At 65.3% G+C, this 57,671-nt stretch carries 47 protein-coding genes, 2 tRNA genes and 2 pseudogenes (1 of these 51 running past the window's edge); 33 read left to right on the top strand and 18 right to left on the bottom strand.

The features are described 5' to 3' along the window. Positions 1-395: the 3' portion of a CoA transferase subunit B gene (locus U4Z31_RS29850; RefSeq protein WP_124488883.1), read on the top strand. The gene continues 247 nt to the left of window position 1, outside the view; 395 of the gene's 642 nt are visible here — the last part of the coding sequence; the start codon falls outside the window, past its left edge; the stop codon is at positions 393-395. Positions 396-491: 96 nt separating this feature from the next. Here U4Z31_RS29850 and U4Z31_RS29845 read toward each other — a convergent pair whose 3' ends face one another. The 3 genes from U4Z31_RS29845 to U4Z31_RS29835 are packed head-to-tail and all read right to left on the bottom strand — an operon-like array spanning position 492 to position 2,831. Beyond that, a complete protein-coding gene (locus U4Z31_RS29845) occupies positions 492-1,205 on the bottom strand; it encodes an SDR family oxidoreductase (RefSeq protein ID WP_321812192.1) in 714 nt (237 codons plus the stop codon). A gap of 46 nt (positions 1,206-1,251) precedes the next feature. Next, positions 1,252-2,265 (bottom strand): polysaccharide deacetylase family protein, encoded by a 1,014-nt coding sequence (locus U4Z31_RS29840; protein ID WP_321812191.1) that lies wholly within the window; start codon positions 2,263-2,265, stop codon positions 1,252-1,254. 11 nt (positions 2,266-2,276) lie between these two features. Beyond that, positions 2,277-2,831 carry an ester cyclase gene (locus U4Z31_RS29835; RefSeq protein WP_321812190.1) on the bottom strand — a complete coding sequence of 185 codons (555 nt, stop codon included), beginning with the start codon at positions 2,829-2,831 and terminating at the stop codon, positions 2,277-2,279. Positions 2,832-2,969: 138 nt separating this feature from the next. Between U4Z31_RS29835 and U4Z31_RS29830 the strand changes: the two genes are divergently transcribed. The 13 genes from U4Z31_RS29830 to U4Z31_RS29770 all read left to right on the top strand — a co-directional run bounded on the left by U4Z31_RS29830 (position 2,970) and on the right by U4Z31_RS29770 (position 15,942). Then, positions 2,970-3,875: a LysR family transcriptional regulator gene (locus U4Z31_RS29830; RefSeq protein ID WP_044846050.1), complete on the top strand. Its 906-nt coding sequence runs from the start codon at positions 2,970-2,972 to the stop codon at positions 3,873-3,875. A 132-nt stretch (positions 3,876-4,007) separates the two neighbouring features. After that, entirely contained in the window at positions 4,008-4,904 is an 897-nt protein-coding gene (locus U4Z31_RS29825; RefSeq protein ID WP_321812189.1) for an alpha/beta hydrolase, read from the top strand. An 81-nt stretch (positions 4,905-4,985) separates the two neighbouring features. Next, entirely contained in the window at positions 4,986-5,339 is a 354-nt protein-coding gene (locus U4Z31_RS29820; RefSeq protein WP_006758848.1) for a RidA family protein, read from the top strand. A 39-nt stretch (positions 5,340-5,378) separates the two neighbouring features. Next, positions 5,379-7,613: a RelA/SpoT family protein gene (locus U4Z31_RS29815; protein ID WP_044846048.1), complete on the top strand. Its 2,235-nt coding sequence runs from the start codon at positions 5,379-5,381 to the stop codon at positions 7,611-7,613. A 96-nt stretch (positions 7,614-7,709) separates the two neighbouring features. Further along, a tRNA-Val gene (locus U4Z31_RS29810) sits at positions 7,710-7,786 on the top strand. 273 nt (positions 7,787-8,059) lie between these two features. Beyond that, positions 8,060-9,967 carry a threonine--tRNA ligase gene (gene thrS, locus U4Z31_RS29805; protein ID WP_257774120.1) on the top strand — a complete coding sequence of 636 codons (1,908 nt, stop codon included), beginning with the start codon at positions 8,060-8,062 and terminating at the stop codon, positions 9,965-9,967. Positions 9,968-10,016: 49 nt separating this feature from the next. Then, positions 10,017-10,541 carry a translation initiation factor IF-3 gene (gene infC, locus U4Z31_RS29800; RefSeq protein ID WP_071734130.1) on the top strand — a complete coding sequence of 175 codons (525 nt, stop codon included), beginning with the start codon at positions 10,017-10,019 and terminating at the stop codon, positions 10,539-10,541. Between the two features lie 190 nt (positions 10,542-10,731). Then, complete coding sequence (rpmI, locus tag U4Z31_RS29795; protein WP_004191477.1) at positions 10,732-10,929, top strand: 50S ribosomal protein L35; 198 nt, start codon at positions 10,732-10,734, stop codon at positions 10,927-10,929. A 30-nt stretch (positions 10,930-10,959) separates the two neighbouring features. After that, positions 10,960-11,319 carry a 50S ribosomal protein L20 gene (gene rplT, locus U4Z31_RS29790; protein ID WP_004192938.1) on the top strand — a complete coding sequence of 120 codons (360 nt, stop codon included), beginning with the start codon at positions 10,960-10,962 and terminating at the stop codon, positions 11,317-11,319. Between the two features lie 149 nt (positions 11,320-11,468). Continuing rightward, a complete protein-coding gene (gene pheS / locus U4Z31_RS29785; RefSeq protein WP_006753318.1) occupies positions 11,469-12,482 on the top strand; it encodes a phenylalanine--tRNA ligase subunit alpha in 1,014 nt (337 codons plus the stop codon). A 96-nt stretch (positions 12,483-12,578) separates the two neighbouring features. Further along, positions 12,579-15,008: a phenylalanine--tRNA ligase subunit beta gene (gene pheT / locus U4Z31_RS29780; RefSeq protein ID WP_321812188.1), complete on the top strand. Its 2,430-nt coding sequence runs from the start codon at positions 12,579-12,581 to the stop codon at positions 15,006-15,008. A gap of 72 nt (positions 15,009-15,080) precedes the next feature. Beyond that, a complete protein-coding gene (locus U4Z31_RS29775) occupies positions 15,081-15,467 on the top strand; it encodes an integration host factor subunit alpha (protein ID WP_006486093.1) in 387 nt (128 codons plus the stop codon). 61 nt (positions 15,468-15,528) lie between these two features. Further along, a complete protein-coding gene (locus U4Z31_RS29770; protein WP_321812187.1) occupies positions 15,529-15,942 on the top strand; it encodes a MerR family transcriptional regulator in 414 nt (137 codons plus the stop codon). 82 nt (positions 15,943-16,024) lie between these two features. Here U4Z31_RS29770 and U4Z31_RS29765 read toward each other — a convergent pair whose 3' ends face one another. Beyond that, positions 16,025-18,235: a hypothetical protein gene (locus tag U4Z31_RS29765; RefSeq protein WP_321812186.1), complete on the bottom strand. Its 2,211-nt coding sequence runs from the start codon at positions 18,233-18,235 to the stop codon at positions 16,025-16,027. Positions 18,236-18,590: 355 nt separating this feature from the next. Then, positions 18,591-19,352, bottom strand: coding sequence for a tyrosine-protein phosphatase (locus tag U4Z31_RS29760; protein ID WP_321812194.1), 762 nt, complete (start codon positions 19,350-19,352; stop codon positions 18,591-18,593). Between the two features lie 447 nt (positions 19,353-19,799). Here U4Z31_RS29760 and U4Z31_RS29755 point away from each other — a divergent pair, with 447 nt between their 5' ends. The 3 genes from U4Z31_RS29755 (at position 19,800) to bamC (ending at position 22,111) form a co-directional block, all read left to right on the top strand. Next, positions 19,800-20,513, top strand: a complete 714-nt coding sequence (locus U4Z31_RS29755) for a class I SAM-dependent methyltransferase (protein WP_257774124.1) — start codon at positions 19,800-19,802, stop codon at positions 20,511-20,513. A gap of 172 nt (positions 20,514-20,685) precedes the next feature. Further along, positions 20,686-20,762: transfer RNA gene (locus tag U4Z31_RS29750), tRNA-Pro, on the top strand. 140 nt (positions 20,763-20,902) lie between these two features. Next, entirely contained in the window at positions 20,903-22,111 is a 1,209-nt protein-coding gene (gene bamC, locus U4Z31_RS29745) for an outer membrane protein assembly factor BamC (RefSeq protein ID WP_044846042.1), read from the top strand. 711 nt (positions 22,112-22,822) lie between these two features. Here the strand turns inward: bamC and U4Z31_RS29740 are convergent. The 3 genes from U4Z31_RS29740 to U4Z31_RS29730 form a co-directional block, all read right to left on the bottom strand. Continuing rightward, entirely contained in the window at positions 22,823-23,080 is a 258-nt protein-coding gene (locus U4Z31_RS29740; protein WP_006486090.1) for a hypothetical protein, read from the bottom strand. A gap of 136 nt (positions 23,081-23,216) precedes the next feature. Then, on the bottom strand, positions 23,217-23,495 hold the full coding sequence (locus U4Z31_RS29735; protein WP_059608570.1) for a hypothetical protein: 279 nt from the start codon (positions 23,493-23,495) through the stop codon (positions 23,217-23,219). Between the two features lie 223 nt (positions 23,496-23,718). Next, on the bottom strand, positions 23,719-24,435 hold the full coding sequence (locus U4Z31_RS29730; RefSeq protein ID WP_321812193.1) for a YdcF family protein: 717 nt from the start codon (positions 24,433-24,435) through the stop codon (positions 23,719-23,721). A 157-nt stretch (positions 24,436-24,592) separates the two neighbouring features. On the opposite strand from U4Z31_RS29730, the gene U4Z31_RS29725 reads away from it, so the two are divergent. Beyond that, positions 24,593-24,910 carry a hypothetical protein gene (locus tag U4Z31_RS29725; protein WP_044846039.1) on the top strand — a complete coding sequence of 106 codons (318 nt, stop codon included), beginning with the start codon at positions 24,593-24,595 and terminating at the stop codon, positions 24,908-24,910. A gap of 181 nt (positions 24,911-25,091) precedes the next feature. On the opposite strand, the gene U4Z31_RS29720 is transcribed toward U4Z31_RS29725, so the two are convergent. Together U4Z31_RS29720 and U4Z31_RS29715 are read right to left on the bottom strand one after the other, a co-directional pair. After that, the gene (locus tag U4Z31_RS29720) at positions 25,092-25,343 is read right to left on the bottom strand and encodes a hypothetical protein (protein WP_124488897.1); all 252 of its coding nucleotides are present in this window, start codon (positions 25,341-25,343) and stop codon (positions 25,092-25,094) included. A gap of 202 nt (positions 25,344-25,545) precedes the next feature. Continuing rightward, positions 25,546-25,941 (bottom strand): annotated as a pseudogene (locus U4Z31_RS29715) (transposase); the annotation flags it as partial. Between the two features lie 430 nt (positions 25,942-26,371). Here U4Z31_RS29715 and U4Z31_RS29710 point away from each other — a divergent pair. The 9 genes from U4Z31_RS29710 to truB all read left to right on the top strand — a co-directional run bounded on the left by U4Z31_RS29710 (position 26,372) and on the right by truB (position 38,431). Further along, complete coding sequence (locus tag U4Z31_RS29710; RefSeq protein WP_124488898.1) at positions 26,372-27,274, top strand: LysR family transcriptional regulator; 903 nt, start codon at positions 26,372-26,374, stop codon at positions 27,272-27,274. A 66-nt stretch (positions 27,275-27,340) separates the two neighbouring features. Next, positions 27,341-28,543, top strand: a complete 1,203-nt coding sequence (locus tag U4Z31_RS29705; RefSeq protein WP_321812185.1) for a pyridoxal phosphate-dependent aminotransferase — start codon at positions 27,341-27,343, stop codon at positions 28,541-28,543. A 272-nt stretch (positions 28,544-28,815) separates the two neighbouring features. Next, complete coding sequence (scpB, locus tag U4Z31_RS29700) at positions 28,816-29,838, top strand: SMC-Scp complex subunit ScpB (protein WP_321802182.1); 1,023 nt, start codon at positions 28,816-28,818, stop codon at positions 29,836-29,838. A gap of 60 nt (positions 29,839-29,898) precedes the next feature. Next, the gene (gene rluB, locus U4Z31_RS29695) at positions 29,899-31,608 is read left to right on the top strand and encodes a 23S rRNA pseudouridine(2605) synthase RluB (protein ID WP_044846034.1); all 1,710 of its coding nucleotides are present in this window, start codon (positions 29,899-29,901) and stop codon (positions 31,606-31,608) included. 418 nt (positions 31,609-32,026) lie between these two features. Further along, complete coding sequence (gene rimP / locus U4Z31_RS29690; RefSeq protein ID WP_014897219.1) at positions 32,027-32,485, top strand: ribosome maturation factor RimP; 459 nt, start codon at positions 32,027-32,029, stop codon at positions 32,483-32,485. Then, positions 32,485-33,960, top strand: a complete 1,476-nt coding sequence (gene nusA / locus U4Z31_RS29685; protein ID WP_044846033.1) for a transcription termination factor NusA — start codon at positions 32,485-32,487, stop codon at positions 33,958-33,960. The genes rimP and nusA overlap by 1 nt, the downstream gene beginning before the upstream one ends. A 91-nt stretch (positions 33,961-34,051) precedes the next feature. Next, on the top strand, positions 34,052-36,973 hold the full coding sequence (gene infB / locus U4Z31_RS29680) for a translation initiation factor IF-2 (protein WP_124488901.1): 2,922 nt from the start codon (positions 34,052-34,054) through the stop codon (positions 36,971-36,973). 113 nt (positions 36,974-37,086) lie between these two features. Continuing rightward, positions 37,087-37,485 (top strand): 30S ribosome-binding factor RbfA, encoded by a 399-nt coding sequence (gene rbfA, locus U4Z31_RS29675; protein WP_006495346.1) that lies wholly within the window; start codon positions 37,087-37,089, stop codon positions 37,483-37,485. Between the two features lie 13 nt (positions 37,486-37,498). Continuing rightward, the gene (truB, locus tag U4Z31_RS29670) at positions 37,499-38,431 is read left to right on the top strand and encodes a tRNA pseudouridine(55) synthase TruB (protein ID WP_321812184.1); all 933 of its coding nucleotides are present in this window, start codon (positions 37,499-37,501) and stop codon (positions 38,429-38,431) included. A 92-nt stretch (positions 38,432-38,523) separates the two neighbouring features. Here the strand turns inward: truB and U4Z31_RS29665 are convergent, their stop codons facing one another. The 4 genes from U4Z31_RS29665 to U4Z31_RS29650 form a co-directional block, all read right to left on the bottom strand. Beyond that, entirely contained in the window at positions 38,524-40,083 is a 1,560-nt protein-coding gene (locus U4Z31_RS29665) for a DHA2 family efflux MFS transporter permease subunit (RefSeq protein WP_044846030.1), read from the bottom strand. A 27-nt stretch (positions 40,084-40,110) separates the two neighbouring features. Continuing rightward, complete coding sequence (locus tag U4Z31_RS29660) at positions 40,111-41,328, bottom strand: efflux RND transporter periplasmic adaptor subunit (protein WP_044846029.1); 1,218 nt, start codon at positions 41,326-41,328, stop codon at positions 40,111-40,113. Between the two features lie 52 nt (positions 41,329-41,380). After that, the gene (locus tag U4Z31_RS29655) at positions 41,381-42,877 is read right to left on the bottom strand and encodes an efflux transporter outer membrane subunit (RefSeq protein ID WP_124488904.1); all 1,497 of its coding nucleotides are present in this window, start codon (positions 42,875-42,877) and stop codon (positions 41,381-41,383) included. Between the two features lie 87 nt (positions 42,878-42,964). After that, on the bottom strand, positions 42,965-43,456 hold the full coding sequence (locus tag U4Z31_RS29650) for a MarR family winged helix-turn-helix transcriptional regulator (RefSeq protein ID WP_014897211.1): 492 nt from the start codon (positions 43,454-43,456) through the stop codon (positions 42,965-42,967). A 334-nt stretch (positions 43,457-43,790) separates the two neighbouring features. On the opposite strand from U4Z31_RS29650, the gene typA reads away from it, so the two are divergent. From typA to U4Z31_RS29620, 6 genes are all read left to right on the top strand, one after another. Continuing rightward, on the top strand, positions 43,791-45,617 hold the full coding sequence (gene typA, locus U4Z31_RS29645) for a translational GTPase TypA (protein ID WP_044846027.1): 1,827 nt from the start codon (positions 43,791-43,793) through the stop codon (positions 45,615-45,617). A 316-nt stretch (positions 45,618-45,933) separates the two neighbouring features. Next, positions 45,934-48,798 carry a 2-oxoglutarate dehydrogenase E1 component gene (locus U4Z31_RS29640; protein WP_044846026.1) on the top strand — a complete coding sequence of 955 codons (2,865 nt, stop codon included), beginning with the start codon at positions 45,934-45,936 and terminating at the stop codon, positions 48,796-48,798. A 136-nt stretch (positions 48,799-48,934) separates the two neighbouring features. Next, positions 48,935-50,212 (top strand): 2-oxoglutarate dehydrogenase complex dihydrolipoyllysine-residue succinyltransferase, encoded by a 1,278-nt coding sequence (gene odhB, locus U4Z31_RS29635; protein ID WP_321812183.1) that lies wholly within the window; start codon positions 48,935-48,937, stop codon positions 50,210-50,212. 81 nt (positions 50,213-50,293) lie between these two features. Next, positions 50,294-51,724 (top strand): dihydrolipoyl dehydrogenase, encoded by a 1,431-nt coding sequence (gene lpdA / locus U4Z31_RS29630; RefSeq protein WP_044846024.1) that lies wholly within the window; start codon positions 50,294-50,296, stop codon positions 51,722-51,724. Positions 51,725-51,823: 99 nt separating this feature from the next. Then, positions 51,824-52,921, top strand: coding sequence for a cell division protein ZapE (zapE, locus tag U4Z31_RS29625; protein ID WP_044846023.1), 1,098 nt, complete (start codon positions 51,824-51,826; stop codon positions 52,919-52,921). A 144-nt stretch (positions 52,922-53,065) separates the two neighbouring features. Next, the gene (locus U4Z31_RS29620; protein WP_044846022.1) at positions 53,066-53,476 is read left to right on the top strand and encodes a transposase; all 411 of its coding nucleotides are present in this window, start codon (positions 53,066-53,068) and stop codon (positions 53,474-53,476) included. 103 nt (positions 53,477-53,579) lie between these two features. On the opposite strand, the gene U4Z31_RS29615 is transcribed toward U4Z31_RS29620, so the two are convergent. The 4 genes and pseudogenes from U4Z31_RS29615 to U4Z31_RS29600 form a co-directional block, all read right to left on the bottom strand. Further along, positions 53,580-54,041 carry a DUF2147 domain-containing protein gene (locus tag U4Z31_RS29615; protein ID WP_124488928.1) on the bottom strand — a complete coding sequence of 154 codons (462 nt, stop codon included), beginning with the start codon at positions 54,039-54,041 and terminating at the stop codon, positions 53,580-53,582. Between the two features lie 166 nt (positions 54,042-54,207). Further along, complete coding sequence (locus U4Z31_RS29610; RefSeq protein WP_321812182.1) at positions 54,208-55,893, bottom strand: ShlB/FhaC/HecB family hemolysin secretion/activation protein; 1,686 nt, start codon at positions 55,891-55,893, stop codon at positions 54,208-54,210. A gap of 145 nt (positions 55,894-56,038) precedes the next feature. Further along, positions 56,039-57,388 (bottom strand): collagen-like triple helix repeat-containing protein, encoded by a 1,350-nt coding sequence (locus tag U4Z31_RS29605; RefSeq protein WP_321812181.1) that lies wholly within the window; start codon positions 57,386-57,388, stop codon positions 56,039-56,041. A gap of 40 nt (positions 57,389-57,428) precedes the next feature. Then, positions 57,429-57,671, bottom strand: a pseudogene (locus U4Z31_RS29600) (collagen-like triple helix repeat-containing lipoprotein); the annotation flags it as partial.

Raw genomic sequence — 57,671 nt, 5'->3', positions numbered from 1 at the left:
TCTCGTCGGCCGATTCGTTCGCGATGATTCGCGGCGGCCACATCAACCTCGCGATCCTCGGCGCGATGCAGGTCAGCAAGAAGGGCGACCTCGCGAACTGGATGATCCCGGGCAAGATGATCAAGGGGATGGGCGGCGCGATGGACCTCGTCGCGGGCGTGAAGCGCGTCGTCGTGCTGATGGAGCACGTCGCGAAGGGCGACCAGCACAAGATCCTCGACGAATGCAACCTGCCGCTGACGGGTGTCGGCGTGGTCGACCTGATCATCACCGATCTCGGCGTGATCGAAGTGACGCCGGCCGGCCTGAAGGTGCTCGAACTCGCCGACGGCGTAAGCGCGGAAGAGATCCAGGCGAAGACGGGCGCGCCGCTCGACGTGAGCGCGGTCGCGTAAGCGCCGGCCTTTCGTCTCGACGCTCGACGCCCCGCGTTCCCCGGTGGAACGCGGGGCGTTTTGTCATGACCGCATACGTCACCCGAATCGCGCTGATCACGCGATCGCGCCGCCGCCGTCGATCAGCACCGTCGAGCCGGTTGCATAAGGCGTTGCCGCCAGATACACGATCGCATTCGCGACGTCCGCCGGCTGGCCCACGCGGCGTGCCGGGAGGCGCTGCGCGGCGCCCGCGTACATCGCGTCGCGCGCATCGGGGGCGAGCTTGTCCCACAGCGGCGTCGCGATCAGGCCCGGTGATACGGTATTCACCCGCACGGGCGACAGCTCGAGCGCAAGGCCGCGGGCGAGCGCCTCGAGTGCCGCGTTGATGGCCCCCTGCAGTACCGACGACGCGTTCGGTCGCACGCTGAGGTAGCCCGACACGAACGTCAGCGAACCGCCGGGTGCGATATCGATCGAGCGTGCGACGCGGTATGCGCCCCAGAACTTGCTGTCCATCGCGGCCTGCGCGTCGGCAAGCGGCAGCGCGCGGATCGGGCCCGTCGCTGTCTTCGCGGCCGAAATCACGACGTGGTCGAACTGGCCGGCGCGCGCGCAGAACGCATCGACGGCCGCCGTATCCGTGATGTCGAGCGCTTCGGTGCGTACTTGCGCGCCCGGCGCGGCATCTGCATCGACCCTGTCCGGGTTGCGCGATGCGATCGTCACGACAGCGCCGAGTCGTGCGAATGCGGTCGCGGCGGCGGCACCGATGCCGGAGCTGCCGCCGACGACGAGTACCTTCTTTCCGTGGAGTGAGTCGTTCATGGTGGTCCTTCCGAGGTGAGGGGGTGAGCAGGTGAGCGCAATCCGGTCAGATCGTTTCGGCTTCGCGCAACGTCGACGGGCTGCGCAGCGCAAAGCGGGCGATGTCGTCCTTGCGCATGAAGGCAACGCCCGGATGCGATCGAGCGTAGTGCAGGAATGCGTCCCAGGCGCGGACCATCTGCGGCGTGCCGCTGATCCGGTCGTGCGCGCTGATCGACATCAATCGCCGCCGCTGGCCGGCTTCCGCGTACAACTGGTCGAAATCGAGCTTGATCTGCTCGAGAAACATCGTCGGCGAGTAATTGCGGCCTTCGATCAGCAGGATGTCGTTGTTGCGCAACGTGTATGGAACGACCACGAAATCGCGGCCGTCGACGGTTTCGATGAAGGGCTCGTCGCGGCTGACGTCGTCGATGTGATACACGTAGCCCAGTTCCTGCAGCAGCGGCAGCGTGTGCGGTCCGCGCCGCAGCCAGTTGCAGTTGTAGCCGATCGGGCGCCGTCCCGTCGCCGCTTCGACCATGTCGCGGGCTTCGGTGAGGAAGCGGCGCTCGTCGTCGCGGCTCATCGCGAATTGCGACCGCCAGGTCGGGCCGTGCGCGGCCGCTTCGTGGCCGCGCGACACGATCTCGCGTGCCAGTTCGGGATGCCGGCGCACGGCTTCCCCGATCATGTGCGACGTGACCTTCACGCCATGCCGGTCCCACAGGTCGAGAAGACGCGGGATCCCTTCACGGTAGCCATATGCGAACCACGTGGCCGACGCGAGGTCGACCGGGACCGACGGTGGAAACTCGACGGACGGGAACGGGCTGTCCGCGCCCTTGGGCGGTTGTCCGCCGGCCTCGAACTGCATCGAGATCGAGATGACGAGTCGCGTGTTGTCCGGCCAGAACCCGCTGGCGTTGGTCCCGGCAGCATCCGATATCGGCGCGGCAGTTGCCGACCGGGAGGCGCCCGCGGCCATCGCGATGCCGGCGGCCGCCCCGGCGCCTGCTTGTGCAAGAAACTTGCGGCGCGCCGGACGCATCGTCGAAGAATCGTAGTCGCTGTCAGTCATCGCCCCCTCCGTCAGCCGACGAGCCCGAGCTGACGCATCAGCGTCAGGTTGTCCTCGATGTGCCAGTTTTCCGCTATCCGGCCTTGGTCGATGCGGTAGATGTCGGTCGCGATGAAGTCGATCGCCTGTCCGCTTCCGGTCGTTCCGTTGAACGTGCCGGTGAAATGGCCGCGAAAGTGCAGGTGCACGACGACACGGTCGCCCGCCACGATCATCTGTTCGATGTCGCAATGCAGGTCCGGGATGGCCGTGCGCATCGTCCTGGACGCCGCGAGTGGCCCCGCTACGCCTTGTTCACGGCCGGCCGGCAACGTCCGGTCGACGAAATCGGCCGCGAGTGCGGCGCGGGCGAGGGTCGCATCACCGGTATCCCAGAACGTGCCGTAGCGACGCGCGGCGAGGATCTGCGCGCGCGCCTGCGTAGCCGGCACGTCGGTCGCGACGGTCAGGCCGTGTGGGTCGAGAAGGTCGGCGGCGCGGGCCGCGACAGGCGACAGCGCGGCGACGCAGGCCGCCGCGGCGATGACGCGGGTGAGCGGGCGCGCGATCGAAGGAAGGATCGACATGGTTTCGGATGTCCTGTGAATGGCGTCGCGGGACGACGCGGAACAGGTATGGTAGGTTTCCGTTCTGAACACAAATACGGTCTAAAAGCGAATGGATTATTCGAAAAAAGGAAAGGCCGAGGCGAAGCGGGTGCCGAGATGCTGATCGACGATCTCCCGGCGCTCGATACCTTCGCGAGAATCGTGTCGGCCGGCAGCCTGTCCGCGGCGGCGCGCGAGCTGGACCTGTCGCTGTCCGTCGTCAGCAAGCGGCTCGCGCATCTCGAGTCGCAGCTCGGCGTGCGTCTGCTGCACCGGACGACGCGACAGCAGACGCTGACCGACGACGGTGCGCAGTTCCATGCGCAGGTGCTGCGCATCCTGGCCGAGGTCGATCGCGCCGAAACGCTGATGAGCGATCGTCGCGGCACGGTCAGCGGCGTGCTGCGCCTGACGGCGCCCGGCGAACTCGGCCGGCTGCGGATCGCGCCGCTCGTCGCCGCGTTTCAGCGGCAACATCCGGAGTTGACCGTGCACCTGATGCTGACCGACGCGATCGTCGATCTGCTCGCGCAGGACATCGACGTTGCCGTGCGGATCGGCAGCCTCGCCGATTCGACGATGATCGCGCGCGAGCTGGCGCCGAATCATCGCGTGCTGTGCGCGTCGTCGAGCTATCTCGCCGTGCACGGGCTGCCGGCCCATCCGGCCGAGCTTCGCATGCACCGATGCATCGTGATGGGCGACCAGCCGCGTGCGGAGTGGCGGTTCGACGGTGTACAGGGCGCGGTTGCGGTCGAAGTGACGGCCGCGCTGCTGACGAACGACGGCGGTGCGGCTCGTACGTTGGCGCTGGAGGGCGCGGGCATCGCGCTGAAGTCGATCTGGGACGTCGGTGCCGACCTCGACGCGGGCCGGCTCGTCCGCGTGCTGCCGGCATTCGCCGCACCCGCGGCACCGCTTCATGCGGTCTATCCCGGCGGGCGTCACGTGCCGTTGCGCGTGCGGGCATTCGTCGACTTCCTGCGCGAGCAGTTGCGCGCCTCGTGGCGCCGCGGCGCGTGAGCCGGTGCGAACGATGCGCCGGATGACCGCAGGCGCGTGACGCCCCGCCGTTAAGAAGCGGTTTACAATCGTTTGCATCGGGCGGTGCAAGCGTTGCCCGCCGCACCGTCCACGTTCGACAGGATGCCAACGATGCCAACAACCTCAGCGAATCCTCCGGTTCCCCGTCAGCGACGCGTGCAGTGTGCGAGCGCCGCAGGCCTTCACCACGTCGCCTATACCGAATGGGGCGACCCCGCCAATCCGCGCGTGCTGGTCTGCGTGCACGGCCTGACCCGTTCGGGGCGCGACTTCGACCGGCTCGCCGCTGCGCTGTCCGATACGTATCGCGTCGTCTGCCCCGACGTCGTCGGGCGCGGGCGCTCCGACTGGCTCGCCGATCCGCGGCTTTATGCGATTCCGCAATACGTGGCCGACATGGTGACGCTGATCGCGCGGCTCGACGTCGAGTCGGTCGACTGGTTCGGCACGTCGATGGGCGGGCTGATCGGCATGGCGCTCGCGGGGCTGCCCGGTTCGCCGCTGCGCCGGATGATCGTCAACGACGTCGGCCCGCGCATCGAGCCCGATTCGCTGACGCGCATCGGCGAATACCTCGGCGTGCAGCCGCGCTTCGCGACGGAGCAGGAGGGCATCGACTATCTGACGTCGCTGTCGCTGCCGTTCGGCGCATTGAGCGGCGACGAGTGGCGCGAGATCAACGGGCCGTTGCTGCGCGAGCTGCCCGACGGTGGCTGGACGATGCGCTACGATCCGCGCATCGCGGAGCCGTTCAAGGCGACGACGCCCGAACTGGCCGCGCTCGGCGAGGCCGCGCTGTGGCGCGCGATCGAGACCACCGACGCGTCGCTGCTGGTCGTGCGCGGCGAGCATTCCGACCTGCTGTCGCGCGATACGGCGGCCGAGATGGTGCGGCGCGGCCGGCACGTGACGCAAGCCGAGATCCAGGACGCGGGCCATGCGCCGGCGTTCATCAGCGCCGACCAGATTGCGCTCGCCCGCCGGTTTTTCGTCGAAGGCGGCGCATAAACGCGTCATAATATGCGGTTCGGCGGCACGCGGGCCGTGTCGTCGCCGATACTTTACCCACTCACACGACCGGAACATTCCATGGCAGTCATTCGTCACCACGTCGGGGCCCGTCTCTCCGAAACCGCGATCCACAACGGTACCGTGTATCTGGCCGGCCAGATTGCCGAAGACACCACCCAGGACATCAAGGGCCAGACGCGCGAAGTGCTCGGCCACATCGACCGCCTGCTCGCCGAAGCGAACAGCGACAAGGCGCATCTGCTGTCGGTGCAGATCTACATTTCGGATCTCGCGAACTTCGAAGGCATGAATGCGGAGTGGGACGCGTGGGTCGCGCCCGGCAATACGCCGCCGCGCGCGACCGTCGAGGCGAAGCTCGCGGATCCGGCGCTGCTCGTCGAGATCGTCGTCGTCGCCGCGCAGCGGAGCTGAGCGAAGCATCACGATGACCGCAATACGCCAGGCCGTGCAATGACCGAGTCCGTTTCCGCTTCTTCCGTCGCGGCACCGTCGTTCGACGACGTGCTCGCGTTCGTGCGCGAGCGGGCCGGCGACGCGCGCCTGTCGACGGGCGAGTTGCTCGCCGATCATTCGGCGGGCACGGCGTCGATCATGCGCACGCTGAACGTCGACCCGCACGCGATGCAGGCGGCTGCGCTGTTCGTGCTGACGCCGCACCTGAACGACCCGGAGCGGGAGTTGACCGAACGCTTCGGCGAAGAGGTTGCGCGGCTTGTATCCGACGTGCGCAAGCTGCTGCGGCTCGGCACCGTGAGCCTGCGCGCCGCGCAGAACGCGATGCCCGACGCCGGGCGCGACGCCGCGGAAGAGCGGCGCACGCAGATCGAGGCGCTGCGCAAGATGCTGCTCGCGTTCGCGCAGGACATCCGCGTGGTGCTGATCCGGCTGGCGTCGCGGCTGCAGTCGCTGCGCTACTACGCGGCGGCGAAGATCGACCCGCCGCCCGACGTCGCGCGCGAGACGCTCGAGATCTATGCGCCGCTCGCGAACCGTCTCGGTATCTGGCAACTGAAGTGGGAGCTCGAGGACCTCGCGTTCCGCTTCGAGGATCCGGTCACCTACAAGCGCATCGCCAAGCTGCTCGACGAAAAGCGCATCGAACGCGAGGCGTACGTCGCGCAGGCGATCGAGCGGCTGCAGCACGAACTGGCGGAAGCGCACATCCCGGCCGACGTGAGCGGTCGGCCGAAGCACATCTACAGCATCTGGCGCAAGATGCGCGGCAAGGAGCTCGACTTCTCCGAGCTGTACGACGTGCGCGCATTTCGCGTGATCGTGCCGGACATCAAGGATTGCTACGCGGTGCTCGGTATCGTGCATCACCTGTGGCAGCCGGTGCCGAAGGAATTCGACGACTACATCTCGCGTCCCAAGCCGAACGGCTACAAGTCGCTGCATACGGTCGTGATCGGCGACGACGGCCGCGCGTTCGAAGTGCAGATCCGCACTCAGGAAATGCACCGCTTCGCGGAGTACGGCGTCGCCGCGCACTGGCGCTACAAGGAAGCGGGCGCGCGCGGCTATGGCGGCCAGTTCTCGGCGAGCGACAAGTACGACGAGAAGATCGCGTGGCTGCGCCAGCTGCTCGCATGGAAGGACGACGTCGAGGACGGCACCGAAGTCTCGGGCGACAAGGCGTGGGCGCAGCTGCGCGAGACGTCGCTCGACGACGACCATATCTACGTGCTGACGCCGCAGGCGCGCGTGATCGCGCTGCCGCAGGGCGCGACGCCGGTCGATTTCGCGTATCACCTGCACAGCGAGCTCGGCCATCGCTGCCGCGGCGCGCGCGTCGACGGCGTGATGGTGCCGCTGAACACGTCGCTCGCGAACGGCCAGACGGTCGAGATCGTCGCGGTGAAGGAGGGCGGGCCGTCGCGCGACTGGCTGAACCTGCAGCTCGGCTACCTGAAGAGCCCGCGCGCGCGACAGAAGGTGCGTGCGTGGTTCAATTCGATCGAGCAGGAAGAGAACATCGCGCACGGTCGCGCGCTCGTCGAAAAGACGCTGCAGCGCGAAGGCAAGACGTCGGTCAACCTCGACAATCTGGCCGCGAAGCTCGGCTTCAAGTCGCCCGATGAGTTGTTCTCTGTCGTCGGCAAGGAGGAATTCAGCCTGCGCAACGTCGAGCACGCGCTGTCCGATGCGCCGCCGCCCGACCATGCGCCCGAGGCGCCCGCCGATTTCGAGAAGCGCAGCAGCGGGGCGAGCGTCGCGCACGGCGCGTCGACCGGCGTGCTGGTGGTCGGTGTCGATGCGTTGCTGACGCAGCTTGCGCGCTGCTGCCGTCCGGCGCCGCCCGACCCGATCAGTGGTTTCGTGACGCGCGGCAAGGGGATGTCGATCCACCGCAGCGACTGCCCGACGTTCCGGCGGATGGCCGAGCGGGCGCCGGAGCGCGTACTGCAGACGACCTGGTCGGCCGACGTGCTGGGCGGCCGTGGCGTGTCCGTCTATCCGGTCGACCTGATGATCGAGGCGAGCGACAGGCAAGGCCTGCTGCGCGATATCTCCGAAGTGTTCGCGCGCGAGAAGATGAACGTGGTGGGCGTGAAGACGCAGAGCCGCCGCAATGCGGCATTCATGCAGTTCACGGTCGAGGTTTCGAATTCCGCGCAGGTGCAGCGGGCGTGCACGCTGCTCGGCGAAGTGCCGGGCGTCGTGCGGGCGGGGCGCAAGGCTTGATGTCCCTGTAATGGGGTTGGATCCTGATCATTTTGCTGCGGCCGCATAAAAACGCTTGCCAAGTCTGCGTTAGCTCCATATAATCTTAGCTTCTCTAGGCTCGTAGCTCAGCTGGTTAGAGCACCACCTTGACATGGTGGGGGTCGTTGGTTCGAGTCCAATCGAGCCTACCAACGAATTGAGAATGCCCGGTTTTTTCGGGTGTTCGATGCAGTAAATAACTCAACGCGAACAAGGCGAATACGGTTATGACACCGCGAACGTTGACCGAAACCTTTTCGGAGCGACGCTAGTCGAGGAACGTTTTCGCCCTTTCAGTTTGAGTGAAGTATCGAATGCGGCCCCTCGAAAGCGGGGCCGCATTTTTTTTGTCGCGAAATTTTCGCGCGTGACTTTGATATCGCGTGCTTGGTTTGCCGCCCACTGTCGGCATCACGGAGATTGCTATGGTTTCGATACGCTTGCCTGACGGCTCAGTTCGACAATACGAGCATCCGGTGACAGTTGCCGAGGTTGCGGCCTCGATCGGTCCCGGCCTTGCGAAGGCTGCGCTTGGTGGCAAGCTCGATGGCGAGCTGGTCGATACGTCCACGGTCATCGATCGCGACGCATCGCTCGCGATCGTCACGGACAAGGATGCCGACGGTCTCGACATCATTCGTCACTCGACCGCGCACTTGCTCGCCTATGCGGTGAAGGATCTGTATCCGGATGCGCAGGTGACGATCGGTCCGGTGATCGACAACGGCTTCTATTACGACTTCTCGTACAACCGCCCGTTTACGCCTGAAGATCTGGAAAAGATCGAAAAGCGCATGCAGGAACTCGCGAAGAAGGACGAGCCGGTGACGCGCCGCGTCGTGTCGCGCGACGAGGCGGCCGGCTATTTCCGCAGCCTCGGCGAGAAGTACAAGGCCGAGATCATCGAATCGATTCCGCAAAGCGACGAAATCAAGCTGTACTCGCACGGCGGCTTCACCGACCTCTGCCGCGGCCCGCACGTGCCGTCGACCGGCAAGCTGAAGGTCTTCAAGCTGATGAAGGTCGCGGGCGCGTACTGGCGCGGCGACTCGAAGAACGAGCAGCTGCAGCGCATCTACGGGACGGCCTGGACGAAGAAGGAAGACCAGGATCAATACCTGCACATGCTCGAGGAAGCGGAAAAGCGCGACCACCGCAAGCTCGGCAAGCAGCTCGACCTGTTCCACATGCAGGAAGAGTCGCCGGGCATGGTGTTCTGGCATCCGAAGGGCTGGGCGCTGTGGCAGCAGGTCGAGCAGTACATGCGCCGCCGCGTGAACGAGGCCGGCTACCTCGAGATCAAGACGCCGATGATCATGGACCGCTCGCTGTGGGAAGCGTCGGGCCACTGGCAGAACTACCGCGAGAACATGTTCACGACGGAGTCGGAGAAGCGCGACTACGCGATCAAGCCGATGAACTGTCCGGGGCACGTCCAGGTGTTCAAGCACGGCCTGCGCTCGTACCGCGACCTGCCGCTGCGCTACGCGGAATTCGGCTCGTGCCATCGCAACGAGGCGTCGGGTGCGTTGCATGGCCTGATGCGCGTGCGCGGCTTCGTGCAGGACGATGCGCACATCTTCTGTACGGAAGACCAGATCATTGCCGAGTCGATCGCGTTCAACAAGCTCGCGATGAGCGTGTACGGCGATTTCGGCTTCGAGCACATCGACATCAAGCTGTCGCTGCGTCCCGAGCAGCGCATGGGTTCCGATGAAACGTGGGACCGTGCCGAGCAGGGGCTGCGCGAAGCGCTGACGGCCTGCGGCCTGTCGTGGGAAGAGCTGCCGGGCGAGGGTGCGTTCTATGGCCCGAAGATCGAGTACCACATCAAGGATGCGCTCGGCCGTTCGTGGCAGTGCGGCACGCTGCAGCTCGACATGATGCTGCCGGAGCGCCTCGGCGCCGAGTACGTTGCGGAAGACAACAGCCGCCGCCGGCCGGTGATGCTGCACCGCGCGATCGTCGGTTCGATGGAGCGATTCCTCGGCATTTTGATCGAGCACCACGCCGGTGCAATGCCGGTCTGGCTCGCGCCGTACCAGGCAATTGTGCTCAATATCGCCGAAAGTCAGGCCGAATATGCACAATCTCTGACCCAAACGTTGCAAAAACAAGGGGTTAGAGTGGCGGCCGATTTGCGCAACGAGAAGATTAGCTATAAAATACGCGAGCACACGCTGGAAAAGGTGCCTTATCTCCTCGTCGTGGGCGATAAGGAGCGTGATGCGCAAACGGTAGCCGTGCGTGCCCGTGGCGGCGTCGATCTTGGCGTTATGCCGATCGAAGCCTTCGTTGAGCGTCTGCAGGAAGACCTGCGCTCGTTCAAGTAACCGCCCTGGCAGCGCGGCTCGTTTTTTTAATTTTTAGAGGAAACGTAACATCGCTACTGATAAGTCGTCGCACCGCATCAACGGTGAAATCACTGCGCCGGAAGTGCGTCTGGTCGGGATCGAGAACGAACCGCTCGGTATCGTAAAACTCGCTGATGCTTTCCGTAAATCGGAAGAACTGGATGTTGACCTGGTGGAAATCGCGCCGCAAGCGGTTCCGCCGGTTTGCCGTCTGATGGATTACGGCAAGTTCAAGTACCAGGAATCGAAGAAGCAGCACGAAGCGAAGCTGAAGCAAAAGGTCATCCAGGTGAAGGAAGTCAAATTCCGCCCGGGTACCGATGACGGTGACTACAACGTCAAGCTTCGCAATCTCGTGCGCTTCCTCGAAGAGGGCGACAAGACGAAGATCACGTTGCGTTTCCGCGGCCGCGAAATGGCTCACCAGGAGATCGGCATGCGGATGCTTGAGCGTCTGCGCACGGATCTCGAGGAAGTCGGCCAGGTCGAGCAGATGCCGAAGATGGAAGGGCGCCAGATGATCATGGTGCTCTCGCCGAAGAAAAAGAAGTAACGGGCTCGCGCGCCACGCGCGCAGGTTCGAAAGTGGTTCGGTGCGTGGCCCGGTCAGGGCGGCGCACCAACAATGACGGCGGCTGCGCAAGCGGTTCGCCGTACACAAGTGGACTGGGTTTCGAAGGGCGGGTCAAGGGCGCAAGCCAACCGCACACCCATCGCCATCAAATAAACTGGAGTTGTTCGTCATGCCTAAGATGAAGACCAAGAAGAGTGCTGCAAAGCGCTTCGTGGTGCGTCCGGGCGGTACCGTCAAGCGCGGTCAAGCCTTCAAGCGTCACATCCTGACCAAGAAAACCACGAAGAACAAGCGTCACCTGCGCGGCGCAACGGCAGTTCATGATTCCGATCTGAACTCCGTCCGCGCGATGCTGCCGTTCGCGTAACCCCTCAACTGATACTCTAAGGAGAGAAACATGCCTCGAGTCAAACGTGGGGTAACCGCACGGGCCCGCCACAAGAAGATCATCAACCTGGCCAAGGGTTATCGCGGCCGTCGCAATAACGTCTACCGCATCGCCAAGCAGGCGGTGATGCGCGCTGGTCAGTACGCGTACCGCGATCGCCGCAACAAGAAGCGTGTGTTCCGCGCACTGTGGATCACGCGTATCAACGCGGCAGTTCGCCAGCACGACATGACCTACAGCGTGTTCATCAACGGCCTGAAGAAGGCGTCGATCGAACTCGACCGTAAGGTCCTGGCCGACATGGCGGTGTTCGACAAGGCTGCTTTTGCTGCGATCGTCAAGCAGGTGAAAGCCGCCGTTGCAGCCTAATTGCGAAATTAGCACTGCGTGGTTAGTTGCAGCGACGTTCCGGTAGTCTCGGCCGCTGCAGCGAAAACGGGGCTCTTCCGAGCCCCTTTTTTGTTTGGTGGAGCAGTTTCGCTCGCCAAGACCGAATGACGTTGGAAATGATGGGATCTATGGATCTGGACCAGATTGTCGCCGACGCGCAGCAGTCCTTCGAACAGGCTGCCGACATCACCACGCTCGAAAACGAGAAAGCACGCTTTCTCGGCAAGTCGGGTGCGCTGACCGAGTTGCTCAAGGGCCTCGGCAAGCTCGATCCCGAAGCACGCAAGACCGAAGGCGCACGCATCAACGTCGCGAAGCAGCAGGTTGAAGCCGCGCTGACCGCACGCCGCCAGGCGCTCGCCGACGCGCTGTTGAACCAGCGCCTCGCCGCCGAGGCGATCGACGTGACGCTGCCGGGCCGCGGCGCCGGCGCAGGCAGCCTGCACCCCGTGATGCGCACGTGGGAGCGCGTCGAACAGATTTTCCGCTCGATCGGCTTCGACGTGGCCGACGGTCCCGAAATCGAGACCGACTGGTACAACTTCACGTCGCTGAACAGCCCGGAGAACCATCCGGCGCGTTCGATGCAGGACACCTTCTACGTCGAAGGCAAGGATGCCGACGGCCGCCAGCTGCTGCTGCGCACGCACACGAGCCCGATGCAGGTGCGTTACGCGCGCATGAACCGCCCGCCGATCAAGGTGATCGCGCCGGGCCGCACGTATCGCGTCGACAGCGATGCGACCCACTCGCCGATGTTCAATCAGGTCGAGGGGCTGTGGATCGACGAGAACATCAGCTTCGCCGACCTCAAGGGCGTCTATACCGACTTCCTGAAGAAATTCTTCGAGCGCGACGACATCCTCGTGCGCTTCCGTCCGTCGTATTTCCCGTTCACGGAACCGTCGGCCGAGATCGACATGATGTTCGAGCACGGCAAGAACGCCGGCAAATGGCTCGAGATCTCGGGCTCGGGGCAGGTGCATCCGACCGTGATCCGCAACATGGGCCTCGATCCCGAGCGCTACATCGGCTTCGCGTTCGGCAGCGGCCTCGAGCGCCTGACGATGCTGCGCTACGGCGTGCAGGATCTCCGGCTGTTCTTCGAGAACGACCTGCGTTTCCTGCGCCAGTTCGCATAACGCACGCGCCGCGCCGACATGTGCCCGCGCATGCCCCGCCGGACGTTTCCGACGGGGGCCGGGCGCCGATCTAACCTGTTTCGAACGTAGACATCCATGCAATTCCCTGAATCCTGGTTGAGAACCTTTGTCGACCCGCAGCTGACGACCGACGAACTGTCGCACGCGCTGACGATGGCGGGGCTCGAAGTCGAATCGCTGAGCAAGGCTGCGCCGCCGACGTCGAAGATCGTCGTCGGCCGCGTGCTCGAAGTCGTCAAGCATCCGGATGCGGACAAGCTCAATGTCTGCCAGGTCGACGCCGGCACCGGCGCGACGCTGAATATCGTGTGCGGCGCACCGAACGTGGCGCCTGGCATCAAGGTGCCGGTCGCGCTGGTCGGCGCGGAACTGCCGCCGGCGGAAGAGGGCGGCAAGCCGTTCGCGATCAAGCTGTCGAAGCTGCGCGGCGTGGAGAGCCAGGGGATGCTGTGCTCGGCGCGCGAGCTGAAGCTGTCCGAGGACCACAGCGGCCTGCTGATCCTGCCGGAAGACACGCCGGTCGGCCAGGACATCCGCGATACGCTCAATCTCGACGACACGATCTTCGAAATCAAGCTGACGCCGAACAAGGCCGATTGCCTGTCGGTGTTCGGCATCGCGCGCGAGACGGCCGCGATCACCGGCGCGCCGCTGACGCCGGTCGATATCCGTCCGGTGCGCATAGAGCTCGACGAAACGCTGCCCGTGCGCATCGCTGCGCCCGATCTGTGCGGCCGCTTCTCGGGTCGCGTGATCCGCGGCGTGAACGCGCATGCGAAGACGCCGCAATGGATGGTCGAGCGCCTCGAGCGTTCGGGCCAGCGCAGCGTGTCGGCGCTCGTCGACATCTCGAACTACGTGATGTTCGAGCTCGGCCGTCCGTCGCACGTGTTCGATCTGGACAAGATCCACGGCGGCATCGAAGTGCGCTGGGGCAAGCGCGGCGAGTCGCTGAAGCTGCTGAACGGCAACACGGTCGAACTCGACGAAACGGTCGGCGTGATTGCGGACGACCGTCAGGTCGAAAGCCTCGCGGGCATCATGGGCGGCGACAGCACGGCCGTCACGCTCGATACGACCAACATCTACCTGGAAGCCGCGTTCTGGTGGCCGGACAGCATCCGTGGCCGCGCGCGCAAGTACAACTTCTCGACCGATGCGGCCCATCGGTTCGAGCGTGGCGTCGACTACGCGACGACCGTCGAACACGTCGAGCGCATCACGCAGCTGATTCTCGAGATCTGCGGCGGCAAGGCCGGCCCGGTCGACGACCAGGCGGTGAACCTGCCGCAGCGCGCGCCGGTGAAGATGCGCGTATCGCGCGCGAACCGCATCATCGGCGTGAAGATCGATGCCGACGAGATCGCGAACATCTTCACGCGCCTGCGCCTGCCGTTCGAGCGTGACGACGACGCGTTCCTGGTCACGCCGCCGTCGCACCGCTTCGACATCGAGATCGAGGAAGACCTGATCGAGGAAGTGGCGCGCATTTACGGTTTCGAGAAGATTCCCGCGCGTCCGCCGGTCGCGACGAGCGAGATGCGCGCGACCAACGAGACGCGGCGCTCGATCCACGACATCCGTCACGCGCTCGCGGCGCGCGACTATGCGGAAACGGTCAACTTCAGCTTCGTCGATGCGGAGTGGGAGCACGACTTCGCCGGCAACGACAATCCGATCCGCCTGCTGAACCCGATCGCGAGCCAGCTGTCGGTGATGCGCACGACGCTGTTCGGCAGCCTGATCTCCGTGCTGCGCCACAACCTGAACCGTCGCGCGGATCGCGTGCGCGTGTTCGAGACGGGCCGTGTGTTCCTCACCGATCCGTCGGTGAAGGCCGGCGAGCTGACCGTCGAAGGCTACACGCAACCGAAGCGTGTCGGCGCGCTCGCGTACGGCCCGGCAGTCGACGAGCAGTGGGGCGTCGCGACCCGCGCGGTTGATTTCTTCGACGTGAAGGGCGATCTCGAGGCGCTGCTCGCGCCGGCCGCCGCGCGTTTCGTGAAGGCCGGGCATCCGGCCCTTCATCCGGGCCGCAGTGCGCGCATCGAAGTCGATGGCCGCGCGGTCGGCTGGATCGGCGAGCTGCATCCGCGCCTGATGCAGAAGTACGAGCTGCCGCACGCGCCGGTGATGTTCGAAATCGACGCGGATGCGCTGATCGCGCGTGCACTGCCGGCGCCGACCGACGTGTCGAAATTCCCGCCGGTACGGCGCGATATCGCCGTTGTCGTCGATCAGGCGGTCGAGGTTCAGGCACTTTTCGACGAAATGAAGAAGGCGCTGGCCGAAGACGCCTGCCGATTCGTTCAGAAGGTTGTACTCTTCGACGAATTTCGTGCAAAATCAAATACTTCCGGTGGTCTTGCCGCGCACGAGAAGAGCCTTGCCTTCCGCGTGACGCTGCAGGATGCGGCTGGCACGCTACAGGACGAGGTCGTCGATCAGGCGATCCAGACGCTGGTCGAGCGGATGGCTCGTGCGGGTGCCCGCCTGCGCGGCTAAGGAGAGGGGCCGCCCGTTCGCGGGTGGCGCTTCCCCATCGTAAGTTTTGGTTTAACGCGCTGTATGGCAGATATGAACGACATGACCTCGAGTGAATTCGAAGCCCTCCTGACGGCGCAACGCAGCGCCATGAACCGCGACGCTTCGGCGCCGGCGTCCACCGAGACGCCGACGCTGACGAAAGCGGAGCTGGCGGAGCTGCTGTTCGACAGCGTCGGGCTGAACAAGCGTGAAGCGAAGGACATGGTCGAGGCGTTTTTTGAAGTGATCCGCGACGCGCTCGAAAACGGCGAAAGCGTCAAGCTGTCGGGGTTCGGCAACTTCCAGCTGCGCGACAAGCCGCAGCGTCCGGGCCGCAACCCGAAGACGGGCGAGGCGATTCCGATCGCGGCCCGCCGGGTGGTAACCTTCCACGCGAGCCAGAAGCTGAAGGCGCTGGTCGAAAACGGCGCGGAGTAACGCCCGCGCGCCGAAGTCTCCGCGCGGCCGCCGCGCATTCTTTACCGACGGTTAACCGACGATGACCACTACGGTTGAGAAAGTCGTCTTGCCTCCGATTCCCGCGAAGCGCTATTTCACGATCGGTGAAGTCAGCGAACTGTGCGGGGTCAAGCCGCACGTGCTGCGTTATTGGGAACAGGAATTCACGCAGTTGCGGCCGGTGAAGCGGCGTGGCAATCGCCGATACTATCAGCACCACGAAGTGCTGCTGATCCGGCGGATTCGCGAGTTGCTGTACGAACAGGGATTCACGATCAACGGCGCGCGCAACCGGCTCGATTCGCCGGGCGGCGAGCGCGCTGCCGCGGCGCCGGCCGAGCCCGATGTGCCGGCCGGCGACGTGCGAGTATCGGGCAAGCCGGGTGCAACGGTCGACGTGGTCGCGTTGCGGCAGGCGCTCCTCGACGTGATCGACGGACTCAAACACGACTGAGCGCAACGCTCGAATCAACAAAAAACCCGGTCGGCGATGCGCCGCCGGGTTTTTTCTTGCACGCGGGCTCGTGCTCGGCGGGTCAGCGCGATGCGAGCGGGTTCGGCTTGCCCATGTCGACGACCAGCGTGCCGTCCGGCAGCATCCGCACCGAGCCCTGCGCGACCTGGCTGCGGTAGCCATACAGGTCGAAACGCATCGGGCCGGCCTCGGCCGAGTTCCGGATCAGCGCGCGCACGTTCAGTTCGAGCACGTTGAACATCTTCATGTCGCCGCCTTCCATCCACATGTAGCTCGGCGCGTCGATCTGCGGCCGCTTCGTCGCGGGCGCGTCGGCGGCACGCCGGAACGTGAGGCGCAGCCCGTCGCGTTCGACCGTCGCCTGGCCGAGCTTGCCGTTCAGCACCGGCGGCGGAAACACGGTGTACTGGTCGAGCACGAGCGTGTCGCCGCGCAGCTCCGCGCCGCGGCGCTGCAGCGGCGTCAGCGACGCGAGCTCGATGCCGAGCGAGCGCAGCAGCTTCGCCTGCGGGATGCCGAGCACCGATACCTGCGCCGGCTTGAACGCGAGGTGCCGGTCGTCGAGCACCGACAGCGTGCCCTTCATGTCGGTCGGCAGCCACACGCCGGGCACGTGATTCCAGAGCTTGATGCCGCCCTGGACGCGCAATTCCTGGCCATCCGCGCTCAACTGCAGGTCGTTCAGCGAGCGCGGCGAGTAGTCGAGCAGGTAGTTGTTGAAGAGCGCCGACATCGCCTTCCACGATTCGACCACCGTCCCGCCGAGAATGCGGATGTCGTACTGGTTCGGATCGTCGAGATCGACCGGTTCGCCCGGGCGTTTCGCGATCAGCTGGACGTCGAGGTCCTCGACATGGAAGCCGATGTCGCCGGACAGGTTGAAGTCGACGTTGTGCAGGTGGATCGTCGGGTTGCGGTTCGACACGTGCCGTTCGTTGAACGGGGTGTTCGACGAGCGCCGCATCGCGACTTTCTGCATGCCGGGTTGCGGCGCGCTGGCCGCGAGTGCAAACGCTTCCCAGTGCTGGCGCGAGTCGCGCAACGCATTCTGCTGCGCGGCGAGGAAGCTGTCGTTCAGGCGAGCGGCCGCATTGCCGAGCGCGGCGCCGCTCGCGGGGCCCGCGTACGACGGCATCCGGATCGCCATCGCGCCGCTTTCGTCGAAATTGAAATAGCCGGCCGAAACCTGGTCGCGATAGTGATACAGGTCGAACACGAAGTGCTGGTCGCGCTTCGTCGGATCGACCGGGCCGATCAGGATGTCGGCGTTCATCGGCATCGAGCGCATGAATTTCACGTCGCCGCCGCGGATGTACATCGCCTGTTGCGGCGCGTTCGCGGGGAGCGCGAAGCCGGCATGCGAGCCGTCGTCGAGCGTCAGGTCGAGGCCGGCCGGTGTTACGCGCAGCGCGGCGATCCGGATCTTCAGCCGAGGCGGCGGCATCAGCTTGTCGACCGACATCACGAGGTCGTCGCCGGCGAGCCGCGCGATCGGTGTTTCCACCTTCAGCAGATCGGCCATCTTCACGTTGGCCGCGCGCATGACCGGCTGCGCGTTGATGCCCGACACGCGCACGCCGGTCGGGTGGAATACGAGCTGGCTGCCGTCGCGGATCGCGAGCGTGCCGGTCAGCGAGAACGGCACCCAGCCGTCGCGCTGCATCTCGCCTTGAAGATGGATCACGCCGTCGCCGGCCGATACGGCGAGCTTGCGCAGCGGCGCGTTGCGGTAACCGAAGATGTAAGTGTCGAAGAGCGCGGTCAGCTTTGCGTTGTCGAGCGTGACCGCGCCTTCGTGTACGTCGATCTCGAAGCTCGTCGGGTCGTCGAACACGATGGGGGCGCCGGCCTGCGTCGGCACGAGTGTCGCGGACAGTTGATGGATGAAGAAGCCGAGGTTGTTGACGATGCGGAAATCGACGTCGCGCAGGAACGTCATCGCGCCGTTCTGGCCCGAGTCGCGCAGCGTGAACGGGCGCGGCTGCGTGAGGTTGATCGACGCGAGCGACGGCACCGTGCGGGCGATCTGCTGTTCGTGAGCGAGGCGTTCGGCTTTGGCGCGCTCGATCTTCGTCGATGCGACCGACGCGTTGCCGTCGCGCTGCGCGGCCGGTTCCGCGCAGCCGGTGCAGAGCAGCGCGAGCGCGAGCGCACCGCAGCCGAATGCGCGAGCGGTGCCGTGTGAAACCGGGGCGGCCGCGCGTCGCAGGCCGGCCATCCAGTCGAAACTTGCCAAGGGCGTGCGATGGCCGCGCCGGACCGAATTCCGCATCGTCTGTCTCCATGTCTTGTCGTGACCGGCGAGGGCGCGCGATCGATGCGCGGCGCAGTCGTCGATGCCGTGCAGTGTGGCATAGCGCGCTAGAGCGGCGTTACCAAACAGCGGGCGTGCGGGCAACACCGGTCGGCGCACGACAGGGCAAAGGATTCGCGGCGTCGGGGCGGCAATATCAAACGGTCGTTTGGTTTTGCGGTCGAGAGGCGGGCGGCGCGCATTGCGCCGGATCGGCAAACCCGGCGGCGTGGGTTGACGCCGGGTTTCGTGCCGGATGAAGGCCGTGTCCGGTCCGGGCGCGGCGGCAGTGCGATGACAGCCGCGCTGTCGCCAGCGCCGCCTGCATGGTCGGTCAGACCAGCATGCGCTGCCGGATCGCATTCTGCGTCGACGCGTCGAGCTGCAGGCCGTTCTCGATGTATGACGTCATCGAGCCATACGACGCGACGACCTGATCGAACGCCGCCTGCAGATAGGCGGCTTGCGCGCCTTGCAGCGCGGCCATCATGTCGGCCGCATCCTGCCCGCCGCGCTTCTGCGCCTGCGCGACATAGGCGGCGATTTCCGACGCGCTGTAGACGTTGGTCAGCAGATAGTCGGCGAGAATCGTCTGCGGGCGGACACCGAGGATCGTGTGCAGGATGGCCGTCGCCCAGCCGGTGCGATCCTTGCCGGCCGTGCAGTGGCAGACCAGATTGCCGCCGGACGAGGCGAAGCCGGCAAACAACGCGTGGTAGCTCGTGCGTGCGGTTTCCGACGTCACGAACGCCCGATACATGCTCATCATGAAGGCCGTGGCCGTCGCGCCGCTGGTCGGCAGCGGGCCGAGATTGGCGGCGCCGAGCACGTTGAGGTTCTGCCAAATGGCGCCCGCCAACGGAACATCCGGCTGCGCTTGGATCTCGGAGGTCGTGCGCAGGTCGCACACCTGCGTGATGCCGAGCGTATCGACCGTTGCGACGTCGGCCGCGGACAACGTGAGCGCGGACGACCGGTAGATCACGCCTTTTTTCATCGCTGCGCCGCTCGGGGTGGCATAGCCCGTTCCGTCCGGTCCTGCGGTATCGCGAAAATTCGCTACCGAGGCGAGCCTGGGCGTCGTGACGGGGGCGATCGCGATCGAATCGCCGCCGCACGCGGACAGAAACGACGCGCTTCCCAGCGCGATGCCGAACGTGCCGGCGCCCAGCCGGAGAAAGTGTCGTCGGGAAATTTCGTTTTTCTGATGCATTCACTGACCTTTGTCGGAGACTGTCACGGGAAGTTGCGACCGCCGTTGCGATCGAAGTCGCTGCCAGCCCGGCGCGCCGCGCGGCAACGCGCAGATCTGCGATCTCGATCGGCCTGCAGTCGGACGATGCGCCGGGCGCGTCGATCTCGCGCCGGGTAAGCGCACGGTAGCGATCCGCGGCGAAACGGCCATCGTCCTTTTCGACTAGGACGCGATGCGGGCGCGGTGCAATTCGCGCAACTTGCGATGCGTGCGACGGCTGCGGCGCGGTAAGATCGGCGTCAGTAGCTTGATGATCGAAGCATGGTGGCCGACACGGGGGGAGGCGTCATGGATCTGAAGGAACTCGACGTATTGGGAGCGGACGTCGGCGATCACTGGTACTACGCGTCGAAGGCGAGCGCGATTCGCCGGTTTCTGGGCGCGGCGGATGCGAACCGGATACTCGATGTCGGCGCGGGCTCGGGTTTCTTTTCGAAACATTTGCTCGAGCGCACGCAGGCGACGGAAGCGTGGTGTGTCGACACGAGCTACGCCGACGATACCGACGGCGAGGCGGCAGGCAAGCCCGTCCATTTTCGCCGCGCCGTCAATCGGCTCGATGCCGATCTCGTGTTGCTGATGGACGTGCTCGAGCACGTCGATGACGATGTCGGGCTGCTTGCACAATATGTGGCCGGCGTGCCGAAGGGCAGCCGCTTCCTGATCACCGTTCCCGCGTTTCAGTTCCTCTGGAGCGCGCACGACGACTTTCTCGAACACAAGCGCAGGTATACGCTCGACGGCCTCGAAGACGTCGTGCGCCGTGCGGGGCTCGAGGTCGAGCGCGGCGCTTACTACTTCGGCTTCACGTTTCCGCTCGCGGCGGCATTGCGACTGAGCGAGCGGGCGCGTCGCCAGCCACGCGAACCCGCGTCGCAACTGCGTCGGCACCATCCGGTAGTCAATGGTTTGCTCAAGCTGGTCTGCCGCGCCGAGTTGCCGATGTTCCGGTTCAACCGGTTGGCGGGGCTCACGGTGATCTGTGTCGCGCGCAGCGCGTGAGCGTCAGGCGGATCGTGTGGACGGATGACAGACCGGCGGGGCGTCATGTGCGTCGCCGTTCGTGTCGAATCCGTCACGCCACGTGCGCCACAAAAAAATTCGGCAGGAACATGCACAAAATGCATGCGACCCGTTCTAAACCGGCCAACTCTCTGTTATAATTTTTTTCTTTCGGGGCGTAGCGCAGCCTGGTAGCGTACCTGCATGGGGTGCAGGTGGTCGGAGGTTCAAATCCTCTCGCCCCGACCAGATAAGAACCCGCGTCAGCTCAGGCTGACGCGGGTTTTTTCTTGCCCGTCGCTTTTTTGCACATCCCGGCGCGGCCCCGGTAAAATGCAAGGTTGATCCACGGAAAGCGCCGTGATTTAGCGGAAGAGGATTCCCCGAACATGACTGATCTTCGTCTTACCATGCGGTTCGCTGCAGTGCTCGCCACCGGCGCGCTCGTCGCCGGTTGCGGTACGTCGTCGCCCACGAAAGTGGACTACAAGAGCGATTCGAAATCGAAGGAAGCGTCGCTCGCAGTGCCGCCCAACATGCTCGACGAGACGGCCGATCAGCGTTCGCTGCCGCCGCAGGGCGGCGCGACTTCCCTGTCCGCGCTTCAGCAGGTCCAGCACACGGCGCCCGCGACGGATACCGTCGCGCCCGCCGTGGCCGGCATGCATATCCAGCGCGACGGCACCGAGAGCTGGCTCGTGATCGACGGCAAGAAGCCCGCCGACATCTGGCCGCAAGTGCGCCGCTTCTGGCAGGAGCAGGGCTTCCTGCTGGTCGTCGACCAGCGCGACAAGGGCGTGATGGAAACCGACTGGAACGAGACCCATCCGCAGATCAACGACGGCCTGATCCGCAGCGTGATCTCGAAGGCGATGGGCAATTCGTACGTGACGGCCGAGCGCAACAAGTACCGCACGCGCCTCGATTCGGCGCCGAACGGCGGCACCTATGTGTTCGTCAGCCAGAAGGGCATGCGCGAGGCGATCACCGGCGCGAACAACGATTCGAGCAAGTGGGAAGCGAAGCCGAACGATCCGGCGCTCGAGACGGAATACCTGAAGCGGCTGATGGCGGTGCTCGCGCAGAACGAGCAGCGTGCGAAGAACGGCGAGCCGCCGGTCGCGAACATCAACGACAACACGGTGCCGAAGGACAAGAAGGCCGATACCGACGCGTCGAAGGCGGCCGCCGCGGCGATCGCTGCGCAGAACGTCGCGCGTACGTCGTCGCAAGCGAACGACGTCGACACGAGCGCGGTGCCGTCCGAAGTCACGCTCGGCGAGCCGTACGACCGGTCGTGGCTGCACGTCGGCCTCGCACTCGATCGCGCGAACTTCACGGTCGACGATCGCGATCGCACGAAGGGTCTGTATTTCGTGCGTTATGTCGATCCGAAGGATCTGAGCGCGGCCGAGCAGGGCTTCTGGAGCCAACTGTTCCACGGCAAGAAGGAAAAGCAGGCGAAGCAGTATCGCGTCAACGTGAAGGCGCTGACGGCCGACCAGACGCGTGTGGCAGTCGTCGACGATTCGGGTGCGATCGATTCGTCGTCGCCGGCCCGGCAGATCATGGGGCTGCTCGTGAATCAGCTGCGCTGATCGCGACGATCCCGCTCGTCGAACAAGCCCGCCGCCCGGCGGGCTTTTTTTATGGTCGCGCGCCGTGACGTCGGCGTGTGCGGGACGTTCGGCTGCTCCGCCTTGTGACGTTACGTAACATCCGCGCGTTACGGCGGCGGAACGGGTGTTACATCGTCATGGTCCCGGGAAATATCCTTATGAATCAATGATGTGCTTTCGAAAATGCACCTGGCACGCAAACTGCTTTATTAGTTCGAATCGTTAGGACAGGGAGGGTGGTGCCAGAGACCGGGCAGGCGTCGCGAACGCCCGACCAACGGTTTCGACGTCCCCAGATGCCGGCGCTGCGAGCGCGGGCACAACCGATGATGATCCGCGCCGCGCGCGGGTCCCGATGGCCCCGTCGCCTATCCTCGTAGGGCGACGGTTTCGCCCGCGCTTCGTATGAAGCGCGGGCAATTTTTTTGGTGGGGCCGCAATGCGAGGGCGCCGATCCGGCCTGTGCGGGATTCGGTGATTCGCAATCAATTCGAGTGGGGGCGGCGCGGTTCGCATCCGGCGAGCGCCGGTAGGGCGAAGTCGCGTTGGCCGCGTGTGAACGTTCCGCTCACACGCCGCTCAATCGCGAAACGGACGCGGACCGGCTCGATCGTCCCGGGATTCGCGTGCCGTCGCAGCGCGTGCGAGCAGGGCGGTGCGGCCGGACGCGTTGCCGGCCGCCGCGACGCGTCAGTGCGACGCGCTGGGTACGTCGAGGATCAGGATGATCGTCCAGTCGGCATCGCCGTCGTGGTGATACTGGCGTTCGGCGACGATGAACGGTTGCTGCTTGCCTTGCGGGCCGAGGAAAAGCACGTCGCCCTCCATCGGCAGGCACTCGATCGGCGGCAGCGCGAGAAAGGCGTCGTCCGAGCCGCGCGGCATCAGTTGCTTGATCTTGCGAGTGGCTGCTTCGGTCCACTCGATGTCGAGTTGAATGTTGCTCATGCTGTCCTCCGCACCGGGGTGCGCACGGGTGGAAAATTTCGGTGCGCGACTTTAGCACAGCGCGCAGGCGCCGCAACCAAAAAAGCCGAACCCGGTTGCCCGGATTCGGCTTTTCGCTTGTGCGGTGCCGCCGAACTTACTGGCTGGCAGCGTCTGCCGGAGCGGCCTTGGCGGCCTTCTTGCCAGCCTTCTTCGCTGCCTTGTGGTGAGCAGCCTTCTTGCCGTGGTGCTCTTCCTGCGCCGCCGGCTGTGCAGCCTCGGCTGCTTGCTGCTGTTGCAGTGCCTGTGCGCGCTGCTCGATCTCGGCGATCTTCGCCGGGTCGGTGATGGTCTGGATTTGCGTGCTCTCTTGCGCATACGCTGCGCCAGTCAGCGCCGACATCGCGACCAGAATAGCCAGGGACGTCTTCTTCATTGCTTTACCTCCGCTAAGTGGTGATGAACCCGAATGTTGCCGTTTTGTCTGGCGACTGCAATCGAGTGCGTGTCGAGTGTAACAAAAGTGACGGATCAATGTGCACCGGATCGAGGCACAGCGCAAGGCCCCGTTGAAGTCGCGCAACACTTCGTGCATTCCGTCATGCGCATGCCATCCCGGGGCGGCACCGTCGCGTTCGCCGCCGGTGCAAGCGTCGCCATCAAAACCAGCCGAGCCATCGGTAGACGTGGAACTGTGCGATGCCGATCAGTTCGTGCAATGCCTGATTCGCGTCTTCCAGGTTGTGCCAGCGGGGCAGCCGGCCCGTTTGCGCGCGCCGGCGGTTCGCATAAACGGGTTGCGGATCGATGCCGAAGCGGCGGAAATCGAGCAATGCGCGGCGCATCTGATAGGACGACGTGACGAGAATGCGCGTGTCGTCATGTTGTGAGCGTAGTATAGATGCAGTGAATTTCGCATTTTCGTAGGTGGTACGGCTGTTCGGCTCGAGGATGAGGTCGCTGGAAGCGACGCCCGCCGCGACCAGCAGGCGCCCGTAGACGGCCGCCTCGGTTTCGCCGTGACGTTGCGGGTCGCCGCCCGACATCACTACGGTGCAGCGGGCGGCCTGCTGCCGGCACATGCGGTAGAGCGCCGCGGTCGCGCGGATGCGTGCTTCCCCGTCGGGAGGCGGTCGCAGGCCGGTGTCGCTGCGCCGCGTGCCGGCGCCGATGATGATCAGCGTGGTCCGGCCATGCATGTCGGGGCGCTCGACCGGCGTCACGCCCGCCTCGGTCCACGCGATGAGCGGCGCGGCGAGCCAGCCTGTCGCGAGCAGCCAGAACAGCGCGACGCTCGCGATCGCGATGAGTCGCCGCCGCTTGCGGCAGAGCATGAAACCGATGAAGAGAAGTACAAATGAATCGAACAGAATCAATTTGATTGGGGTATGGTGTCTTTTTATGGACGGCTGACGATCCGGCCCTGACGCGACGCCGAACGTCGGCCCCCAGAATCGGTGGCGGTATCGGCGGGCGGAGCTCCCGCCCGGCGCGCCGCTTCGCATTGTCGCTGCACTTTAAGAAAGAATCGAGATGACCACGTATTCCAACGAAGCGGTGCTCGACGCATTGAGACGAGTGCAGTACCGCCAGGTACCGTGGGCGCGCCGCCCGGGCGTGTTCGAGTATCTCCGGTCGCTGGGGCTAATGGACACGGTCAGGCAGAAGACCGTTGCTCCTGCACCGGGTTTCCATGCGCCGGTCGACATCGCGGTGCTGACCGATAACGGTCGTGCCGAATGCGCGCGCCTCGAGCGTGACGAGAAACTGCTTTCCTGGACCGATCGCCGTATGGACGACTACGCATTGAGCGAAGCGAGCGCCGTGGCGATTCTCGAAAGCCGCCTGTAGCGGCGCACTCCCGTTCTCGCGCGCCGTCCACCGGCGACGCAAAAAAAAGCCCGTATCGCGAGGATACGGGCGTACCGGATACTTTTGCTGTTGCCACGCTGTGCTCATGGCAACGAATGTGACTCGTCGCATGTCGGGCAGTTCCCGAATCCGGTAATTTTCTTTGACGAAATCCTGCGGACTACGGATGACGCGGCAGGTCGGTCGGCTGCGAGCCAGTGCGCGCGCGCGCGTTGCTGGCGATGTCGCCGCGCAAATCGCCGCGCGGCACGGTCTGCCGATTGGGCGGCGCGGCGGGCGGTTGCTGGCGAAGGGTGTTCCGATGATCCTGCTGGTGGTGAGGCGGCTTCGCGCGATCGTCCGCGCGAGCGGGGGCGGTCAGCGCCAGCGAAATGACAATGCCGCATGCGACGAGCAGTGACATTGGTTTCATGGCGGGGCTCCCTTCAAGCCACCGGCGCGGCCTGTTGATATTTCGCTAAGGTAAGCGTGGGAGTGCAGGCTTGCTGTAAATAATCGTAAATAGATGTATCGCCGCACGACAGGCGTAATCGACGGCGACGCGAGCGCCGCGCAAAAGCGCGTGGCACTGAAAGAAACCGGGCGGCCGAAGCCGCCCGATCGAGCATGCGTTACGCCATCTTCACGGGGGCGCGCCAGGATTCCGGGTTGGTCCAGAAGGCGCCGCGCAGCCGGTCGCGGCTCGGCGGTGCTGGCGGCTTCGTCGCGCTCGCCCCGATGCGCCCGCGCAGCGAGATCTGGCGGCCGCTCGTGCCGAGTCGCTTGACGATTTCGGCGAGCGTGCCGTCTGCCTGCCATTCGTCGAAGCGACGGCGGCAGGTCGGCGGCGACGGATAGCGGCCCGGCAGCTTCGACCAGCCTTCACCCGTCGACAGTACCCACAGCACGGCGTTTACCACCGAACGGGCCTCCACGCGGGGACGGCCGCGCCGTTCACTGCGTGCGGGTTCCGAGCAAAACAGACCTTCGACCAGCGCCCACTCGTTATCTCTCAAATCGTCGAACAGCATCATGTCCTCACCTCAGCGAAGCTAACTCCGGTGCGCTGCCCTGCGCCGCGCACTCTTCAAGCACTCGAGCGTCGAGTGCCGGGTGGGGGCTTCCGGTTGGCCGGCAGCGGCGTTTCTGCCCTCTGTCCGACTCGACCTGCGCCCTGTACGTCAGATAAAGCACGATGTGTGCCATGTCTGAGGCGATTCCCGCGAGAGCCGCTTGGCAGCGGGCTGACGGCTAAGTCAGCTAGGGGCGTATAAGACGCCAAAATAACCCGCCAGCAAATCAGGACAATCACCAATCTTGTGCAAGTCGCCCGTGCTACGTGCGTTTGCGTCGATATTGCACCGCAGCGAAACATGTGCGGCAGGTGCGGGATTCGCACATCGAAGACGATGGCGCGCATTAAAATCGCGCATCGGTATCGACGATTGATGAGGAGAGGGGATGAACGTTACGCTGCGCCAGCTTCGCGTATTCATCGAGGTTGCGCGGCTCCGGAGCTTCAGTCGCGCGGGCGACGAGATCGGGCTCACGCAGTCCGCGGTCAGCCGTTGCGTGCGCGAACTCGAGACCGAGCTCGGACTGAAGCTGATCGACCGGACAACGCGCGACGTGCAGTTGACCGACGTCGGGACGAACCTGATCGCGAGCGTGTCCCGCCTGATCGCCGATCTCGACGACACGCTGCGCGAGATTCGCGAGATCGGCGAGCAGCGGCGGGGGCGCGTGATCGTCGCTGCGAGCCCGACGATCGCGTGCCGGCTGATGCCGCGCGTCGTCGCGTCGTGCGAGCGCCAGTTCCCGTTCGTCACGCTCGGCCTGCGTGACGACGTGCAGAGCGACGTCCTGCGCAAGGTGAAGTCGAGCGAAGTCGATTTCGGCGTCGTCATCGGGCCGCTCGCCGTTGCCGATCTCGTGTGCGAACCGTTGATGACCGACTCGTTCTGCCTGGTCGCGCGCGCCGATCATCCGCTCGCGGCGCGGGCCGAGGTGCCGTGGACGGCGCTCGACGGCGAGCGTCTCGTGCTGCTCGACCATGCGTCCGGAAGCCGGCCGCTGATCGACGCCGCGCTGGCCGCCCATCGGGTCAATGCGACGGTCATGCAGGAGCTCGGGCATTCGGCGACGGTGTTCGGGCTCGTCGAGGCCGGCGTCGGCGTGAGCGTGCAGCCGTGGCTGTCGCTGCCGCTGCCGGCCGGATCGACGCTGGTCGCGCGGCCGCTGACGCCGCGTACCGAGCGCACCGTCGAACTGGTGCGCCGCCGCGACCGCTCGCTGTCGCCGGCCGCGCAGGCGATCTGGGAACTCGTGCGCCAGATGCCGGCGCGGGCGGAGGATCTCGACTGAAAGGGTGCGGATCGGGCGCGCACGCCGGTACACTACGCGGATCGTGTTCCTCGGTGGCGGTTCTCGATGACGCATTCCGCAGATGTCGGCCCGGCGACGGGCGAGCCGGCGGCGCGCAGCGCAGTTCAGGCGCTGCGTCCGTCGCTGATCCGGGAAGTGGCGAACGCCGGCTTCGGCGTACCCGACGTGCTGCCGTTCTGGTTCGGCGAGTCCGATCGCGTGACGCCCGCATTCATTCGCGACGCGGCTGCCGCGGCACTGCGCGACGGTGCGACCTTCTACACGCACAACCTCGGCACCGTGCCTCTGCGCAACGCGATTGCGACCTATGTTGGTGCGCGTCACGGTGCGACGGCGGCCGATACGATCGCCGTGACGAGTTCGGGCGTGAGCGCGCTGATGCTGGCCGCGCAGTTGCTGGTCGGCCCGGGCGACCGCGTCGTCGCCGTCACGCCGCTCTGGCCGAATCTCGTCGAGATCCCGAAGATCCTCGGTGCACAGGTCGAGTGCGTGTCGCTCCGCCATGGCGATGCGGGCTGGCGGCTCGACGTCGACCGGCTGATCGCGGCGCTGACGCCCGGCACGCGGATGCTGTTCGTCAACTCGCCGAACAATCCGACCGGCTGGGTGATGTCCCGCGACGACCAGCAGGCCGTGCTCGCGCATTGCCGGCGCCACGGCATCTGGGTGGTCGCCGACGAGGTGTACGAACGGCTCGTGTTCGGCACGGACGGCGCGCCGTCGTTCCTGGACATCGCATCGCGCGACGAGCGGGTAATCGTCGTGAATTCGTTCTCGAAGGCCTGGGCGATGACGGGCTGGCGGCTCGGATGGCTGGTCGCGCCGGCGTCGGTGATGGGCGATCTGTCGAAGCTGGTCGAGTACAACACGTCGTGCGCGCCGGGTTTCATCCAGGCCGCGGGAGAAGTCGCGCTGCGTGACGGCGAGCCGTTCGTGCAGTCGTTCGTCGCGGCGCTGCGCGGTGCGCGTGACCACCTGGTCGCCGCGCTGCGCACGTTGCCGGGCGTCGACGTGCCGCCTCCGCCGGGTGCGATGTACCTGTTCCTGCGGTTGCCGGGCGCGGGCGACAGTCTTGCGTTCTGCAAGTCGCTGGTGCGCGAGGCGGAGCTCGGGCTGGCGCCCGGCCGCGCGTTCGGCCCGGAGGGGGAAGGGTTCGTGCGCTGGTGCTACGCGTGCGATCCGGTGCGGCTCGAGGCAGGCGTCGAGCGCTTGCGGGCGTTCCTCGCGCGCGGCGCAGGCCTGCGTTGAAGCGGGGACGGAGCGGGTGCGGCGTGCGGGCGGCGGGCCTTTCGGCTCATCTTTACGCACCGGGCAATTTTGCGTAAGATGGCGCTCAGTCACGCGGTTCCGTCGTTGAACCGTGCTGTTCCGTCCGGTTTGGGCCTGGCTTGAAGTTGGTTCGCCGCCCCCGGTTCGTGCTCCCATCAATATGACCGATCAGAATCGGGCGAGCGCGTCTTCCGTTCCTTTCGTCTGTTTGTTGATCCGGTTCGTTTGACCACAGGGTCTGGCCTAGCTGCATGAATACCCAAGAGGCGAAGATCGTCCTCGAGACTGCTTTGATCTGCGCGCAGGAACCGCTGAAGCTCGGCGATTTGCGCAAGCTCTTTGCCGACGGCGTGTCGGCTGACACGGTCCGCACGTTGCTCGAAGATCTGAAACAGGATTGGTCCGGCCGCGGTGTCGAACTGGTGGCGCTGGCAACCGGATGGCGCTTCCAGAGCAAGCCGGCGATGCGCCATTACCTGGACCGACTGCATCCCGAGAAGCCGCCGAAATATTCGCGTGCGGTGCTCGAGACGCTCGCGATCATTGCGTATCGGCAACCCGTCACGCGTGGCGACATCGAAGAGATTCGCGGCGTCACGGTCAATACGCAGGTGGTCAAGCAGCTCGAGGATCGCGGCTGGATCGAGGTGATCGGGCATCGCGACGTGCCGGGCCGCCCGGCGCTGTACGCGACGACCAAGCAGTTCCTCGACGATCTCGGCCTGAAGGCGCTCGACGACCTGCCGGCGCTCGAGGAGCCGGCGGCGAACATCGAAGCCGCGCTGCTCGCGCAGCAGGCGATGGACTTCGACGGCGATGCGCCGGCGGCGGACGCGGTGCCGGAAGCCGGCGAAGCGGCGGCCGACGAGCCGCACGTTCAGCCGGATGAATTGCCGGGCGACGCCGCAACGGAAGGCGCGCCGACGCAGGAAATGCCGAACCGCGATACGCTGGAAGCGGATCGCGTTCAGAGCGAACAGGGCGGCGCCGAAGCAGCGCCGGCCGGCGGGCAGCCCGAGCCGCTGCACGCGGTGTGGAACGAGGAAGATCGCAAGCCGGCTGCCGACGCGGTTGCCGGAGACGGAGCGGAAGCGGCCGGCGACATGCCGGGCGAGGCTGGCCAGGCCGACGCCTCACGCTCCCGTCCCGCGGACGGCGAGTTGCTGGACGATACGTCCGACAGCCTCGCCGACGCCGTACGCAGTGCCAGCGCGCCCATCGGCGCCGACGCGCTGCCGGACGACGAAGCAGAACCCGAACAGCGCCGCGCCTGATCGCGGCCGACTTCTTGCCGCGCCCGAGTCGGGCGCGAGACCTGACATTTTGAGGTTGTTTTGACTGATATCCACGATATTGAATCGTCCGCGCCTGCCGTGCAGGCCGCGCGTGCCGACGATGCGCCGGAGCAGGACGCTCCGGCCGCGGGTGGTGACGAGCGTCCCCGCCGCGGCCTGCGGCGCGGCCCGCGCAGCCTGATCGCGCGTCGCCGCGCGGCAGCCAAGTCGAAGGGCGATGGCGAGTCGCAGGGCGGCGAGGGCGCGGAAGCGCAGCCGGCCGACGCGGCGGAAGCGCAGCCCGCACGCGCGCCGCGCAAGGAAGGTGCGGCCAAGGGTGGCCGCAAGCCGGCCGGCAAGCGCGAAGGCGCAGCCAAGGGTGCCCAGGGCGGGCAAGGCGGCCAGGGGCGACGCGGCGGTTCGGCGAAGGCCGAGGGCGGCGCGGCGAAGGCCGAAGGCGACGCAGCGTCGCAGGACGATCTGTTCGCCTATGTGACGTCGCCGGCATTCGACGCGGACAATTCGGCGGGCGGCAGCGGCGTACGTGCGCCGATGCTGCGTCGCGGCCGCAGCCAGCCGGCGAACAAGCGCGTGCTGTCGCCGGACGACGACGCGCCGAAGCTCCACAAGGTGCTCGCGGAAGCCGGCATGGGTTCGCGCCGCGAAATGGAGGAGCTGATCGTCGCCGGCCGCGTGTCGGTGAACGGTGAGCCCGCGCATATCGGCCAGCGCATCATGCCGACCGACCAGGTCCGCATCAACGGCAAGCCGGTCAAGCGCAAGCTGCCGAACAAGCCGCCGCGCGTGCTGCTGTACCACAAGCCGACCGGCGAGATCGTCAGCCACGCGGACCCGGAAGGTCGTCCGTCGGTGTTCGACCGCCTGCCGCCGATGAAGACGGCGAAATGGCTCGCGGTGGGCCGTCTCGACTTCAACACCGAAGGTCTGCTGATGCTGACGACGTCGGGCGATCTCGCGAACCGCTTCATGCATCCGCGCTACAGCGTCGAACGCGAGTACGCGGTGCGCGTCGTCGGCGAACTGTCCGAAGGGATGCGGCAGAAACTGCTGCATGGCGTCGAGCTCGATGACGGCCCGGCGAACTTCCTGCGCATTCGCGACGGCGGCGGCGAAGGCACGAACCACTGGTATCACGTTGCGCTGGCCGAAGGCCGCAACCGCGAAGTGCGCCGGATGTTCGAGGCGGCCGGCCTGATGGTGAGCCGCCTGATCCGTACGCGTCACGGTCCGATCCCGCTGCCGCGCGGCCTGAAGCGCGGTCGCTGGGAAGAGCTTGACGAGGCGCAGGTGCGCAAGCTGATGGCGACTGTCGGCCTGAAGGCGCCGTCCGAGGAAAAGGGCAAGCGCGGTGGTGGCGGGCAGGCCGAGCGCCGCCAGCCGGATCCGATGCAGACGTCGATGGGCTTCATCGGCCGCGAGCCGGTGCTGACGACGCATGGTCAGCTCGACCAGCCGCGTCGCGGTGGCGGCCGGCGCGGCGCCCCGGGCCTGCCCGGCCTGAGCGGTTACGGCAGCTTGCCGGTTTCGCCGTCGGGTTATGGCAACCGCTCGGGTGGCGGTCGCGATGTCGACGGCAATCGTGCGTCGTATGGCGCGGGCCCCAAGCGTGAAGGCGCTGGCGGCAAGCGCGGCGGCGGCAAGGGCGGCAACCGCAATCCCAACGGCAATCGCGCCGAAGGCGCCGGCAACGGCGGCGGCGGTGCGCGCGGCGGTCAGCGTCCGCAGCGCAATCGCTCGCGGGGCCGCTGAGCGTTTGTGGCGTCCGGCGGCATGAAGCCGCCGGTGTGCCGGCGAAATCGGCATGAGTCCGGTTGGGTCGGCACCTCGCCCTGCGTGGTTTGCTTTTGACTGTATATATATCGCGCTGCCGGATTGTGCCGCCTGGTCGGACAGTCCGGTTTCGCATTTTTGGTCGGTAAAGGCGGGCTGGACGCTGCTTTTACCGGCTGGCTTGGCGTTTGCGCCAAAAATCGCTATAATCGCGGAGTCGCTGGGCGTACGGATTCAATGTGCGGCTCAGGTGCGACCACCAGTAAGAAGATGGGCGTTCCGCCCATTTTTTTTTGCTGAAACGGTTAGGCATCTCGGGTAGCGCTTCCTGCGCCGGCTAAGGCGCGCGCCCGCGGGTGAATCGCGAGCGGCGGGCGCGAACACCTGAGAGGACACTGTGCAACTGACGGAACTGATAGAAACCACGGTCACCGGGCTCGGCTACGAGCTGGTGGATCTCGAGCGCACCGGGCGCGGCATGCTTTGCATCTACATCGATCAGCCTGCCGGCATCTCGCTCGAAGATTGCGAAAAGGTCACGCGTCAGCTCCAGCACGTCTTGACGGTTGAAAACATCGATTACGAACGGCTCGAAGTCTCGTCCCCGGGGCTCGACCGCCCGTTGAAGAAGCTGGCCGACTTCGAGCGCTTCGCCGGCAGCGAAGTTTCCGTGACCTTGAAAAAGCCGCTGGACGGGCGCAAGACGTACCGGGGCATTCTGCACGCGCCGAATGGCGAAACGATCGGTTTGGAATTTGAGAGGAAGAAGGGCGAGGCAGCCATGCTGGATTTCACGCTGGCCGATATCGACAAAGCCCGCCTGATTCCGCAAGTTGACTTTAGGAGCCGCAAATAATGAGTCGCGAAGTGTTGATGCTGGTGGATGCGCTGGCGCGCGAGAAAAACGTCGACAAGGATGTGGTGCTGGGCGCCCTCGAGGCCGCGCTCGCTTCCGCTTCCAAGAAGCTGTTCGACGAAGGCGCCGAAATCCGCGTCCATATCGATCGCGAAAGCGGCGAGCACGAAACCTTCCGTCGCTGGCTCGTCGTGCCCGACGAGGCAGGCTTGCAGGAGCCGGATCGCGAGATCCTGCTGTTCGAAGCACGTGAGCAGAAGCCCGACGTCGAAGTCGGCGAATTCATCGAGGAGCCGGTGCCGTCGATCGAGTTCGGCCGTATCGGCGCGCAGGCCGCGAAGCAGGTGATCCTGCAGAAGGTGCGCGATGCCGAACGCGAGCAGATCCTGAACGACTACCTCGAGCGCGGCGAAAAGATCATGACCGGCACGGTGAAGCGCCTCGACAAGGGCAACTTCATCGTCGAATCGGGCCGTGTCGAAGCGCTGCTGCGCCGCGACCAGCTGATCCCGAAGGAAAACCTGCGCGTGGGCGACCGCGTGCGTGCCTACATCGCGAAGGTCGACCGCACCGCGCGCGGCCCGCAGATCGAACTCTCGCGCACGGCGCCCGAGTTCCTGATGAAGCTGTTCGAGATGGAGGTGCCGGAAATCGAGCAGGGCCTGCTCGAGATCAAGGCAGCCGCTCGCGATCCGGGCGTGCGCGCGAAGATCGGCGTGATCGCCTACGACAAGCGGATCGATCCGATCGGCACCTGCGTCGGCATCCGCGGCTCCCGCGTGCAGGCCGTGCGCAACGAGCTCGGTGGCGAAAACATCGACATCGTGCTATGGTCCGAGGATCCCGCCCAGTTCGTGATCGGCGCGCTCGCGCCGGCAGCCGTCCAGTCGATCGTCGTCGATGAAGAAAAGCACTCGATGGACGTCGTCGTCGACGAGAACGAGCTGGCTGTCGCGATCGGCCGCAGCGGTCAGAACGTTCGCCTTGCCAGCGAACTGACCGGCTGGCAGATCAACATCATGACGCCGGACGAATCCGCCCTGAAGCAGGGTGAAGAGCGCGACCGACTGCGTTCGCTGTTCATGGCGCGTCTCGACGTCGACGAAGAAGTTGCCGACATTCTGATCGACGAAGGCTTCACGAGCCTCGAAGAGATCGCGTACGTGCCGCTCAACGAAATGCTCGAAATCGAGGCGTTCGACGAGGACACCGTGCACGAACTGCGCAACCGCGCACGCGACGCTCTGTTGACGATGGCGATCGCGAACGAAGAAAAGGTTGAAAATGCAGCGCTGGATTTGAAGGGCCTCGACGGCATCACGCCGGAGTTGCTCGCGAAGCTGGCCGAACACGGCATGCAGACGCGCGACGATGTCGCCGAGCTGGCCGTGGATGAACTGGTCGATATGACCGGGATGGAAGAGGATGCCGCTAAGGCGTTGATCATGAAAGCACGTGAACACTGGTTCCAGTGAGAAATGACCATGGCGCACTGATTTGATGGCGGCCGTATGGCCTGACCCGATGCTAACCGCAAGGAATCGGTCCTTGCACTAAGAGGAATGAATGGCGAGTAACAACGTAGCCCAATTTGCCGCGGAACTGAAAATGCCTGCTGGTGTGCTGCTCGAACAGCTGCAGGCAGCGGGCGTCCAGAAAGCGAGTGAAGACGATGCGCTGTCCGAAGCGGACAAGGCGCGTCTGCTCGATCATTTGCGCAAGTCACACGGCGCAACCGACGGCGACAAGCGCAAGATCACGCTGACCCGCAAGCATACGTCGGAGATCAAGCAATCTGACGCGACGGGCAAGGCTCGCACCATTCAGGTCGAGGTCCGCAAGAAGCGTACGTTCGTCAAGCGCGACGACGTGGCCGAGGGTGCGGAACAGGGTCAGGCGCAGGTCGCCGAAGCGGACGACGATGCAGAACTGAAGCGTCGCGAGGAAGAAGCGCGCCGCGAGGCCGAGCTGCTCGAGAAGCAGGCGCAGGAACTGCGCGAGCGTCAGGAGCGCCTCGAGCGCGAGGAAGCCGAGCGCCGTGCCCGTGAGGAAGCGGCCGAAGCCGAGCGCCGCCGTGCCGAGGAAGAAGCGGCGGCGAAGCGTGCCGCGGCCGAAGCCGCAGCGGCACAGCAGGCGGCTGCCCAGCAGGCCGCCGAGGCTCAGCAGGAAGCAGCCGGTGCGCAGTCCGCGCAGGATGAAGCACGCGCGGCCGCCGAACGTGCGGCCCAGCGCGAAGCGGCGAAGAAGGCCGAGGATGCTGCCCGCGAGGCGGCGGACAAGGCGCGTGCCGAGCAGGAAGAGATCAGCAAGCGTCGCGCGGCGGCAGAAGCCGAAGCACGCGCGATCCGCGAAATGATGAACACGCCGCGCAAGGCCGTGGTCAAGGCAGTCGAGCCGCCGAAGCCGGTGGAACCGCCGAAGCCGGCCGAAGCGAAGGGCACGCTGCACAAGCCGGCAAAGCCGGCGGGCGCAGGCGCGCAGGCACGTCCGGCCGTGAAGAAGCCGGCCGGTGCAGCGCCGGCGGCCACGACGGCACCGGCAGGCGCGGGCGACCGCAACAAGAAGCCGGGCGGCGGCAAGGGCGGCTGGCAGGACGACGCAGCGAAGCGCCGCGGCATCAAGACGCGCGGCGATTCGAGCGGCGGCGTCGACCGCGGCTGGCGCGGCGGCCCGAAGGGTCGCGGCCGTCACCAGGACAGCGCATCGACGTTCCAGGCACCGACCGAACCGATCGTGCGTGAAGTGCACGTGCCGGAAACCATCTCGGTTGCCGATCTCGCGCACAAGATGTCGATCAAGGCCTCCGAAGTCATCAAGGTGATGATGAAGATGGGCCAGATGGTCACGATCAACCAGGTGCTGGACCAGGAAACGGCGATGATCGTCGTCGAGGAACTGGGCCACCGCGCGGTTGCCGCGAAGCTGGACGATCCGGAAGCACTGCTCGTCGAAGGCGAGACCGGTACCGATGCGGAACAGCTGCCGCGTCCGCCGGTCGTCACCGTGATGGGTCACGTCGACCACGGCAAGACCTCGCTGCTCGACCACATCCGCCGCGCGAAGGTTGCAGCGGGCGAAGCCGGCGGCATTACGCAGCACATCGGCGCATACCACGTCGAAACGCCGCGCGGCGTCATCACGTTCCTCGATACGCCGGGTCACGAAGCGTTCACGGCAATGCGTGCACGTGGCGCGAAGGCGACCGACATCGTGGTGCTGGTGGTGGCTGCCGACGACGGCGTGATGCCGCAGACGAAGGAAGCCATCGCGCACGCGAAGGCGGGTGGCGTGCCGATCGTCGTGGCGATCAACAAGATCGACAAGCCGGAAGCGAACCCGGACCGCGTCAAGCAGGAACTGGTCGCGGAAGGCGTCGTGCCGGAAGAATACGGTGGCGATTCGCCGTTCGTGCCGGTGTCGGCCAAGACGGGCGCCGGTATCGACGACCTGCTCGAGAACGTGCTGCTGCAGGCCGAAGTGCTGGAACTGAAGGCACCGGTCGAGGCGCCGGCGAAGGGCATCGTGATCGAAGCGAAGCTGGACAAGGGCAAGGGCCCGGTCGCGACGATCCTGGTGCAGTCGGGTACGCTGAATCGCGGCGACATCGTGCTCGCAGGCACGGCTTACGGCCGCGTGCGTGCGATGCTCGACGAGAACGGCAAGCCGACGAAGGAAGCCGGCCCGTCGATCCCGGTCGAAATCCAGGGTCTGTCGGAAGTGCCGGGTGCAGGCGAGGAAGTGATCGTGCTGCCGGACGAGCGCAAGGCGCGCGAAATCGCGCTGTTCCGTCAGGGCAAGTTCCGCGACGTCAAGCTGGCGAAGCAGCAGGCCGCGAAGCTGGAAAGCATGCTCGAGCAGATGGGCGAAGGCGAAGTGCAGAACCTGCCGCTCATCATCAAGGCAGACGTGCAGGGCTCGCAGGAAGCGCTCGTGCAGTCGCTGCTCAAGCTGTCGACCGACGAAGTGCGCGTGCAGATCGTGCACAGCGCGGTGGGCGGCATCAGCGAGAACGACGTCAACCTGGCAACGGCATCGAAGGCGGTCATCATCGGCTTCAATACGCGTGCGGATGCACAGGCGCGCAAGCTGGCCGAAGCGAACGGTATCGACATCCGCTACTACAACATCATCTACGACGCAGTGGATGAGGTGAAGGCCGCGATGTCGGGCATGCTGGCGCCGGAGAAGCGCGAAGTCGTGACCGGCATGGTCGAGGTGCGCCAGGTGTTCAAGGTGCCGAAGGTCGGTACGGTTGCCGGCTGTATGGTCACCGACGGTATCGTCAAGCGCTCGTCGTCGGTTCGCGTGCTGCGCAACAACGTCGTGATCTTCACGGGCGAACTCGAATCGCTGAAGCGCTTCAAGGACGACGTGAAGGAAGTCAAGCAAGGCTTCGAGTGCGGTATGTCGGTGAAGAACTTCAACGACATCATCGAAGGCGACCAGTTCGAAGTCTTCGAAGTGACCGAAGTCGCACGGACGCTGTAATCGTCGCGTATCGGCTCATGGGGCGGGGCAGGCTTGGGCCTGTCCCGCCCATTTTCATGGTGGCGCGCCAACGGCGCGTCGCTTTATCCTGATAAACGGATCACGGATCGATCATGTCCAGGAAACGTACTTCCCCCAATCGCAACGTTCAGATCGCCGACCAGATTCAGCGCGATCTGTCCGAACTCATCATGCGCGAGGTCAAAGACCCGCGCATCGGTATCGTGACCATCCAGAGCGTCGAGCTCACGCCGGACTACGCGCACGCGAAGGTCTATTTCACCGCGCTCACCGGTGATCCGGACAAGACGCAGGAAGCGCTGAACCACGCGTCGGGCCACCTGCACAACCTGCTGTTCAAGCGCCTGCACATTCATACGGTGCCGACGCTGCACTTCCATTACGACCAGACGATCGAGAAGGCCGTGGAAATGTCGCGCCTGATCAAGGAAGCCAACTCGACGCGCGCGAAGGACGACGACGAAGCCGACGCGCCCGCGAAGGACGATTGAGCGCGCACGCCCCATGACGACTGCAGCTCCCCAGCGTCCACGCGTGCCGCGGCGCGCGCTGGATGGCGTCCTTCTGCTCGACAAACCGGTCGGCCTGTCGAGCAACGACGCCCTGATTCGCGCGAAGCGCCTGCTTCTCGCGAAGAAAGCCGGCCATACCGGCACGCTCGATCCGCTGGCCTCGGGCCTGTTGCCGCTGTGCTTCGGCGAAGCGACGAAGTTCTCGCAGGACTTGCTGGAAGCGGACAAGACCTACGAAGCGACGATGCGTCTCGGCGTGCGCACGACCACCGGCGATGCGGAAGGCGACGTGCTCGACACGCGCGCCGTCGAATGCGACCGCGCGGCGGTCGAAGCGGCGCTCGCGCGCTTTACCGGCGAGATCGTGCAGGTGCCGCCGATGTATTCGGCGCTCAAGCGCGACGGCAAGCCGCTGTACGAATACGCGCGTGCGGGCCAGACCGTCGAGCGGGAAGGCCGCAACGTGACGATCCATGCGCTCGATCTGCTGGCCTGTGAATTGCCGGACGTGACGTTCCGCGTGACCTGCAGCAAAGGCACGTATGTGCGCACGCTGGCCGAAGACATCGGCGAAGCGCTCGCATGCGGTGCGCATCTGACGATGCTGCGTCGCACGGGTGTCGGCGCGCTGACGCTCGAACACGCGGTGACGCTCGACGCGCTGTCCGATGCCGCCGAAGGCGCGCGCGACGCGTGGCTGCAGCCGGTCGACGCGTTGCTGTCGACGTTTCCGCTGGTGCGCCTCGACGAAACGAGTGCGAAGCGATTCCTGCACGGCCAGCGCTTGCCGCTGTCGGCGCTCGATTCGATCGATGCGGCCGAGGGCGAGCGTGTGCGCGTGTACGACGCGCAGCGACTGCTCGGCGTGGCGCGCAAGGCCAACGGCGTGCTCGCGCCCGAACGCCTCGTCGTGACGGCTGCGTAACGCGCGACGCGCAAGCGCCGTCGTCGGAACGAAAAAAACCCGGTCGAAATCGACCGGGTTTTTTGTTGGGCGCGCTCGTTCGAGCGCGGTGCTCAGTGTGCAGCCGATGCCGCCGCACCCGCATCGCCGCCGCCCGCGCGCTCCGGCTTCGTGATCCAGATCAGTCCGATCAGCAGCACGAATATCGCCGCGGAGATGTAGAACAGATCGTTCACGCCGAGTTGCGCGGCCTGCTGCGTGGCCATGTTGTTGATGAGGCCGTGCGCCTGGTCCTGCGTCAGCCCGAGGCTGCGCATCTGCGTGACGGCCTGGTTGAACGTCGGGTTGTACGGGTTCGCCTGCTCGACCAGTTGCGCGTGATGGAAGTTGTTGCGGTGGTCCCACGCGGTCTGGAAGATCGATGTGCCGATGCCGCCGCACATGATCCGCACGAAGTTCGACAGGCCGGACGCCGCGGGAATGCGGTTGCCGGGCAGGCCGGACAGCGTGATCGACACGAGCGGGATGAAGAAGCCCGCCATCGCGATACCCTGCACGAGCGTCGGCAGCGTCAGCGACCATTCGTCGACGCCCGTCGTGTATCGCGAACGCATCCAGAAGCACAGCGCAAACGTCAGGAACGACGCCGTCGAGATGAAGCGCGGATCGGTACGCGGCAGATACTTCCCGGTGAGTGGCGACAACAGGATCGCGAACAACCCGACCGGCGCCATCACGAGGCCGGCGTCGGTCGCGGTGTAGCCGATTTGCGTCTGCAGCCACAGCGGCAACAGCACGAGATTGCCGAAGTACAGGCCGTACCCGATCGACAGTGCGACTGTGCCGCCGGTGAAGTTCCGCATGCGGAACAGCGACAGGTCGACGACCGGGTGCTCGGCGGTCAGCTCCCAGATCACGAAGAACGCGAACGCAATGACAGCGGTCAGCGCGAGCACGATGATGGTCGTCGACGCGAACCAGTCGAGATCCTTGCCCTTGTCGAGCATGATCTGCAGCGAGCCGACCCAGATGACCAGCAGCGCGAGGCCCACGCCGTCGATCGGCGCGCGGCGCACGGCCGACTCCCGATTACGATAGATCGCCCACGTCGCAGCGGCGGCGGCGATGCCGACCGGGATGTTGACGTAGAAGATCCACGGCCACGAATAGTTGTCCGAGATCCAGCCGCCGAGAATCGGGCCCGCGACGGGCGCAATCAGCGTCGTCATCGCCCATAGTGCGAGCGCCATCGGTGCCTTCGCGCGCGGATAGCTCGACAGCAGGAGCGCTTGCGACAGCGGAATCATCGGGCCCGCGACCGCGCCCTGCAGCACGCGCGAGCCGAGCAGGAACGGCAGGTTCGGCGACAGCCCGCACATCCACGACGAGATGACGAACAGGATGATCGACGCGAGGAACAGGCGGACCTGACCGAAGCGGTCGGTCAGCCAGCCCGTCAGCGGCACGGAGATCGCGTTCGCGACGGCGAACGACGTGATGACCCACGTACCCTGGTCGGACGACACGCCGAGGTCGCCCGAGATGGTCGGGATCGCGACGTTCGCGATGGACGTGTCGAGCACGTTCATGAACACCGCGAGCGATACCGCGATCGTCCCGAGCACGAGTTGCCCGCCCTGCAGCGGCGGGTGGGAGACAGGAGCCTGTGCCATGTCGATAGTTTTCCGGAGTCGGAACCGTTACATCATCTTGGCGGCGGCGTTCGACTTCGCCGCGGCCGGTGCGGGCGCGTTGCCGCCGGCGTTCTCGGCGATGATGCGCGCGATCTCGGCGTCGGCTTCGTCGCCGTACTTCGCGAACACGTTCGTTTCGTAGACCGTGTTCTGCGCGTTGGCGAGCTGGTCGCCGCGCTCGTCCTTGATGTCGACGTCGACCTGCATCGACAGGCCGATGCGCAGCGGATGCTTCTCGAGTTCCTTCGGATCGATCTCGATACGCACCGGCAGGCGCTGCACGACCTTGATCCAGTTGCCCGTCGCGTTCTGCGCCGGCAGCAGCGAAAACGCCGAACCCGTGCCGGCCGAGAAGCCGACGACCTTGCCGTGGTAGACGGCCGACGAGCCGTAGATGTCGGCGGTCAATTCGACCGGCTGGCCGATGCGCATGTGCTTGAGCTGGACTTCCTTGAAGTTCGCGTCGACCCACACCGCGTTCAGCGGCACGACCGACATCAGCGGGTTGCCCGGCGACACGCGCTGGCCGACCTGAACCGAGCGCTTCGCAACATAGCCGGTGACCGGTGCGGGCAGCACGTTACGCGCGTTCGCGAGGTACGCGTCGCGAACCTTCGCTGCCGCGGCCATCACGTTCGGGTGCGACGCGATCGTCGTGTTCGCGGTCAGTGCGCGGTTCGATGCGAGCTGCTGTTGCGCGGCGTCGACCGACGCCTGCGCGGCGCGCACCGCGTCGCGTGCATGGGAGATTTCTTCCTGCGACACGGCGCCCGTCTGCGCGACGGCCATCCGGCGGCGCAGGTCGTCCTGCGCCTTCGACAGGTCGGACTGGCGCAGCGCGACTTGCGCGCGGTACTGGTCGTCGTTGACGAACAGGCCGCGCACCTGGCGCACCGTCTGCGCGAGGTTGGCCTCGGCCTGCTGCAGCGCGACCTGCGAGTCGGCCGGGTCGAGCACGACCAGCGGATCGCCGGCCTTGACCGTCTGCGTATCGTCGGCCTTCACGGCGATCACGGTACCCGTGACCTGCGGCGTGATCTGCACGACGTTGCCGTTCACGTATGCGTCGTCCGTCTCTTCATGGAAGCGCGCGACGAGGAAGTAGTACAGACCGTACGCGATGGCCGCGATCACGATGACCGCGATCAGCAGCGTCATCATCCGTTTGCGCTTCCCGTTGTTCTGCGGCTGTGCGCTGGCGGCGTTTTGTTGAGGGTCGCTCATGGCGATTTTCTCCGTCCGTTATTTCGAGTGTCTGCGTAGTGGTGGCGCCGGATCAGTTGGCGGCCTGTCTTGTCTGCTTGTCGGCGTCGGGCGCGGCGAGCCGCGTGCCGGTCGCGTCGAACCCGCCGCCGAGCGCCTTGATCAGCGCGAGCTGCATGTCGCGCCGGCGCATCTTCAGGTTGGTCACCGTCTGTTCCGATGCGAGGCGGTTGGTGTCCGCGGTCAGCACCTGGAGCTGCGGCGACAGGCCCGCCTTGTAGCGGATCACGGCGAGGTCGTACGCCCGCGTCGACGCATCGAGCGCACGCTGCGCGTCATCCATCTGGCGATCGACCGCACGGATCGACGCGACCTGCGTCGCGACGTCGTTCAGCGCGCTGATCAGCGTCTGGTTGTAGTTCGCGACCGACAGGTCGAAGTCCGCGTAGCGGCCCTTGAGCTGCGCGCGCAACGCACCGGCATCGAAGATCGGCAGGTGGATGGCAGGCCCGAACTGCGCCTGGCGGCTCGCGAAATTCAGGAATTTGCCCCAGCCGAACGCATCGAAGCCGAAGCCGGCCGCGAGGTTCACGTCGGGGAAGAATTCGGCCTTCGCTTCCTTCACGTCGTGCATCGCGGCCTCGACCTGCCAGCGCGCGGCGACGATGTCGGGGCGGCGCGACACGAGGTCGGCCGGCAGGTTGCCGGGCAGTGCGACTTCGCCGGTCGGGTTCATCACCGGCGCGGCGATCTGCAGTCCGCGATCCGGCCCCTTGCCGAGCAGCGCGGCGAGCTGGTAGCGCACGGTCGTGATCTGGCCGTCGAGGTCGGACAGCGATGCCTGGGTCGTCGCGATGTTGCCGCGCGCCGTCTGGCGTTCCACGTTGGTGTCGAGACCGGCCGACACGCGGCCGTCGGTGATCCTGCCGACCGTCTGGCGGTTGGCGATCTCGCGCTGCGCGATGTCGCGCAGCGCATACAGCTGGGCGAGCGAGTTGTAGGTGCGGGCCACCGACGACGCGAGCGTGATGCGTGCCTGTTGCATGTCGGCCTCGGCGGCCTTTTCCTGCGACACGGCGGTGTGCAGGCGCTCGCGGTTCTTGCCCCACAGGTCGAGATCCCACGACGCGCTCGCGAGTGCGTTGTTCTCGCTGTACCACTGGCCGCCGTACGGGGGCGGGAACAGCGCGTTCGACGAATACAGCTCGCGTGTCCACGAGTAGCTGGCTTCGGCTTTCGGCATCAGGTTCGAGCGCGACGACTCGATGTACGACGACGCCTTCGCGATGCGCGCCTGTGCCTGCGCGATCGACGGGTTGCCCTGGAGCGCCTCGTCGATCAGCTTCGGCAACTGCGGATCGCCGAACTGGTTGGCCCAGTCGAGCGCCGGCCACTGGCCGCCCTGGGCCGGCAGGCTCTGGGCGGTTTCGAATTGCGATGCGGGTGCGATCTGCTTGTCGCTCTTGATGCCGATGTAGTTTGCGCAGCCCGCCAGCGCCAGCGCGGCAACCGCGGCGGCGACGGCGGCGCGGCACGACCCGGCGCGCACGGACAACGGGGAGGATTTCATCGCGCTGTTCCCTGACTCGGAATGAATGATGGACACTGCAAGGATTTCCTTACATTAATCTGTCAAAAGTAATTGTTATGGCAACTATTACGTGATGCTGCCGCCCGCGGTTTCGCAGTAGTTGCTGAGAATGCGGCGCAACATGCTCTTCAGGAACCCGACTTCTTCCGGCGTAAATCCGTCCAGCAGCTCGTCGAGCACGCTACGGAACACCGGCGGCAGACGCTCGGCAAGCGCGCGGCCTTCATCGGTCAGCTCGAGGCGTACGACCCGCCGATCCTCGATGCTGCGCACGCGGGACAGCAGGCCGCGTTTCTCGACGCGATCGAGCAGGCGCGTGACCGCGCTCGCGTCGATCCCGTATTCCCGCGCGAGTTCGGCGGCCGTCGAGCACTTTCCGACGGCGATCATGAACAGCATGCTTGCCTGCGTGCCCGTAATGCCGAGCTCTTCCTGCGTGCGCTGCGTGACGAGGTTGGTCATCACCGACTTCACACGCGACATCAGATAACCGACGCTGTCGTTCATCTGATACGAGGACAGCGGCGAAACGGGCGGTTGGGAAGGAGAATCCGACATAAAACCCTGAAGCTGCAATAGTTGACTAGGCAGCAGTATAGGCGCTATTTGCTTGCCGCGGCAAATATTAATCGAACGGGCGGGTGGGCGCTGCGCGGCCCGAAATTCCCTTGCGGGCGTCAGGGTCTTCGTTCGTGGGCGGTGTGTCGGCAGGCGGAATCGCCCTCTGCGAGGCGAGGGCGGGGCGCATCATCTTTCGCGTTGCAACACACGGTCCGGCTCTCGACATTCTCACGTGCTATAATTTGAGGCTTTCCAAGCTGCAACGCGCGCGCACGTGTCCCGGTGACTGACGAGCGTGCGCGTTTGCGCGTTCAACGATTTCCAGGTTTCTATGACCCGCGCCCTTCGCAATATCGCCATCATCGCTCACGTCGACCACGGCAAGACCACGCTCGTCGACCAACTGCTCCGCCAGTCCGGCACCTTCCGCGAGAACCAGCAGATTGCCGAGCGAGTGATGGACTCGAACGACATCGAAAAAGAGCGCGGGATCACGATTCTCGCGAAGAACTGCGCGGTCGAATACGAAGGCACGCACATCAACATCGTCGACACGCCGGGGCACGCGGACTTCGGTGGCGAGGTGGAGCGTGTGCTGTCGATGGTCGACTCGGTGCTGCTGCTCGTCGACGCGGTCGAGGGCCCGATGCCGCAAACGCGCTTCGTCACGAAGAAGGCGCTGGCGCTCGGCCTGAAGCCGATCGTGGTCGTCAACAAGATCGACCGTCCGGGCGCGCGGATCGACTGGGTCATCAACCAGACCTTCGACCTGTTCGACAAGCTCGGCGCGACCGAAGAGCAGCTCGACTTCCCGATCGTCTACGCATCGGGCCTGAACGGTTATGCGTCGCTCGATCCGGCGACCCGCGAAGGCGACATGCGCCCGCTGTTCGAGGCGATCCTCGCGCACGTGCCGGTTCGCCCGGCCGATCCGGAAGCGCCGCTGCAGCTCCAGATCACGTCGCTCGACTACTCGACGTACGTCGGCCGGATCGGCGTCGGCCGCATCACGCGCGGCCGCATCAAGCCGGGCCAGCCGGTCGTGATGCGCTTCGGTCCGGAAGGCGACGTGCTGAACCGCAAGATCAACCAGGTGCTGTCGTTCAAGGGCCTCGAGCGCGTGCAGGTCGAGTCGGCTGAAGCCGGCGACATCGTGCTGATCAACGGTATTGAAGACGTCGGCATCGGCGCGACGATCTGCGCGGTCGACACGCCGGAAGCGCTGCCGATGATCACGGTCGACGAGCCGACGCTGACGATGAACTTCCTCGTCAACTCGTCGCCGCTGGCCGGCCGCGAAGGCAAGTTCGTGACGAGCCGCCAGATCCGCGACCGCCTGATGAAGGAACTGAACCACAACGTCGCGCTGCGCGTGAAGGACACGGGCGACGAAACGGTGTTCGAAGTGTCGGGCCGCGGCGAACTGCACCTGACGATTCTCGTCGAGAACATGCGCCGTGAAGGGTATGAGCTGGCCGTGTCGCGTCCGCGCGTCGTGATGCAGGAAATCGACGGTGTGCGCCACGAGCCGTACGAGCTGCTGACGGTCGACGTCGAAGACGAACATCAGGGCGGCGTGATGGAAGAGCTCGGTCGCCGCAAGGGCGAAATGCTCGACATGGCATCGGACGGCCGCGGCCGCACGCGCCTGGAATACAAGATCTCGGCACGTGGCCTGATCGGCTTCCAGAGCGAATTCCTGACGCTCACGCGCGGCACGGGCCTGATGAGCCACATCTTCGACTCGTACGCACCGGTCAAGGACGGCTCGGTCTTCGAGCGCCGCAACGGCGTGCTGATCTCGCAGGATGACGGTGCCGCGGTCGCCTACGCACTGTGGAAGCTGCAGGATCGCGGCCGCATGTTCGTGAAGCCGGGCGATGCGCTGTATGAGGGCATGATCATCGGCATCCACAGCCGCGACAACGACCTCGTCGTGAACCCGATCAAGGGCAAGCAACTGACCAACGTGCGCGCATCGGGCACCGACGAAGCCGTGCGCCTCGTGCCGCCGGTCCAGATGTCGCTCGAATACGCGGTCGAATTCATCGACGACGACGAACTCGTGGAAGTGACGCCGCAGTCGATCCGCCTGCGCAAGCGCTTCCTGAAGGAGCACGAGCGTCGCCGCGCGAGCCGCGAAGGCGCGGTCGACTAAGTTCGATCGTTCCCTTGCATGATGAAAAAGGCTGTCTTCGGGCGGCCTTTTTTGCATCTGCGCGATGCGCAATCGGGCGGGCTGCAAAACACTGTTCCCGCGGGTCGTGGCAATCCGGCAAAACCCCGTCGCGCGGTGCTTTCGGGCACATTTCGTCGTGAACTTCGGTAACGGTTCTGTGATATGCTGCGCGCACGCAAGTTTTAGGTCCTTCCAAGCAAGACTTGATTCGCAATCCGCTAAACGGTCAGGCCGTGTCGCGGAAGGTTGAGTAACCCGCTATTTCTCGAGAAGCTCGAAGAAAGGTGAGCGTAAAATGTCAGATGTAATGAAGCAGTTTCAGCTGAACTCCTATCTGTTCGGCGGCAATGCTTCGTACGTTGAAGAACTGTACGATGCATACCTCAACAATCCGGCATCGGTGCCGGAGAACTGGCGAGAGTATTTCGACGCGCTGCAGAACGTGCCTGCAACCGACGGCTCGAATGCCAATGACGTCGCTCATTTTCCGATCGTCGAATCGTTCGCCGAGCGCGCGAAGGCCAATGCCTTCATCCCGCGCGAAAGCACCAGCAATCTGGCGACCGCGCGCAAGCAGGTCCACGTCCAGTCCCTCATCAGCGCATATCGCTTCCTCGGCTCGCAATGGGCCAATCTGGATCCGCTGAAGCGTCGCGAACGTCCCGCCATTCCCGAACTCGAACCCGCGTTCTACGACTTCTCCGAAGGCGACCTCGACCAGACGTACAGCGCAAGCAACCTGTATTTCGGCTTCGACCAGGCTTCGCTGCGCGACATCGTCAAGGGCCTGCGTGACACGTATTGCGGCACGATCGGCGCCGAATACATGTACATCAGCGATCCGGAGCAGAAGCGCTGGTGGCAGGAGCGCCTGGAATCGACCCGCGCGACGCCGTCCTTCTCGATCGACAAGAAGAAGCACATCCTGAATCGCCTGACGGCAGCGGAAGGCCTCGAGCGCTATCTGCACACCAAGTACGTCGGCCAGAAGCGCTTCTCGCTCGAAGGCGGCGAAAGCTTCATCGCGGCGATGGACGAAGTCGTCCAGCACGCGGGCAAGCGCGGCGTGCAGGAAATCATCATCGGCATGGCCCACCGCGGCCGTCTGAACGTGCTGGTCAACACGCTGGGCAAGATGCCGGCCGACCTGTTCGCCGAATTCGAAGGCAAGCACGTCGACGACCTGCCGGCCGGTGACGTGAAGTACCACAAGGGCTTCTCGTCGGACGTGTCGACCGAAGGCGGTCCGGTCCACCTGTCGCTCGCGTTCAACCCGTCGCACCTCGAAATCGTGAACCCGGTGGTCGAAGGTTCCGCGAAGGCGCGGATGGACCGTCGCGGCGACGAAGACGGCCTGCAAGTGCTGCCGGTGCAGATCCACGGCGACGCGGCCTTCGCCGGCCAGGGCGTCGTGATGGAAACGCTGAACCTCGCGCAGACGCGCGGTTACGGCACGCACGGCACGCTGCACATCGTCATCAACAACCAGATCGGCTTCACGACGTCGGACCCGCGCGATGCGCGCTCGACGCTGTACTGTACCGACGTGGTCAAGATGATCGAAGCGCCGGTGCTGCACGTGAACGGCGACGATCCGGAAGCCGTCGTGCTCGCGATCCAGATCGCGATCGACTACCGGATGCAGTTCCACAAGGATGTCGTGATCGACATCGTCTGCTTCCGCAAGCTGGGTCACAACGAGCAGGACACGCCGGCGGTCACGCAGCCGCTGATGTACAAGAAGATCGCGCAGCACCCGGGCACCCGTGCGCTGTATGCCGAGAAGCTCGTGCAGCAGGGCGTGATCACCGCGGAAGACGCCGACAACTACGTGAAGGCGTACCGCAAGGCGATGGACGACGGCCACCACACCGTCGATCCGGTCCTGTCGAACTACAAGAGCAAGTACGCGGTCGACTGGGTTCCGTTCCTGAACCGCAAGTGGACGGACGCAGCCGATACGGCCGTGCCGCTCGCCGAACTGAAGCGCCTCGGCGAACGCATCACGACGGTCCCGGAAAACTTCAAGGTTCACCCGCTCGTCGAGCGCGTGATCAACGACCGCCGCAACATGGCGCGCGGCGACCAGCCGCTCGACTGGGGCATGGGCGAACACCTCGCGTTCGCGTCGCTCGTCGCATCGGGCTACTCGGTGCGCCTGACGGGCCAGGACTCGGGCCGCGGCACGTTCACGCACCGTCACGCGGTGCTGCACGACCAGAATCGCGAGCGCTGGAACGACGGCACGTACGTGCCGCTGCAGAACATCGCCGACGGTCAGGCGAAGTTCACGGTGATCGACTCGGTGCTGTCGGAAGAGGCGGTGCTGGGCTTCGAATACGGTTACTCGACCGCCGAGCCGAACACGCTCGTGCTGTGGGAAGCGCAGTTCGGCGACTTCGTCAACGGCGCGCAGGTCGTGATCGACCAGTTCATCTCGTCGGGCGAAGTGAAGTGGGGCCGCGTGTCGGGTCTCACGATGCTGCTGCCGCACGGCTACGAAGGCCAGGGTCCGGAACACTCGTCGACGCGTATCGAGCGTTTCCTGCAACTGTGTGCCGATCACAACATGCAGGTCGTCCAGCCGACGACGCCGGCGCAGATTTTCCACCTGCTGCGTCGCCAGATGATCCGCCTGTTCCGCAAGCCGCTGATCGTCGCCACGCCGAAGTCGCTGCTGCGTCACAAGGAAGCGGTGTCGGACCTGTCGGAACTCGCGAAGGGTTCGTTCCAGCCGGTGCTGGGCGAAACCGACGGCGGCATCGACGCGAAGAAGGTCAAGCGCGTGCTGGCTTGCTCGGGCCGCGTGTACTACGACCTCGTCGCGCATCGCCGCGAAGCGAAGGCGAACGACGTCGCGATCATCCGTATCGAGCAGCTGTATCCGTTCGCGCACAAGCAGTTCGAAGCCGAAATGAAGAAGTACGAGAACGCGACTGAAGTGGTCTGGGTGCAGGACGAGCCGCAGAACCAGGGTCCCTGGTTCTACGTCGAGCACCACCTGAAGGAAGGCATGAAGGAAGGGCAGAAGCTGGCATACAGCGGCCGTCCGGCTTCGGCCTCGCCGGCGGTTGGCTACTACGCGAAGCACTACGAGCAGCAGAAGGCCCTCATCGAAGGTGCATTCGGCCGCCTGAAGAGCGCATCGATCGCGAAATAACCGACGTCAAGCGAAACGGGAAGGCGCACTGCGCTTTCCCGTCTCTTTTGGCCTGCCGGGCGCGTCGCGCGCCGCACCGGCCGAAGGAATCGCACGAACCTCGTCATACCCCAGATTAAGCATCCAGGAAAATCACATGGCTATCGTAGAAGTCAAAGTCCCCCAGCTTTCGGAGTCGGTTTCGGAAGCCACCATGCTGCAGTGGAAGAAGAAGCCGGGCGAAGCAGTCGCGCAGGACGAAATCCTGATCGAACTCGAGACCGACAAGGTCGTGCTCGAAGTGCCGGCACCGGCCGCGGGCGTGCTCGCGCAAGTGCTGCAGAACGACGGTGACACCGTGGTCGCCGACCAGATCATCGCGACGATCGACACCGAAGCGAAGGCAGGTGCTGCCGAAGCAGCGGCAGGCGCCGCCGAAGTGAAGCCGGCGGCAGCCCCTGCTGCAGCCGCACCGGCAGCACAGCCGGCTGTCGCGACCGCGTCGAGCTCGGCCGCCGCATCGCCGGCCGCAGCGAAGCTGCTGGCCGAGAAGGGCCTGTCGGCAGGCGACGTCGCAGGTTCGGGCCGTGACGGCCGTGTCACGAAGGGCGACGCGCTGGCCGCAGGCAGCGCACCGAAGGCTGCTCCGGCCGCCGCACCGGCGAAGGCCGCTGCTGCGAAGCCGGCGCTGCCGGAAGTGAAGGTGCCGGCATCGGCAGCGACGTGGCTGAACGATCGTCCGGAACAGCGCGTGCCGATGTCGCGCCTGCGTGCGCGTATCGCCGAGCGCCTGCTCGAGTCGCAGCAGACCAACGCGATCCTGACGACGTTCAACGAAGTGAACATGGCTCCGGTCATGGAACTGCGCAACAAGTACAAGGACAAGTTCGAGAAGGAACATGGCGTGAAGCTCGGCTTCATGTCGTTCTTCGTGAAGGCGGCCGTGCACGCGCTGAAGAAGTTCCCGCTGGTGAACGCGTCGATCGACGGTAACGACATCGTCTACCACGGCTACTTCGACATCGGTATCGCGGTCGGTTCGCCGCGCGGCCTGGTCGTGCCGATCCTGCGCAACGCGGATCAGCTGAGCCTCGCCGAGATCGAGAAGAAGATCGCCGAATTCGGCCAGAAGGCGAAGGACGGCAAGCTGTCGATCGAGGAAATGACGGGCGGTACGTTCTCGATCTCGAACGGCGGCGTGTTCGGCTCGATGCTGTCGACCCCGATCATCAACCCGCCGCAATCGGCCATCCTCGGCGTGCACGCGACGAAGGAGCGCCCGGTTGTCGAAAGCGGCCAGATCGTGATCCGTCCGATCAACTACCTGGCCCTGTCGTACGACCACCGCATCATCGACGGCCGCGAAGCAGTCCTGTCGCTCGTCGCGATGAAGGATGCGCTGGAAGATCCGGCACGCCTGCTGCTCGACCTGTAAGCCGAGTCTCACTGCATTGACCCGCCCCGCACGCTCGTGCACTTGCGCGAGCGTGCGGGCGTACAAGTAGAAAGGATTGTCATGTCCAAGGAATTTGACGTCGTCGTGATCGGCGCCGGCCCCGGCGGCTACATCGCCGCGATTCGCGCCGCGCAGCTCGGCAAGACCGTTGCCTGTATCGAGAAGTGGAAGAACCCGGCCGGCGCGCTGAAGCTCGGCGGTACCTGCCTGAACGTCGGCTGCATCCCGTCGAAGGCGCTGCTCGCCTCGTCGGAAGAGTTCGAGAACACGTCGCATCACCTGGCCGATCACGGCATCACGGTCGACGGCGTGAAGATCGACGTCGCGAAGATGCTCGGCCGCAAGGATGCGATCGTCGAGAAGATGACGAGCGGGATCGAGTTCCTGTTCAAGAAGAACAAGATCACCTGGCTGAAGGGCCATGGCAAGTTCACCGGCAAGACCGATGCCGGCGTGCAGATCGAAGTGAGCGGCGAGGGTGAAACCGAAGTCGTCACCGCGAAGAACGTGATCATCGCGACGGGCTCGAAGGCGCGTCACCTGCCGGGTATCCCGGTCGACAACAAGATCGTGTCGGACAACGAAGGTGCGCTGACGTTCGACTCGGTGCCGAAGAAGCTCGCCGTGATCGGCGCAGGCGTGATCGGCCTCGAGCTCGGCTCGGTGTGGCGTCGCCTGGGTGCCGAAGTGACGGTGCTCGAAGCGCTGCCGGCATTCCTCGGTGCAGCCGACGAAGCGCTCGCGAAGGAAGCGGCCAAGCTGTTCAAGAAGCAGGGCCTCGACATCCATCTCGGCGTGAAGATCGGCGAAGTGAAGACGACCGCCGACGGCGTGTCGATCGCTTACACGGACAAGGACGGCAACGCGCAGACGCTTGACGCCGACCGCCTGATCGTGTCGGTCGGCCGCGTGCCGAACACCGACAACCTCGGCCTCGAGGCAATCGGCCTGAAGGCGAACGAGCGTGGCTTCATCGACGTGGACGACCACTGCCGTACCGCGGTGCCGAACGTCTACGCGATCGGCGACGTGGTGCGCGGCCCGATGCTCGCGCACAAGGCGGAAGACGAAGGCGTGCTGGTCGCGGAAGTGATCGACGGCCAGAAGCCGCACATCGACTACAACTGCATTCCGTGGGTGATCTATACGTACCCGGAAATCGCATGGGTCGGCAAGACGGAACAGCAGCTGAAGGCCGAAGGCCGCGAGATCAAGTCGGGCAAGTTCCCGTTCTCGATCAACGGCCGCGCGCTCGGCATGAATGCGCCGGACGGCTTCGTGAAGATGATCGCGGACGCGAAGACCGACGAACTGCTCGGCGTGCACGTGATCGCCGCGAACGCGTCGGACCTGATCGCGGAAGCCGTGGTGGCGATGGAGTTCAAGGCGGCGTCGGAAGACATCGCCCGCATCTGCCATCCGCACCCGTCGATGTCGGAAGTGATGCGCGAAGCGGCGCTCGCCGTCGACAAGCGCTCGCTGAACAGCTGAGCGCGGTATAGCGCCGGCCGGCCATTGGCCGGTGCAGCCGTCTCATGACGAAGGCGGGCGGGGGTTTCCCGCTCGCCTTCGTTCTTTCCGGTTTGCCCGATGAACGTCACCGAATACTACACGCGCGAACTGACCACGCGCGGCTATCAGTCCGATCCCGCCCAGCGCGCGGCCGTCGATCGCCTGCAGCGCTGTTTCGACGAGTGGGTCGAGTACAAGGCGCGTCGCTCGAACGCGTTCAAGAAGCTCATCAATCATCCGGACCTCCCGCGCGGCGTCTACATGTGGGGCGGCGTCGGCCGCGGCAAGAGCTTCCTGATGGACAGCTTCTATGCGGTGGTGCCCGTGCAGCGCAAGACGCGCCTGCATTTCCACGAATTCATGCGTGAAGTCCACCGCGAACTCGAGGAGCTGAAAGGGCAGGCCGATCCGCTCGACGAGCTCGCGCGGCGCATCGCGAAACGCTACCGGCTGATCTGTTTCGACGAATTCCACGTGTCGGACATCGCCGACGCGATGATCCTGTACCGGCTGCTCGATCGCCTCTTCAACAACGGCGTGCAGTTCGTGATGACGTCCAACTACGATCCCGACGATCTGTATCCCGATGGCCTGCATCGCGACCGCATGCTGCCGGCGATCGCGCTGATCAAGCAAAAGCTCGACGTGCTGAACGTCGACGCGGGCGTCGACTATCGCCAGCGCACGCTGGCGCAGGTGCAGATGTACCACACGCCGCTCGGCGCGGACGCCGATCGCGAACTGCGTCATGCGTTCGCGAAGCTCGCCGCGGTGCCGGACGAAAGCCCGATCCTGCATATCGAGAAGCGCGAGTTGAAGGCGCTCCGCAAGGCCGACGGCGTCGTCTGGTTCGACTTCGCGACGCTGTGCGGCGGCCCGCGTTCACAGAACGACTATCTCGAGCTTGCCAGCCGCTTCCACGCGATCGTGCTGTCGGAAGTGCCGCAGATGTCGCCGCGGATGGCGTCCGAGGCGCGACGCTTCACCTGGCTCATCGACGTGCTGTACGACCACAAGGTCAAGCTGCTGATGTCCGCGGCGGTGCCGGCGGAGCAGCTGTACGTCGAAGGGCCGATGGCGAACGAGTTCACGCGCACGGTGTCGCGGATCGTCGAGATGCAGTCGAAGGAATACCTCGAAACGCCGCGTCGTATCGTCGATACTTCGCTGACCTGATCGCGGTTGCCGGCGAGCGGCGGGCTTCAAAGGTCAATTCCGGTCAAATTCCCGCAATCTCCGGGTATTTTCGGACTTGTCTTATGTTCACGGTTGAGGTCAGCCGATATCGTTGCGTCATGGTTCCCAAGGCTGGAGATATCCATGACACCGTATCGCGATCTGACCGACCATGAGTGGCGCTGCGTCGCGCCGTTTTTGCCCGAAATGCAGCCGCGCACCGAGTTGCGCGGCCGACCATTGGCCAACACACGCGCCGTCCTGAACGGCGTGCTGTGGATCATCTATAGCGGCGCGACCTGGTCCGCGATGCCGCGTCGTTACCCTTCGTACCAAACCTGCCACCGCCGTTTCAAGGTCTGGCACGAGACCGGCACGCTGCGGCAGGTGATGCACGCGTTGTATGGCGACGCAGGCGCGAATCTGTGCGACCAGCTGGCCACGCGGATGCGCAAGCACGCGCAATCGAAGGCGGCGGCGGTGCGCAGTGCCGTGGCGCCGGTCTATCGCACGCCGCGCAGCTACACGGCGGATGCGCTGAAGCGCGCAGCGTGATGTCGATCGGTTTCATGCACGTCGGCGTCAAAACAAAATCGGCCTGACGACGTCGTCGCAGGCCGATTTTTTTATCGCGTCGCGCGTGTCGACGCGCGTTGCGTCATTGTGCGCGAACCCAGGTCTGCGACCGGCCGAGCAGCGATACGCCGATATAGCCGCGCACGACGAGCTTCTGGCCGCCGTCTTCGAGCGACATCTTGCACTTGTAGACCTTGCCGTTCTCCGGGTCGAGAATGTTGCCGCCGTCCCAGTGATCGCCGTCCTTCTTCATCGCCTTGATGATCGTCATGCCCTTGATGAGCTGATCCTTGCGCTCGTCCGTGCATGCGGTGCAGCGGCGATCGGGCGTGTCATTGGCGCCGAGGCCTTTGACGACCTTGCCCGACAGCGAGCCTTCGCCGTCGTCGGCGATCTGCACGAGCGCCTTCGGCTGATGCGTGTTGTCGTCGATCGTCTGCCACATCCCGACGGGGCTGTCGGCCTGGGCGAAGGTGGGGGCGGCGCAAGCGAGCAGGGCACTTGCGACGGCCAGTGCGCGCAACGGGCGGGTCAGTTGAATCATCGTCTTCCTCCTTGTTTCATGTCGTGTTCGATGTGCCCGCACGACCGTCTGCATGGGGCGGTGGCATGTTGCGGGCTTTGCCAGAATACGTGAAACCGCACGCCGCGTTTGATAGAGGGGGTTCTAATCCAAACGGCCCGCGAGACGCAGGCTGTCTGGTGACCGATCAGTTGAGCTGATACGAGAACGCGGCATTCACGCGCGGGCTGCGCGATGCGCTTTCAACCGGTGCATCGCCGACCGGCTTCGCGATATTCAGATCGAGACTGTAGTAGCGGCTGTCGGTAAACCGCACGCCGATACCGACCGACGACAGGCGGCTCGGCGACGGCGTGCCGGTATGCAGGTACACGCGCGCCATGTCGTACGCGATGTACGGCGTGATCGATTTCATGTACGTCCAGCCCGGCGTGAATCCGCGGTTGACCTCCAGCGACATCCCCCAGCCCGAGTCGCCCGACGTTTCGCCGGGCTGGTAGCCGAGCGCATAGCGCGTCGAACCGAACGAGATCTGCTCCGACGTCGGCAGCGAGTCGGGGCTGTACTGGCCGGTCAGCGAGACCGACGTGCCGATCTTGAACGGCCATTCATTGGTTTGCGTGAAGGTCGCGCCGGTGCGCACGAACGTCAGCGAGATCGGGCTGTCCACCGACGTCGTGTTCGAGCCGATCGTGATGTCCTGCGATTTCGACGCGCCGAGAATGTTGAAGCCCTTCGCGACGTTCACGCTCAGCTTCTGTACCTGCTTGGCCGATACGCTCGTATAGTCGAGCTGCATCTGCAGCACGCGGACCTGCGAGCGTGTATCGATGCTGTTGCCGCTGATCTTGTTCTGGTAGCGGTCTTCGTTGTGCGACGCATAGCCCGACACGGTGCCGAGCAGGCTGCGCTGGTTGTTCAGCAGCAACGGATAGGATGCCGAAAGACCGAGCTTCTCGTTCTTGACGGTGCGCTCGACGGTCGACGGCAGGCCCGGGTTGTCGGTCGGCTTGCCGCGATACGTGCTGGCGTCGAGGCGCGTGACCAGGCCGCTGCTGCCGACCGGCACGGCGCCGCTGAATGCGACGTAGGTCTGCTTGTCGCGTCCGGGCGGCACCAGCGCGGAAATGCTCAATTGCTCGCCGAACGACGTGAGGCCGTTCTCCGTTGCGGTGATGAGCCCCTGCACGCCCGGGTGATTGAAATCGATGCCGGTGCTGATGTTGAATGCCTTGCGGTCGACGGCCAGTTCGAGCGTCGTTGCGCCGTCGGTCGTCTGCGGCGGCGGCACGTTGGCCTTCACCGACACGCCGGGCAGGAGGCCGAACGTGTTCACGTAGCGTTCGAACGTCGCGCGGCGCAGCGGGCGATCGGCCGTGATGTGCGCGGCGATCGCGCGGATCTTCGATTCCATCGCGCCGGGCTTGCCGGTCACCTTGACGTCCGACACATAGCCTTCGACGACCGTGACGCGCACGACGCCGTTCTCGAACGTCTGCGCGGGAATGAACGCGAACGACAGCGCATAGCCGCGATCCTGGTACAGCTTGGTCACGCCGTTGGCGGTTTCGATCAGATCGCCGATCGTGATGTCCTTGCCGACGAGGGGCGTGAAGCGACGCGAGATCTCGTCGAACGGCACCGACTTCACGCCTTCGACCTGGAACGTCGTCGGCGTCAGGTGCCGCGACAGCAGTTCCTGCAGTTGCGGTGCCTGCGGCGCGACCTGCACGGTGACGTTCGGGCCTTTCTGCGGGGCGTTGATCTGGGGGAGGGAATCGAGCGGGTTACCTGCCGCGCGCGTTTGTGCATGTGCCGTGCCTGCCGCCGCGATAGCGAGCAGCATCATCCATCTGTCGAGTCTGGATTTCATTGTTCTTCCTCGTAGGCCTTGCTTTTCGTCTTCTTTCTAATGCGGGCGCGCGACACCAGGGTGTCGCGCGCCGCGTGCCGCATTGCCGGTTGTATTGGTACGGCCGCGCCTCCTGCTCCGGCTGCAAAGGCGCGATCGTCCTCCTTTACTTGCCGACGCTACCCAGCGTGCCCAGCAGCCCCGTGACCGGTGCCAGCAGACCCGTCGAACTGCCCGACGATGCCGCACCCGTCACGCTGCCGACCAGCGACGTGACCGGTGCGAGCGGGCTCGACGAACCCCCGGTTCCCGCTGCACCGCCGACTGTTCCGGTGACAGTATTCAGCAAACCGGTGACGGGCGCGAGAGGATTTGCCCCGCCTGCACCACCCGTTGCGCCGCCCAGCGTGCCCGTGACCGTCGACACGAGGCCCGTGACGGGCGCGAGCGGATTGCTGCCCGAGCTGCCCGTTGCGCCGCCGACCGCACCCGTGAGCGAACCGAGCGGCGTCGAGCCGAGGCCGGACAGCAGGCCGCCGAGCGGGTTCGTCGAGCCGGAACCCGACGACGTGCCGTTCTGGACCGTAGCCGTCGAGCCGCCGACGAGGCTGGTGAGCAGGCCGGGGATCGGTGCCGCGCCGTTCGGACCGTTCGGGTTCACGAGGCCGCCCGCGTTGGTCACGGTGTTGCCGACCGCGGTGACGAGCTGGCCGACGTCGCCGACGAGCGGCTGGTTAGACGTGCTTGCGACCTTCGTGCCCGCCGAGCTGATTGCACCGCCGACCTGACCGAGCAGGCCCGACACGGGCTGCCCGAGGCCGGTGGTCGTGCCGACCTGTTGCGTGACCTGGCCTGCGGTGATCACCAGCGGCGTGATCGCCGAGCTGAGCGGCTGCGTTACCTGCTGCACGGCACCCGACGACAGCGTCGAACCGATCGTCGTGCCGGCTGCCGAGAGGCCGTTGGCAACCGTGTCGAGTACGGTTCCGACCGGCGTCGTGACAGGGGCGAGCGGTGCGAGCTGACCCGTGCCGAGCGCCTTGACCGTCGAACTCAGCCCGGACACGGTGTTGCTCGTCGCGCCCACGACGTTCCCGAGGCCGGCGACCGTCGTGCCGACGGGATCCTTGATCGAGCCGGTCTGTCCCAGCCCGTTGCTCAACGCATCGGCAGCCGCGTTGATGATCGTGCCGGTGCTCGAGACGGTGCTGCCGACACCCTTCGTCACGCCGTCGCCGAGGCCGGGCACGCTGATGTTGCCGACCGTGCTGCCGAGGTCGGTTGCCGTCTGGCCGACCGTGCTGACAGCGCCCTTGGTGCCGGTGGACGAGCCGCTGGTGCCGCTCGTACCACTGGTGCCGCTCGTGCCGCTGCTGCTGCCGGCATTGCTGCTCGTCGGCGGCGTGCTGACGCTGTTGCCGCCGCAGGCGGCCAGCAGGCACGCTGCGGCGAAAGCGGTGAGGGGCGCGCGCCATTGGCGCAGGGCGGCCGTCGTGATGGAACGTTGCTGGGACATGATGGACTCCTCGCTGTCTTGTCGATGAATGGATGTTCGATTACTTGCCGTGCGTGCCGCCGAGCAGGCCGCCGAGCAGCGACGTGACAGGCGCGAGCGGGTTCGAGCCCGAGCCCGAATTCGTGACGGCGCCCGTGGTGCCGCTCAGTGCCGGGGCACCGACCGTGCTGGTGACCGCGGACACGGCGCCCGTCACGGGAGCGAGCGGGTTGCTGCCGCCCGCGCCGCCCGTTGCGCCGCCGAGCGCGCCGGTGACGGTGGAGACGAGGCCGGTGACCGGAGC

It is taken from the genome of Burkholderia sp. BCC1985 (assembly GCF_905339915.1).
Lineage (GTDB): Bacteria > Pseudomonadota > Gammaproteobacteria > Burkholderiales > Burkholderiaceae > Burkholderia.
This window is presented reverse-complemented; position numbering and strand designations above follow the sequence as displayed.

Coding starts and splice junctions, on each gene's coding strand:
- scpB (WP_321802182.1), top strand. CDS start 28,816: ATGAATACCCAAGAGGCGAAGATCGTCCTCGAGACTGCTTTGATCTGC.
- U4Z31_RS29615 (WP_124488928.1), bottom strand. CDS start 54,041: ATGATTCAACTGACCCGCCCGTTGCGCGCACTGGCCGTCGCAAGTGCC.
- rpmI (WP_004191477.1), top strand. CDS start 10,732: ATGCCTAAGATGAAGACCAAGAAGAGTGCTGCAAAGCGCTTCGTGGTG.
- odhB (WP_321812183.1), top strand. CDS start 48,935: ATGGCTATCGTAGAAGTCAAAGTCCCCCAGCTTTCGGAGTCGGTTTCG.
- nusA (WP_044846033.1), top strand. CDS start 32,485: ATGAGTCGCGAAGTGTTGATGCTGGTGGATGCGCTGGCGCGCGAGAAA.
- U4Z31_RS29755 (WP_257774124.1), top strand. CDS start 19,800: ATGGATCTGAAGGAACTCGACGTATTGGGAGCGGACGTCGGCGATCAC.
- zapE (WP_044846023.1), top strand. CDS start 51,824: ATGAACGTCACCGAATACTACACGCGCGAACTGACCACGCGCGGCTAT.
- pheT (WP_321812188.1), top strand. CDS start 12,579: ATGCAATTCCCTGAATCCTGGTTGAGAACCTTTGTCGACCCGCAGCTG.
- U4Z31_RS29610 (WP_321812182.1), bottom strand. CDS start 55,893: ATGAAATCCAGACTCGACAGATGGATGATGCTGCTCGCTATCGCGGCG.
- U4Z31_RS29840 (WP_321812191.1), bottom strand. CDS start 2,265: ATGACTGACAGCGACTACGATTCTTCGACGATGCGTCCGGCGCGCCGC.
- rbfA (WP_006495346.1), top strand. CDS start 37,087: ATGTCCAGGAAACGTACTTCCCCCAATCGCAACGTTCAGATCGCCGAC.
- U4Z31_RS29740 (WP_006486090.1), bottom strand. CDS start 23,080: ATGAGCAACATTCAACTCGACATCGAGTGGACCGAAGCAGCCACTCGC.
- infB (WP_124488901.1), top strand. CDS start 34,052: ATGGCGAGTAACAACGTAGCCCAATTTGCCGCGGAACTGAAAATGCCT.
- U4Z31_RS29710 (WP_124488898.1), top strand. CDS start 26,372: ATGAACGTTACGCTGCGCCAGCTTCGCGTATTCATCGAGGTTGCGCGG.
- U4Z31_RS29620 (WP_044846022.1), top strand. CDS start 53,066: ATGACACCGTATCGCGATCTGACCGACCATGAGTGGCGCTGCGTCGCG.
- U4Z31_RS29775 (WP_006486093.1), top strand. CDS start 15,081: ATGAACGACATGACCTCGAGTGAATTCGAAGCCCTCCTGACGGCGCAA.
- U4Z31_RS29605 (WP_321812181.1), bottom strand. CDS start 57,388: ATGTCCCAGCAACGTTCCATCACGACGGCCGCCCTGCGCCAATGGCGC.
- U4Z31_RS29725 (WP_044846039.1), top strand. CDS start 24,593: ATGACCACGTATTCCAACGAAGCGGTGCTCGACGCATTGAGACGAGTG.
- U4Z31_RS29815 (WP_044846048.1), top strand. CDS start 5,379: ATGACCGAGTCCGTTTCCGCTTCTTCCGTCGCGGCACCGTCGTTCGAC.
- U4Z31_RS29665 (WP_044846030.1), bottom strand. CDS start 40,083: ATGGCACAGGCTCCTGTCTCCCACCCGCCGCTGCAGGGCGGGCAACTC.
- pheS (WP_006753318.1), top strand. CDS start 11,469: ATGGATCTGGACCAGATTGTCGCCGACGCGCAGCAGTCCTTCGAACAG.
- rplT (WP_004192938.1), top strand. CDS start 10,960: ATGCCTCGAGTCAAACGTGGGGTAACCGCACGGGCCCGCCACAAGAAG.
- U4Z31_RS29820 (WP_006758848.1), top strand. CDS start 4,986: ATGGCAGTCATTCGTCACCACGTCGGGGCCCGTCTCTCCGAAACCGCG.
- U4Z31_RS29720 (WP_124488897.1), bottom strand. CDS start 25,343: ATGAAACCAATGTCACTGCTCGTCGCATGCGGCATTGTCATTTCGCTG.
- U4Z31_RS29765 (WP_321812186.1), bottom strand. CDS start 18,235: ATGCGGAATTCGGTCCGGCGCGGCCATCGCACGCCCTTGGCAAGTTTC.
- bamC (WP_044846042.1), top strand. CDS start 20,903: ATGACTGATCTTCGTCTTACCATGCGGTTCGCTGCAGTGCTCGCCACC.
- U4Z31_RS29705 (WP_321812185.1), top strand. CDS start 27,341: ATGACGCATTCCGCAGATGTCGGCCCGGCGACGGGCGAGCCGGCGGCG.
- U4Z31_RS29825 (WP_321812189.1), top strand. CDS start 4,008: ATGCCAACAACCTCAGCGAATCCTCCGGTTCCCCGTCAGCGACGCGTG.
- U4Z31_RS29845 (WP_321812192.1), bottom strand. CDS start 1,205: ATGAACGACTCACTCCACGGAAAGAAGGTACTCGTCGTCGGCGGCAGC.
- typA (WP_044846027.1), top strand. CDS start 43,791: ATGACCCGCGCCCTTCGCAATATCGCCATCATCGCTCACGTCGACCAC.
- U4Z31_RS29640 (WP_044846026.1), top strand. CDS start 45,934: ATGTCAGATGTAATGAAGCAGTTTCAGCTGAACTCCTATCTGTTCGGC.
- U4Z31_RS29650 (WP_014897211.1), bottom strand. CDS start 43,456: ATGTCGGATTCTCCTTCCCAACCGCCCGTTTCGCCGCTGTCCTCGTAT.
- U4Z31_RS29830 (WP_044846050.1), top strand. CDS start 2,970: ATGCTGATCGACGATCTCCCGGCGCTCGATACCTTCGCGAGAATCGTG.
- U4Z31_RS29770 (WP_321812187.1), top strand. CDS start 15,529: ATGACCACTACGGTTGAGAAAGTCGTCTTGCCTCCGATTCCCGCGAAG.
- U4Z31_RS29835 (WP_321812190.1), bottom strand. CDS start 2,831: ATGTCGATCCTTCCTTCGATCGCGCGCCCGCTCACCCGCGTCATCGCC.
- U4Z31_RS29735 (WP_059608570.1), bottom strand. CDS start 23,495: ATGAAGAAGACGTCCCTGGCTATTCTGGTCGCGATGTCGGCGCTGACT.
- thrS (WP_257774120.1), top strand. CDS start 8,060: ATGGTTTCGATACGCTTGCCTGACGGCTCAGTTCGACAATACGAGCAT.
- truB (WP_321812184.1), top strand. CDS start 37,499: ATGACGACTGCAGCTCCCCAGCGTCCACGCGTGCCGCGGCGCGCGCTG.
- U4Z31_RS29655 (WP_124488904.1), bottom strand. CDS start 42,877: ATGAAATCCTCCCCGTTGTCCGTGCGCGCCGGGTCGTGCCGCGCCGCC.
- lpdA (WP_044846024.1), top strand. CDS start 50,294: ATGTCCAAGGAATTTGACGTCGTCGTGATCGGCGCCGGCCCCGGCGGC.
- U4Z31_RS29660 (WP_044846029.1), bottom strand. CDS start 41,328: ATGAGCGACCCTCAACAAAACGCCGCCAGCGCACAGCCGCAGAACAAC.